Origin of the sequence: Hymenobacter persicinus (genome assembly GCF_004167665.1) — a bacterium.
Lineage (GTDB): Bacteria > Bacteroidota > Bacteroidia > Cytophagales > Hymenobacteraceae > Hymenobacter > Hymenobacter persicinus.
This window is the reverse complement of the sequence record NZ_SEWE01000030.1, coordinates 1-57,671: the sequence shown is the minus strand read 5'-3', so window position 1 is coordinate 57,671 and position 57,671 is coordinate 1. Positions and strand designations below refer to the sequence as shown.

Here is a 57,671-nt window from a genome sequence, read left to right as displayed (position 1 = left end):
GGCTTGTTGATGACGCTCCAGGTAGTGCCTCCATCCTTGGTCATGTAGATGTCCAGGGCGGTGTCGGTGGAAGTCGTGAAGATGGCGTACACGCGGTTGGCGTCGCTGGGGGCACAGGCTACCTCAATGCGGTGGTAGCCCACCGACGTGGCCGGCAGACCCGAGCCGGCCGTGGTGTTGAGGTTGGTCCAGGTGTCGCCGTTGTTGGTGGAGCGGTACAGAGCTCCGGTTTGCAGCAGGCCAGCGCCCACGAAAATGGTCCCGTTGGAGCTGATTTTCACGTCACCCATGCGAATACCGCTGGGTTGCAGCACGGCCGTCCAGGTGGCTCCCTGGTCCTTGCTGCGAAACAGACCCGTGCGCGTCGCGGCAAACACGTAGCCCGTCACGGGCTGCACGGCCAGGCGCTGCACCCGGTAGAAGTCGGCCACGGCGGGCGGCGCCGTGCTGGTCAGTTGCGTCCAGGTCACACCGTGGTCCGTCGATTTCCACACGCCCAGGCCCCGCACGGCGTCGAGGTTGAAGAAGCCCTCCCCGGTGCCCAGGTACATGATATCCGGGTTTGTTGGGTCGTAGACGAGCGAAGTAATGGCCAGGTTAGCCATAAAGCCGTTGATGCTCACCCAGGTCGGCGAAGCGCTTTGCGCGTTGGTGCTTTTCCAGAGGCCCCCAGCTACGGAGCCCGCCCACACGGTGTTACCCGTGGCATCAGCGGGGTCAACGAGCACGGCGCGGACGCGGCCGCCCACGTTGGAGGGGCCTTTCTCGGTCCAAGAGGCCGATGAGAGTGTGCTGGCCGAGGTCCGCTGAGCCTGCTGCATCAGCAGCTGCTCAGCCCGGGCCTGAGCTACCACCAACCGCTCGCGCGGCACCGTGCCGGTAGCCGGGTCGCGGGTACGGTTGAATTCCTGCAACATCGCCAGGTCGGGCCGGTCAGGCCGGTCGTGCTCTTCTTCCTCGCCCTCTTCTTCCGTCAGCTCAATCGGGCTTAGCAAGTTTGGGGTACGCTGAAGCAAAAAATAGCCGCTGACCGTCGTCAATACCAGGGCGCTGAGCACAGCCCATTGCCAACGGCGCAGTAAGGAGAAAAAAGTCTTCAATAGGAAAAATGAAAGAGTGACAAAAAGACTAACCACAAATCTATTCGTTTTTCCCTATTGAAAAAATTTTATTTCACAGACCAACTTACTGAAAAAAACACCACCTGAAATACCGATAAACTATAGCCATATAATACTCCTGGTCCTTTTAGCCCGATCAGGCAGGCTGCGCAAACAAGTATACACACGCAAAATAAGCCATTCTTATTCTTATAAAAATCACAAACCACCTATCCATGTTCATTAATTTAGAAGTAGCTTGAATATTGGATTACCAAGTTGATTTACCAAGCGCTAATCATTCCACCAAGCCATTCCCAGCCAACGGTGCAATAGGCTAAGCCCATATGTAAGCGCTTTTGGGCCAATACAAAAAAGGCCAGCACTTTTCAGTGCTGGCCTTTTCTAGTCTACCTGGCCGTTGATCAGCCAAGCAGGGACGTTTAGCGGTGGATAACCCGGCGCACGGCCGTTTCGTTGCCGGCGTGTACCGTCAGCAAGTATACCCCAGCGGCCAGGTTGGCCGGAGCGGGTACCGAAACTTCCTGGCCCGAAACCCGACGCGTGGCATTCATCACCTTGCGGCCGCGGGTGTCGGTGAGCGTAAAGGCTGCCTCACCCGATACCGGCTTCTGGAACCGCACGTTCAGATCCTGCGCGAAGGGGTTAGGATACACGCCGTCGAGCAGCTTGTCGCTGAGCGAAATGCCGTTCTTGGTGGAAGTCGGCGTGAATACATCCGTCGTGAACAGGCCGCGGCCGTGGGTAGCAGCAGCAATCTGCTTGTCGGACTTGCGCATGCGCAGCATGTCGACGCGCACGTTGGCCATACCCAGGCTGGCGGGGAACCAAGCGGCGGTAGCCGCCGAGAGGTTGTCGGTAGCCCAGACGCCAAGCTCGGTGGCGAGCAAGGCGCGCTGGTTGTTGTCTGGGTCAAACATAGCCCAACGAACCGGCATATCGGGCAGGTTGCCTTCTACACTACGCCAGGTACCGCCGCCGTTGGTGGTTTCCCACACGCTTACAGCGCCGTAGTTGGAATACGTGACGAGCATGTGATTGTCGTTGCCGGTTTCAACAGCCACGCAGGATACCGAGCCGGTACCGGTGCGGATGTCCGTCACGACGGGGGCAGTGCCGGTGGCATCGTCAACGCGGATTACGCGGCCGGTAGCAGTACCCACGTACACGCGGCCCGGACGGTTCGGCGATACCGTCACGTGCGTAACGGCACCGGCACCCGAAGTGAGCGAAATCGTGCTGGTGGTGGAGCTGGTCGTGGCGTTGGGCCAGCGCAGCAGCAGGCCGGGGGTGTAGCCTCCGTACATGGTGTTGTCGCGGCTGTCGTAGTCGGTCGGGTTGATAAAGGAGCCTTCCGTACCGCTGAAGTTAAAGTTCGAGAACGAACCACCACCGTTGGTAGAACGACGGTACTGCGCATACACGTACGACGAGAACTGGAACTGCGGCTCGTCTTCGTCGATGAAGCAGAAGGCGCCGTCACCGCCGGTAGCGGTGGTAGTCGTGTTCAGGCCGGCCGTGGTGTATTTCTGCGTACCGTTGTCCTGAGCACCGGCCAGGAAGTAGTTCACGTTGGTGGGGTGTACCGCTACGGCGTAGTACTGGGTGATGTTCAGGCCGTTGTTGCGCTGGCTGAACACGGGAGCCGCCGTGCTGACGGCGTTGGTGGTCGTGAACACGCCGCCGTCGTTGCCGAAGTAGGCGAGGTTGCCATCGGGCGAAGCAAACGTAATAACGTGGTGGTCAGCATGCACAAAGTTCGGCGAGCCGGGCACAGCGCTCCACACCGATACTTTCTGCCATACCACCGGGTCGGTGCCAGCGTCCAGGGTGCGGAAGATGTCGAGGCCGGCTACGTAGAGCTGGTTGGGATTGTTGGGAGCAACAGCTGCCGCCAGATCGTACCAGGCCTGGGAGCTGGCCAAAGCCGAAGCCACGCCGCCGGGCAGAGTCATCGTGGTCCAGGTGTTGCCGCCGTCGTTCGAACGGAACAGATTCAGAACCTGGTTGTTGGTAGCGTTTTCGAAGATGGCGTAGATGCGGTTGGCGTCGCTAGGAGCGCAGGCCAGCTCAATGCGCCGGTAGCCCGTGGTAGGGAGGCCCGAGTTGGGCAGCGAGTTCAGCTTGGTCCAGTCGCCGGCGTTGCCGGTCGAGGAGCGGTAGATGCCGTCGAGGGTAAACAGGCCGATCGATACGTAGAGCTTGTTATCGGCTCCCAGTTCGACGTCGGCAATGCGGCTGTCGATGGCCCCGTTGCCGGCTGCCAGTACGGCCGACCAGGCGCCTCCGCCGTTGGTGCTGCGCTGCAGGCCCGCGCGGGTACCGGCGTACACGTCACCCGAAACCGGGTGCACCACGAGCTTGGTTACGTAGTTGAAGGTTGTGCCGGTAGCGGTGCTGGGCAGTTGCTCCCAGTTCACGCCGTGGTTCGTCGACTTCCAGATGCCCAGGCCGCGGACGGCGTCGGCGTTGAAGAAGCCTTCACCCGTACCGAAGTACATTACGTTGGGGTCGCGGGGGTCGAAGGCAATGGCCGTGACGGCCAGCGTCGAGAAGAAGTTGTCTACGCTCGTCCAAGTTGGCGACGCGGCAGTTGCGTTGGTAGTTTTCCAGAGGCCGCCACCGGCAGCGCCGGCCCACAGCGTGTTGCCGCTCGGGTCGGTGGGGTCTACTACCAGGGCGCGCACCCGGCCGGCCACGTTGATCGGGCCCCGCTCGGTCCAGTTGATCTGGGACAAGCTGGTTACGGGCAGGCGGGCGGCCGCGCGCTCATTGATCAGGCGCTGGGCGTAGTTTTGGGCCGCCACGAGCCGCTCCCGCGGCACCGTGCCGGTAGCCAGGTCCATCGTCCGGGCTACTTCCTGCTCCATTGCCAGATCCGGCCGGTCGGGACGGTCATCGTCGTCCTCTTCTTCCTCCCGCTCAAAGGCGTTCTGGACTTTGGTGAGGACGGCACCATTCTGCCATAAATACGCGCCACTACCAATTGTAGCCGCGCCTCCTAGCAACAGCAGGGCACCCCACTGTCGGAATCGAGAAGAAGTTTTCACTAAGCAATAAGATTTAGGTGAGGATTTTAGCCGAAACACAGCAAACCGCGTAAAAGGTTGCTCGTTTGAGGATTCAATATACAGGTTTTGACACTTTATATCTTACTTTACTACCAGCATCCAGACATAGCCATTAATTGAACAAACTGATTAGCAATATCTTATCAGGATTTTTTCATCCGCTTTTAATCCCCTCGTATCTATTCTACGTGGTCTGCTACCAGGTGCCAATGCTCATCGCACGGCCCTCAGTACCTGACCGATGGATAGTGCTGGCGGTAGTATTCGGCTTCACCTTTGTGCTCCCCACCCTGGGCACCGGGGCCCTGTACTGGTTTGGGCAACTCGATTCGCTGCTGCTGCGCGAACGGGCCCAACGCCCCTTGCCCCTGCTGCTGGCCACCTTCAGCTTCGGGCTGGCCGCCACCATCCTTGCCCAGCAGCTGGTATTTGACCGCCTATTGGGGCAGCTGATTGTGGGCATGGTGCTGGCCGTCTTCCTGACGTTTGTGATTTCGCTGAGCTGGAAAATCAGTGCCCACGGCGTGGGCGTAGGTGGGGCCGCCGGGCTGATTGCCCTCCTATATCTGACCTCAGCGCAGCCAATCGAGCTGCTCTGGTGGCTTGTGGGCACTATTATAATAGCTGGCGCGGTGCTCACGGCCCGGCTCGAGCTGGAAGCGCACACGTCCGCCCAAGTATGGGCGGGCCTGGCATTGGGCGTGGGGGTGGTGCTGGGGATGGGACTGGGGCTCCAGCTGGGCTAACGCAACATCCCGCCCGCAGCAGGCTGCGAACGGGATTTTACAAACTTAAACTCCGCGGGGCTACCGCGCTACTTCCTGGGCGAGCAGGTGCTGTACCTCGGCGCGGTCGAAGTCGGCCTCTGACTGGATGTGGGGCATCAGCCGGCGCATAATCTGCTCCTGGCGCTGCCCATTGCGCCAGGCCTCGGCGTAAGGGGTGTGCGAGAACGTGACCTGGGAGTACAACGACAGCCACTTGCCGGGGTATTGGGCCGAGATTTTGCTTTCGATTTTCTTCTGGAGCAAAAACCGTGGGTCGGCTACCCGGTCGCGCATCTCCTCGAAGTTGTAAAGGGCCAACTCGGCCATGGCGTCGGCATTGGGCTTGCGCTGCTGCTGAAACTGCTCGAAGATGGCGTGCCAGTCGGTGCCGTACTGGTCGAGCAGCTCGTTGAGTACGGTGCAGTCCTCGAAGCCGGCATTCATGCCCTGCCCGTAGAAGGGCACAATGGCGTGGGAGGCGTCGCCGAGCAGTACCACGTCGTCGTCGAAGGCCCAGGGAAAGCAGCGCACCGTAACCAACGAGCCGGTTGGGTTCTGGAAATACTCCTGGGTCAGGTCGGGCATCAGGGGCACCACGTCGGGAAATACTTCCTCGAAGAAGGCCTGCACCTGGGCCGGGGTCTGGAGCGCGGCAAACGACTTTTCGCCTTCGAAGGGGAAAAACAGGGTGCAGTTGAAAGAGCCGTCTAGGTTGGGCAGCGCAATCATCATGTACTGGCCGCGGGGCCAGATGTGCAGGGCATTCTTTTCCAGGAGCCACTCTCCGCCGGGGCCGGGCTCGATGTTGAGCTCCTTGTAGCCGTAGTCGAGGTAGCTCTGGGAATAGTTGAACCGGTCGGTGCGCTGCATGGCGGCCCGCACGGCCGAGTAGGCTCCGTCGGTGCCGAACAGGCGGCGGAATGCGTGCGTGGCGCGCTGGCCGGTTTCGGCGTCGCGGAGTTCGAGCTGCCGCTCCCGCAAATCGACGCCCAGGCACTGCTGGTTGAAGCGCAGGTGCACGCGCGGGTCGGCCTCGGCCAAATCCAGCAGGGTGCGGTTCAGCCCAGCGCGCGACACGGAGTAGATAGCCTGATTATCCTGGCCGTAGGGCTGGGTGGTGAGGTTGCCCTGCTGGTCGTGCATCACGCGGCGGTACATCGGAATGGCCACGCGCCGGATTTCGTCGCCGATGCCCACTCCTTCCAGGGCCCGCCAGCCGCGGTCCGACAACGCCAGGTTGATGGATCGGCCTTCCACGAAGCCGGCTTTGCGGGGGTCGGCCCGCCGCTCGTACACGGTTACCTCGTGGCCACGCTGGGCCAGATACAACGACAACAGGGACCCGACCAGGCCGGCCCCCATAATGGTAAGTGGTTCGACAGAAGTAGCTGCCGGAGCGGAAAAATCAGCCATGCGTGTGGGTGGGACGGGAAGCAGGTGAGAATGGGGAAGGCGAAAGTAACCCTTTCCCCGGAGTTGGTTGAGCGGATAAATACGGGAACCCGGCCCGAAAGGCCCGCGGGCTTAAAGAAAAGCTGACCGCATAACCGGTTTCACCCGTATAGTTGCATTATTAAACGAACGTATTTACTTATGGAAATCAAGAAGTCTACTCCGTATCGTTTTTATTTCAACAACACCCCCGCTCCGGCGGATTACCAACCCGTTCCGTATAGTGCCTCCGCCAGCTCCCGCCTGCGGTTTACCGCGGGCCGGCCGGTTTGCGCGGCCCCCGGCTTCAGCGGTACCGCTACTCCGGAGCTTGCCCCCCGCCCGCTCACGCCCAAGCTCGACGTAGGCGGCTATCAAGTGGGCGAAGAAGGCGACATCAACCTGTTTGGCCATCCCGATATCCGGTATTAAGCCCTCCGCAAGCCCTCTATCTGCGTGGGCGGCGTTCCGTCGAACTACCGGCTTAGTGCAATAAATTGGCTTTTTCCCACCAAACCAGCTTTTTGATAATCAATTGGTTGCGGCCTTGCATGGTATGCATGCCTACCTTAATTTTGCAGGAATTTCACTTGCCAAAAAATTCCCAACACCACCTTTGCAACTTCTTGCTATGAGAAAACACTACCGTTTTCTAGTACTGCTGCTATGTACCTTATGCAGCAGTGCCACTGCCTGGGCGCAGAATACCATTTCCATCACCGGGGTAGTCCAGACCGAGGCCGGAGAGCCTCTGCCGGGCGCCACCATCTTCATTAAGGGCACCTTCATTGGGAGCAGCACCGACCGGGACGGGAAGTTCACGCTCAAGGCCGACTTCACGGAGCCGCCGGTTATCATCTCGGTGTCGTTTGTGGGCTACGAAACCCGGGAACTCGGCATTTCCAAGGCCCAGCAGGAAGTGCGCGTGGTGCTGCCGGTGAGCTCAACCCTCACCAACACGGTGGTGGTGTCGGCCTCGCGGGTAGCGGAAAGCATTTCGCAGGTACCCGTTACGGTAGAAAAAGTAAACACGCGGCAGGTGGAAAGCCTGACCACGCCCGACCTGCTGGCCGGCCTGGCCCGCTTCAAGGCCGTGGACGTGAACAGCTCCAGCCTGCTGACTTCCAGCATCAGTACCCGCGGCTTCAACAGTTCCCGGGCCGAGCGGGTGATTCAGATGGCCGACTACATGGACACCCAGCTGCCCAGCCTGAGCAGCAACTTCGGTAACCTGCTCGGCATCCCGGACCTCGACGTAGAAAGCATTGAGATTGTGCACGGTCCGGCCTCGGCTCTGTACGGTGCCAATGCCTTTAACGGAGTAGTGCTGTTCAACTCCAAGGACCCTTTCGTAACCGAGGGCCTGAGCATCCGTTTGCGCGGCGGCAACCGCAGCCTGCTCGACGGGCAGCTGCGCTACGCCAAGAAACTCACCGACCGGCTGGCCATCAAGCTCACCGGCGGCGCCCTGACGGCCAAGGACTGGATTGCCGACAACCAGGATCCGACTTCCCTGACCATTGAGCCCAACAACCACGCCGCCGGCTCCCCGCTGGGCTACGACGCGGTGAACCGCTACGGCGACGTGGGCACCACCTTCGGCGCCTCGGCCGGCTTTTTGAACGGGCAGACGGTCTTTTTGCCCGGCTACTCGGAAAAGGAGCTCATTACCGGCAACCAGAAGGCCCACATCTACAAGGTCAACCCCTCGGTTTCGTACCTGCTGACCGACAACGTGAAGGCCACCGTCGATTATAAGTACGTGAATGGCACCAGCATCTTCCAGAGCGCCAGCCGCTACCGCTTCAACAACAGCGGCAGCCACCAGGGCCGCGTGGAAGTGAAGGGTACCAACTGGTTTGTGCGCGGCTACACCACCCGCGACTACTCCGGTCAGCGCGACCCCAGCACCGACGGTTCCTACAACTTGGGTTTCCTGGGCGCCTTCCTGCAAACCACGACCATCCCGGATGCGCCGAACAACCCGCAGACCGGCAAGCCCTACACCTACGCCGAACGGTATTTCAGCACCTACGCGCAGGCCTATAACCAGGCCTACCTCACCAACGGCCGCAACGCCGATGCCGCCGCCGCCGCCGCCCGCGCCAACGCCAATGCCAACGCGCCCCAGCTCCAGCCCGGTACGCCTGACTTCGACAAGGCCCGGGACCGGATCATTCACGACGGTACGCCCGGCCGGGGAGCCCGCGTAATTCTGCGCTCGATTCTGAACGACGCCAGCGCCCAGTACAACTTCAAGCTGAGCTTCGCCGACCTGATTGTGGGCGGCGCCTACCGCCAGTACCTGCTGGGCTCCGACGGCTCGCTCTTCTCCGACACCAAGGACGGGGACCGGCTGCGCAACCACGAATTTGGCGGCTACGCTCAGGTAACCAAGGCCCTGCTGGCCGAGCGGCTCAAACTCTCGGTAGCCGGCCGGGTCGATGAGTTCAAGAACTTCAAGCCCGCCTTCTCGCCCCGGGCTTCGGTGGTGTATTCGGTCGGCAGCGACAACCAGCAGAACTTCCGGGCCAGCTACAACCGCGCCTTCCGCGCCCCCACCCAGACCGACCAGTACATCCGTCTCGACGTGGGTCGCGCCATTCTGCTCGGCAACATCGGCAACGGCTTCGACGGTTACACCCTGCGCGGGGCCCTCTACCACGCCGATAAGCTGCGTCTAGAGCAGGTCAACACCCTGGAAGTGGGCTACCGGGCCCAGGTGGCCAGCAAAGTAACCGTGGACGTGGACTACTTCCGCAGCGCTTACGACGACTTCATCGGTACCCAGACCTTTATCGGCAACCCGAACGGTACCCGCCCGACCACGCCTTCCCCGGTGCCGTCGGCGGCCAACCCCGACGTGCGCGTGATTCAGATTTCGGCCAACGTGGCGCAGAAAGTGAAAACCCAGGGCGCCTCGGTGGGCCTGAGCTACACGGTGGGTACCCCGCTGATTCTGTCGGCCAACTATAGCTTCAACGACCTGGTGTCGAAAGACCTGCCCGCCGACTTCCAGACCTTCTTCAACACGCCCCGCCACAAGTACAACTTCGGTCTGACCGGCCTGGCCCTGAGCCGCAAGCTGGGTTACACTGTCAACTACCGCTGGACTGACTCGTTCCTCTACGAGTCGACGTTTGCCACGGGCCGCGTGGCGGCCTACCACACCGTGGATGCGCAGGCGGGCTACAATATTGCCCCCATTCGCACCACGCTGCAGGCGGGCGTGTCGAACCTGTTCAACACTGGCAACGTGCAAACCTACGGCAGCGCCGGCATCGGCCGCCTGGGCTACGTAGGCCTGCTCTTCGAGCTGAAGTAAGCCTGCTCTTTTTCAGCTAAAAAGGCTCCGTGCACTACGCACGGAGCCTTTTTTTGTGAATGATAGGATCAGCTTCCGCTACTGGCTTGTTACTAACCGGAACGTTAGGTTGAGGCGCGGCCCCAGGAGCGCGGTTGTTTTGGGGATGCTATGCAGCCAGTGCCGCTGGGTGGGGCCGCGCATAAGCAGCAGACTGCCCGCGGGCAACGCCAACGACACGGCCTCGTGCAATAGTTGCTGGGGGTGGCGCGGGCGCAGCCGGAAGCGGCGGGTAGCGCCCAGGCTCAGGGAGGCAATAACTGGCGCTGGCCCCAACTCGGGCTCATCGTCGGCGTGCCAGCCCATGCTGTCTTGGCCTGAGCGGTACAGATTGAGCAGCACACTGTTGAACGGCGCTCCGGCAACCTGCTGCACTTGTTCGCGCAGCAGCTGCAAAGCCGGCGTCCAGGGCTGGGGCGTGAGGGAGATACCGGAGTAGGAATACCGGGCGTCCGGGTCGCCGTACCAGGCCGTCAGGCGGGGTTGCATCACCTCTTTGCCGAAGAGCTTGATGGGTTCCTGCCGCCAGTTGATAGTGGTCGTCAGCTCGGTCAATAAGGCACCGGCCGCGGCCGGCGGCAGAAAATCGGGGTCGAGCAGAACTTCGGCGTGCGGCAGCGGCAGGAGCGTGAGCGGCATAACCGGCGAGGTTGGTGGAAAGAGTCAGCCCGAAGACTTGGCGCTACTTAGCGGCGCCGGGCAAGTGGGGCAGCACCCACATAAACACCCCAATCATGGCCATGCACACCAGCAGCACCGAAAACCAGGACCGGCTCACGTAAGGCCGCTCCCCCACGTAACGGGGCCAGAAAAACAGCAGGTACGACAGCACCGCCACCAGATTGATAGCCACCCCGAGCAGCTGGGTACGCATCAGGGCCATGTCGGTAGCCTCAAACCACTGCTGGCTGAAGTACGAAGTCAGCAGCAGCACCACCATGAATACGACCAGCGTAAAACCCTTGCGGGCCTCCTTCAGCCGAAACATGTTTATTGTCAACAGGATGCCGCCCACCAGAAAGGAAAACAGCATCGAGAACATGGCAATGGTCACGGGTGAGTACAGGGCCGGGGCGGCGGCAACGGGCTCGGGCGTGCTTTCCCGCTCGGCCACCTGCCGCACTTCGGCTGCGCGGGCGGCCTGCTCAGCCACCACGGCCGTCACGTCGGGCCGCACCAGGGCGTCGTCGGGGTGGGGCTGGCCCCGGCGGGCCAGTTCATCGAGGGCGGCCAGCACGGCGTCTTCGCGGTACTGGGCGCGGCCGGTTACGTATTGGTGCAACTCGGCGTCGGTTTTGCGGGCCATTTTGTCCGCGTATGCTTCAGCCATGATTCAAAGACGGTAGAGTGAACTGCGCAGATGCGTCCTTAGCTTCTACGTAACTCTAACAATTAAAAAGGTATAACTATTCTGCCTGGGCAGCCCATTTTTCGAGGGCCGCCCCGGTTTGCTGCACGTCGGCAAAGGAGTTGTAGAGCGGCACGGGCGCCAGCCGGATAACGTTGGGCTCACGCCAGTCGGCAATAATGCCCTGCCGGGCCAAAAAGTCGAACAGGGCGCGGCCGCCCCGGTGTACTAGCACCGACAGCTGCCCACCCCGGGCCGCGGGCTCAGCGGGAGTTATAATTTCCAGGGTGCCGGCCGGCAACTCAAGGCGGCGCAGCAGGTAGTCGAGGTAGCCGGTGAGCTGCTCGCTTTTGCGACGCAGCGCAGCCATGCCGCCGGCCTCTTCCACCAGGGCCAGGGCGGCGCGGTGAATGGCCATCGGGAAAATCTGGGCGTTGGACAGCTGCCAGCCAGCGGCCCCGGGCATGGGCCGGAAGCCTTTTTTCATCTGAAACCGGTCGGTCGGGTCGTGGCCCCACCAGCCGGCCAGGCGCGGCAGGTCGGGCCGGTTGGCAAACCGCTCGTGTACGTACACGCCCGAGGTGCCGCCGGGACCGGAGTTGAGGTACTTATAGGTGCACCAGCAGGCAAAATCCACGTCCCAGTCGTGCAGGTGCAGCTCCAGATTGCCGGCGGCGTGGGCCAGATCGAAGCCCACGGTGGCGCCCACAGCGTGCCCGGCCCGGGTGATGGCGGCCATGTCGAAGGCCTGGCCAGTGTAGTAGTTGACCCCACCCAGAATCACCGTCGCCAGCGAGGCGCCCAGCTCCTGAATCTTGGCCTCAATGTCTTCGGTGCGCAGCGTGTGCTCCCCGGGACGCGGCACGAGCTCCACGATGGCCTCGTCGGGCGCGAGGCCGTGCAGGCGCACCTGGCTTTCCAGCGCGTACTGGTCCGAGGGAAACGCGCCGCCTTCCATCAGCACCTTGTAGCGCGTGACGGTGGGCCGGTAGAATGATACCAGCAGCAGGTGCAGGTTGGTGGTCAGGTTGTTCATCACCACCACTTCCACGGGCTTAGCACCCACCAGCCGGGCCGAGGCTTCGGTGAGGGTTTCGTGGTAGTGCATCCACTGCGACGGATCTTCGAAATGCCCTTCCACCCCGAGCGTTGCCCAGGAATGAAACTCCTGCTCCACGGCCGCCCGGGCCGTTTTGGGCATCAGCCCCAGCGAGTTGCCGCACAGGTAGATGCTCGGGCGGCCGTCGGGGCCGGCCGGAATGTGAAACCGGTCGCGGAAGCCGCGCAGCGGGTCCTGGGCATCGAGGGAAGCGGCAAACTCGGGGGTGGGCTGGTAGGCAGTCATTGGGGCAAAGATAGGCAGCAACCGCCGCCGGGCCGGCGACAGAATTTTGGCTCCTCCCGGACGAGCCCGCGGCTTTAGGCGAACCGCCGGGCCCCAGCCACGAATTGCTCGGCACCCAGGCCCAGCCAATCCAGGGCGTTGGCCCCAAACATGCGGGCTTTGACCTCATCCGGGTACGGCATGGACTCAATCAGCTTGCCGGGCTCAAGCTCCCCGAGCGGAAACGGGTAGTCGGTGCCGAGCGTGATTTTGTCGGCCCCCAGGGTTTTGACGAGGTAGTCGAGCATCAGCGGGTCGTGCACGAGCGAATCGACCCAGAACTTGCCCAGGTACTCGCGCGGGTTCACGTTGTTGTCGATGGCGCACAGATCGGGGCGCACCTGAAAGCCGTGCTCGATGCGGCCGATGGTGCTGGCGAAGGTGCCGCCGCCGTGGGCCACGGCCACGCGCAACCGGGGCAGCCGCTCCAGCACGCCGCCGAAAATCAACGAGCACAGGGCCAGCGTGCTTTCGGCGGGCATGCCCACGAGCCAGGGCAGCCAGTACTTGGGCATTTTCTGCTGGGCCATCATATCCCAGGGGTGCACGAAGACGCAGGCGCCCAGTTCCTGAGCCGCGGCAAAGACCTCGAAGAGCTCGGGCGCGTCGAGGTTCCAGTCGTTGACGTGGGAGCCGATCTGCACGCCGGCCAGCCCGATTTTCATGCAGCGCTCCAGCTCCCGGATGGCCAGGTCGGGGGCCTGCAGCGGAATGGTGCCCAGCCCCACAAACCGCGCGGGGTAGCGCTGCACCACGCCGGCAATGTGGTCGTTGAGCAGCATGCTTAAGTCCAGCGCGTCGTGGGGCTTGGCCCAGTAGCTGAACATGACGGGCACCGTGCTGAGCACCTGCACGTCGACGCCGAACTGGTCGTATTCCCGCATCCGCACCTGGGGGTCCCAGCAGTTGTCCTGGACCTCGCGGAAAAACTTGTCGTCCTGCATCATGCGGGCGCAGCAGGGCTTGTGGTGCTCAAGCCGGATAAAGCCGCCGTAGCCGTACCGCTCGCGCAGGTCGGGCCAGGTTTCGGGCAAAATGTGGGTGTGGATGTCGATTTTGAGCACGCGGGTGGGGCAGAACAGTTCGCAGGGTGGGGCATTTACGGCCGGCGGGCCGCGGCGCTTACGAGGGGGGCCACTTCAGCAGCAGGAAGTATTTTTGATAAATCACCCAGGTTTCTTCAGCCCAGTGAATCATGCCGATATAGTACTGATGATTCTGAATCAGGCTCACCACCAGTAGCGTGGCCACCAGCGGCACCCAGAGGTAGGAAGCCTTGCCGGTGCCCAGCCAGCGCTGCCAGAAGGCGGCTAACCCAAAGCTCAGCATCGGGTACAGGCTGATCATGGTCCGGCCGCCGTAGCTGCCGCCGTAGCCCCAGTCCCACCAGCAGAACGTGACGTAGATGACAATGGGCAGTACTACGAGCAGAGCCGGCAGCACCGACCGGGCCGGGCTGCGCCGCAGCCACGCAATGCCAAGCAGGGCCAAAACCAGCAGCGGCGAATAGAACAGCCAGCCTTTGCGGACGCTGAACAACCCATCCCACACGTGCGGCTTGCTGAAATCGAAGCTTTCTCCCGGGTAAAACGGGGCCAGCCACTGCCCGCCGACCACGCGCCAGAACACCAGCTGCAGCCCAGCCACCAGGGCTGCCAGCCCAATCACCAGGAGCGTCTGGGGCCAGCGCTGCGCCCAGAACCGCAGGCGCTCCGGCAAGGCGGCAAGGCTGGTAAGCCCCCACAGCACCGGCAGCAGCAGCAGCAGCACCTCTGACGGCCGCACCAGCACCAGCAGCCCGCTTGTGAGTCCGAGCGCGGCGGCAGCCCTGGCAGTGCCCTCCGCGTACCAGCGCCGGGTGTAACGCAGCAGCAGCACGTTGAGCATAAACAGGGTGCCGTGGCTCATCAGCGGCTCGTAGGCCGCGTAGGTAAACAGGTTGGTGCCGAAGGCCAGAATCAGCAGCGTCAGCGCCGCAATGTGGTCGGCGAAAAAGTGCCGCAGCTCGCGGCCGAGCAGGGCCAGCCCGAGCAACACGTACAACATGCACCCCAACGACAGGATATATTGGTACATGTACTCGTAGCCAGTCGTCGCCGCCTGGCCTTTGAGGTAGTAGATACCAGTAGTCAGACCAAACCAGGGCGCATACGCTATGGCCATGCCCATGGGATACTTGAAAACGACTTTGCCCGTGGGCAGAAGCACATTGCCGTAATCCGGATTCTGGTCGGGGCGGTAGTTGGCGCGGGCTCCGCGCGTCCAGGACAAGTCGCCCAGATCATGAGACAGGAAGGCCGACGGCAGGTACACGTAGTAGCCGCCCATGTCATACACAAAGACCTCGTTGTGCGCCCACCGCTCACCCTGTCCGATAGCGCCCAGCATAGCAATGGCAATGCAGATCCAGACGTACGTAGTGTGGTAGGCAGGCCGCAACCAGTCCAGGGACCGTCTAAAATCAATCATCGGGTACTGTATGAATTCACAAGCTGTAATGGGTGCGGGGCGGCCCGGCGAACCTGGCCGCTGTTTGGCCCGCTGCCGCAAACACAAAGCGCCGCCGACCCCAGTCGGCAGTTCTTCGAGTCTGCAAAGAAATCGATAATGCTGCTAGGGCCGGGTGTGCCGGCCAATAGAATCCGGAGGTGCTAGGCCACCGGGGCCGGCGCTTCCATGTAGGTACCGCAGTTCTTGCACGTCCGCAAGTCGTCGTTCTGCCAGAAGGCGTTCATGATGGGCGGCAGCTGCTGCACGATGTCGGTGATTTCGGCAAACTCCTCGTGAAGCTTGTGGCCGCAGTTTTCGCAGTACCACTGGAAGCCGTCCAGCTCGCCGGGGGTGCGGTAGCGCTCCAGCACCAGCCCGACCGTACCAGCCGGCCGCCGCGGGGAGTGGGGCACGCCGCCGGGCAGCAGAAACATTTCCCCGGCCTTGATTTCAATATCCACCGGCTTGCCGTCCTCGATGATTTTGACCACAATGTCGCCCTCGATCTGCAAAAACAGCTCCTCGCCCTCGTCGTAGTGGTAGTCTTTGCGGGCATTGGGGCCGCCCACCACCATCACGATAAAGTCTTTGTTGTCTTTGAACACCTGCTGGTTGCCGACCGGCGGCTTAAGCAAATGGCGGTGCTCATCAATCCAGTGCTGAAAGTTGAAGGGGCGGGAAACGGGCATACGGTGAAGTGGTGAGGTGGTGAACTGGTGAGCTTGCTGGGCGGGTGGCGTGGCTTGCGCGGTGGGCGCCGTCGGAACGACAACTCCCTATTTCACCGCCTCACCATCTCACCATTTTCTCCGCCCAACTTACGCAAAAGCCCGCAACCGGCCGGCTGGGTGCGCACGGAGCAAGAGCATTTCCCTACTTTTAGGCGTGCAAATCGACCTCACCTCCCAGCGCGCCCTCGTGGGCGGCAGTACCCAGGGCATCGGCCGCGCCGTAGCCGAAGAATTAGCCCGCCTCGGCGCCACCGTCACCCTGCTGGCCCGCGACGAAGCCCGCCTGCAACAGGTGGCGGCCGAGCTGCCCACGCCCCAGGGGCAGCCCCACGACTTTATCGTGGCCGACTTCAGCGCCCCGGCTACCCTGGCCGAGCGTGTGCAGCAGTACTTGGCGACCCACCCCGACGGATTTCACATTTTGGTAAACAACACCGGCGGCCCGGCCGGCGGCCCCATTCTGGCCGCGCCCGTGGATGCCTTCCGGGCCGCCTTCGAGCAGCACCTGATCTGCAACCACCTGCTGGCCCAGGCCGTGGTGCCGGCCATGCAGGCCCGGGGGCAGGGGCGCATTATCAACGTTATCAGCACCTCAGTGAAGCTCCCGCTGCCGGGCTTGGGCGTGTCGAACACCATCCGTGGGGCTGTGGCCAACTGGGCCAAAACCTTGGCCAACGAGTTGGGCGGCAGCGGTATCACCGTCAACAACGTGCTGCCGGGCGCCACCGTCACTCAACGCCACACGTCCCTGATCGAGAAGAAAGTAGCCCAGACCGGGCAGTCAGTCGACGACATTGAGGCGGCCATGCTGCGGCAGATTCCGGCCGGGCGCTTCGGGCAGGCCGAGGAAGTAGCCCAAGCCGTGGCGTTTCTGGCCTCGCCGGCCGCCGCTTACATCAATGGCATCAACGTGCCCGTCGATGGCGGCCGCACGGGTAACCTGTAGCCTATCCGCGCGGATTCCACCCTACTTAGCCCCCGGCCATAGTGCTGGTCAATGAATTCGGCCTTATTTTTAGCCACTCTTTTCTAACGCCTACTGCATTTTGGTTAAGTTCGACACCATCTCCATCATCATTCCGGTTTATAACGAAGCGCGGACGATTCACCAGATCCTGGACCTGCTGCGCGAGCTGAAGCTGGTAAACAACATTCAAAAGGAGATTATCCTGGTTAACGACTGCTCGACGGACGCCTCGGCCGAAACTATCCTGGCCTACGCCGCCCGCTACCCCGAAATGGGGTTGCGCCTGCTCCAGCACAGCGTCAACCAGGGCAAGGGCGCCGCGCTGCACACTGGCATCCGGGAGGCCACCGGCGACTACGTCATCATTCAGGACGCCGACTTGGAGTACGACCCGGAGGAATACAACATCCTGTTTAAACCCGTGCTCAAGGGCTTTGCCGATGTCGTGTTCGGCTCCCGCTTCATGGGCGGCAACCCCCACCGCATCCTGTTTTTCTGGCACAGCATCGGCAACCAGATGCTCACGTTCCTGAGCAACATGTGCACGGACCTGAACCTGACCGACATGGAAACGTGCTACAAGCTGTTCCGCCGCGACATTATTCAGGGGCTGAAGCTGGAGGAAAAGCGTTTCGGCTTCGAGCCCGAGGTGACGGCCAAGGTGTCGCGGGTGCCCAACGTGCGCATCTACGAAGTCGGCATCAGTTACTACGGCCGCACCTACGCCGAGGGCAAAAAAATCGGCTGGCGCGACGGATTCCGCGCCATCTACTGCATCCTGAAGTTCGGGCTGTTTTCCCGCTCCTGACCCGCAGCCGACGACGGCATTTTTCGTGCGGTTTTCCCCGCCCGGCAGTGTGTAGTTCGTGGGCAAAGCCTCTATATTTGCTGCTCAAATAAGCTTCTTTTTTAACGGTTTAATGAAAACATACATTGGTTTGCTCGGCCTGGCCTTGCTCGGCGCCTGCTCGTCGGATAATGGGCAGAATCTGAAAGTGGATGACAAGACCATCACCGCGAATGATTTTGAGTCTATTGCGGGCTGGAACAACGACCCCACCACTCTGGACAGAGGCCGCGCCCACTCTGGGCAGTACGCCATCAAAGTAGATGGCAACCACGAGTTCAGCACCACCTTCGACATGCCTCTGGCCCTGGCCAGCAGCAAGAAGTTCAACACCGTACTCTTAGAAGGCTGGGCTTACCTGCCGAGCGACAAGTCGACCGGCATGTTGGGCATCCAGATCCTGGACCCCAACAACCCTGGCAAGGAAATCTTCGGCGACGGTATCCGGCTGGGCGAAGTGGTGAAGGAGTACAAGAAGTGGGTGCCCGTATCCAAGGAGTTCAAGCTGCCCGACAACATCAACGCCACCCAGCACATCCGCATGTCGCTGTGGCGCGCCGACGCCAGCGACTTCGTGCTGGTAGACGACGTCAAAATCAGCATCAAGGAATAACTGGCCCCCGCCGGGACGCCGCTCTGGCTCAGAAGCAGGCCCGCGGCCCAGGCCCCAGCGTCCGGCTCCCTGGGCTCGTTTTTAGCGACGAGTCCAGGGAGTTTTGGCTTTTACGGCCCGGCGCACAACTATTTACCATCGGCTGACGACGGCCGCTTACCTATTACTGAAGGCTGATGAAGAGGCGGTACCTGCTGGGTTTGCTCATTGTATTTGTAGTAGCCAACCTGGTATCTACTTTCTGGCAGAACTATCAGCTGCCGCTCGACGGCGACCTGGTGGCCATTGTGCTGCCCGCGTCGTGGTACGAACCGGTGCTCCACGACCCGTTCGGCCTGGCCGTGCTGACCAAGCAAGCCGTGTACGCGGGGCCCAACCGCTTTTTTGCCCACGCCACGCTCGGCCTGTACTGGAAACAGATGCCCCACCTGCTGCAGGTGGTGATGTCGCCCATCAGCAGCTTGTACGCGGCCAGCGCCCTGTTCACGACTGTCACGGTGGCGCTGCTGCTGTTCACGCTGGCGGCCTACGTGCAGCTGAGCGGCCTCGGTACCCGGGCCCGGTGGGGCCTCTGGCTTGCCGCGGCCCTGATGGTGCCGCTGTTTCATACTGAAGGCTTTTACGAGCAGATAGGCATTTCCAACCGCGCTATCACCTACACCACGTTCTACGCCTTCCCGATGGCGCTGCTGCTGCTGCTCTGGCCCTTCTACGAAGCCGCGCACCGGCGGCAGCCCCTGCGCGTGAGTCCGCTGCGGGCTACACTGCTGGTGCTGCTGATGGTCGTTATTGCCTTCAACGGTCCGATTCCGGTGGCCGTGGTGGCCGTGGTGCTGCTGGGCATCGGGCTCTACTGGCTGAGCCTGCACTGGGGAGCCGCGCCCCGGCGCCTGACGCTGTTCCCGGACCCGAACGGCTGGCTTTCGGGTCAGGCCATCCTGCTGCTGGCCGTGCTGGCGGGCTTGTGCGCCTACTCGCTCTACATTGGCCGCTACAACATCGAAAATACGCACACCCATACCCTTAAGGAGCTGTACGCCCTGCTGCCCAAAGGCGTGTACCAGCAGCTGACCTACGACTGGGGTCTGCCCCTACTCTTGTTCGTGGTGGTCGTCAATAGCCGGCTGATTCACTGGTTTGTGCCCGCCTCGGATGAGCGGCAGCGCATTCTGCGGATTCTGCGCTGGATTACCGTCTTTGCCGTGCTGTACACGCTGCTGCTGCCCTTCGGCGGCTACCGCTCCTACCGGCCCTACTTGGTGCGCAACGACTCGATTCTGCCGGTGCTGCTGGGCATCATCTTCGCCTACGGCCTGACGACGTATTTTTTGCTCTTCCGACTCCGCGGCTACGCCCGCGGCATTTACCTGGCCCTGATTCTGGTCTTGAGCGGTACGTTTCTGTACGTCGACAAATTCACCGCCAAAGCCCCCGACAACGGCTGTGAGCGGTGGTCGATGGACCAGATGGCCCGCTCCCCCGAGCCCATTGTGCATATCTCGGACCGCTGCAACGTGCTGACCTGGGATGCCAAGCACGACCCGAACGAAACCGAGCTGGAAGTGAAAATGCTCCAGCACTGGAACGTAGTGCCCCCGAAAGTCAAGCGCTACTACCAGTAAACCGGCTCCGGCGCGACGCAGCCCCCGGCTTGCGCAGTGCTTGGCAGCCAGCCGCATCCGCTATATTTGCAGTTCCTGGCGTAGTTTGCTGCCTAAGTAAGCGCCAGGATTCAGGGCGGTGCGGTGGCAGCTACCGCCCCCTGAATCTGCCGACGGGAGGGCCACGTTCCTGGTCTTGCCCCGGCGGCACCTGCTACCCGTTCTCCCCTTATCCCTACCCGCGTGGAGCTCTCCGTCATCATCCCCATTTATAACGAGGAAGCCAACATTGCGGCGCTCTACGACCGCCTGCGCGGCGTGCTCGACCCGATGGGGCTGCGCTACGAGTTTATCTTTATCAACGACGGCTCCCGCGACCAGTCGCTGGCCCTGATTCACACCCTGGCTAGCCGCGACCCGCGGGTGCGCTACATCGACTTTAGCCGCAACTTCGGCCACCAGATTGCCGTTTCGGCCGGCCTGGATCTGGCCGCGGGCGAGGCGGTAGTCATCATCGACGCCGACTTGCAGGACCCGCCCGAGCTGATTCCGCAGCTGTACCAGAAGCTCAAGGAAGGCTTCGAGGTGGTGTACGCCAAGCGCCGCTCCCGCCAGGGCGAAAGCGCAGCCAAAAAGCTCACGGCCAAGCTGTTTTACCGTCTGCTGGCCAGCATCACCAACATCTCCATTCCCGTCGATACCGGCGACTTCCGCATCATCTCGCGCAAGGTGGTGGATGCGCTCAAGCAGATGCCGGAGCAGAACAAGTTTATCCGGGGCCAGATTTCCTGGATTGGCTACCGGCAGACCTACCTCGAGTACGACCGGGCCGAGCGGGCCGGGGGCGAAACCGGCTACACCTACCGCAAGATGATCCGGCTGGCCCTCGACGGCATCACCGGCTTTTCCGACGCCCCGCTCAAGGCGGCTACCATCAGCGGGTTTCTGGTGTCGGCCATTGCCTTTCTGGTGATGCTCTACACACTCTACGCCCGCTTCGAAACCCAGGACTACGAACCCGGCTGGGCCTCGCTGATGATTAGCATTCTGTTTCTGGGCGGCGTGCAGCTCATTGCCGTGGGCATCATTGGCGAGTACATTGCCCGCCTGAGCACCAACGTGCGCCAGCGGCCGCTCTACATTATTTCGGATACCAATATTCCCGTGGAGTCCGTGCCGCAGCCGGTGCAGCAATCCGGCGTGGCCCACTAAGCTGGCGCCGATTTGCCGAATGCCGGCTGATCTGCCGCCTTTAACTACCCTCTATCGTGTCGTTTTTTTCTTCGCGCCCGGCTGCTGAGCTCCGACCCGCCCCGGGCCAGGCGCGCGGACAATGGGCGCTGCACCTGGGTTTCGGGCTGGTGTTTGCGGCCATTTCGCTCGTCAACCACTATAACTTCCGCACCTTCGCCCTCGATCTGGGCATGACCACGCACGCGCTGCGGGAGCTGACTCACCTGCGCGCGCCCATTACCACCCTGCTCACCGACTCGGCCCCGACCAGCTTTTTCTCGGCCCACTTCACGTTGATTCCGGTACTGGTAGCCCCGCTTTACTGGCTGTTCGGCTCCTGGACGCTGCTGCTCGTGCAGCTGGGGGCCGTGCTGCTGGGCGGCCGCGGGGTCTGGGTATTTGCCCGCGGCCGGGGCGCTTCCTCGGCCGAGGCCAACCTTGGGCTGGCGTATTTCTATAGCCTGTGGGGTATTTACTCGGCCCTGAGCTTCGACTACCACGACAACGTGGTGGGGAGCATGGCTCTGCCCTGGCTGCTGCATTGGTTTCGGCAGCGGCGCTGGGCGGCGGCGGCCCTGGCGTTTGGGCTACTGCTGGTGAGTAAGGAAAATATGGCCCTGCTGGGCGCCGCCGTGGCCGTGGGGGCCGCCGTGCAGTACCGCCGCCACCCGCGGCTGGTGTTAGTGGCCCTGCTGGGCGCGGTGGCCGCGGTGCTGTACTTTGCCTTAGTCACGAAATGGCTGATGCCGGCCCTGGATTACGCCCACCGGCCGTTTCAGCAATTGGTGCGCTTCAAGCACCTGGGCGCTTCCCTGCCCGAAGTTATCGGCAACGTGCTGCGGCACCCGGGCCTGTTTTGGCAGAGCCTGTTCGTCAACATCACCGGCGACCCGGCTTACGACTACATTAAGCTCGAAACCTGGGCCGTGCTGCTGCTGTCGGGTGGGCTGGCCCTGCTGCTGCGGCCCTGGTACTTGCTGATGCTGGTGCCGGTACTGGCCCAGAAGCTGCTGTCCAATGACTACGGACTCTGGGGCATCAACGGGCAGTACTCCATCGAGTTTGCGCCTATTCTGGCCCTGGCCGTGGTGGAAACGGCCCGGCAGCTGGCCGCGCCCGGTACGCGGCGGCGCTATCTGGTCGTCACGCTAAGCCTGGCTGCCCTGACGACCGTGGTGACGCTGTACGTGCGCCGCAGTAAGTGGTACAGCCGGGAAAGCTCGAACTTTCTGGTGAAGCGCCACTACCGCAGCAAGCTGAACGTGGCCGGCCTGCACGCGGCCCTGGCCCGGGTACCGGCCGAAGCCTCCCTGAGCGCCCAGTCCAACCTGGCCCCCTGGCTGACCAACCGCGCCAAGCTCTACCACTTCCCCGTTTTAGGCGACGCCCAATACATTGCCGTGCTGCAGCCGCCGGCGGAAAGCACCTGGCCCCTCAACGCCGAGGAGCACGCCGCCCTGCTCACCCGTCTGCGCGCCCGCCCCAATATCCGGGTCGTGTACGAAGACTCCCAGTTTGTGCTGCTCCGCCGCGACACGGTGGTGGTAGGGCCAGCCGCCCGGTAGTTTTTACTTGGCTGCGGGCCGCAGGGCCAGTACCTCGAAGTGGCCCACCTTGCGCACCGGCCCCAGTATGTAGGGCTGCAACTCCGGCTTGCGGGTCAGGGTGGTGTCGTTGGTGTAGAGGTAGCGGGCCCCGCGCTGAATGCAGCTGGCCAGGTAAGTTTGGCCCGTGGGCGTCAGCTGAAACAGGTGGGAGGTTTCGTTGTAGCCGAAGCCCTTCTTGTGCAGGAAGTAAAAATAGGTGCAGCCCGACACGTCCGGGCCCACCACGCACAGGGCGGAGTCGGGCACGGCGGCGGTAAGCTGGGCGCGGGTGACGGGGTCGTACAGCTCGGCGGGCATTTCGCGGGCGCCCACCATCCAGCGCGGGGGCGCAATGCGCATAAAGGCCAGCGCGGGCTGCGCCAGCAGCAGCAGCAGTAGCACCGGCCGCCACCGGGGCCGGCGGAGCAGCCAGCCGGCACCCAGAATGGCGGGCAGCAGCAACACGGGCAGATAGGGAATCATGTAGTACTGGTGCACCGTCATCTGCCGCAGCTCCATCAGGTGGTAGGCCAGCAGGGCCAGCGCCCAGGCCAGTACCGGCCCAAACCACGGGTGGCGGGAATACCGTTTGCCCCCGGCCACCACCAGCACCAGGCCCAGCACCAGCAGCAGGAAGTTGGCATAGTTGAGCAGCAGCTCCGGCACGTCGGAGGTCAGGTTGTGCTGGAGCGTGTGCAGGGCCACGCCCAAATCGGTGGTGGGCCGCACCTCCAGGCCGAAGTCGGTGAGGCCCGACACCTTGATCAGGTGCAGGGCGTAGGCATACCAGCCCAGCGTGGCGCCCACGGCCACCACGGCAAATACCAGCAGCGGCAGCGCATCCCGGCGCCAGCTCAGGCGGCGCAGCCACAGGTCGCGCAGCACGACCACGGCAATGGGGAAACCAATCACGAGGTATTGCAGCTTGGTCAGGCCCGCCAGGGTGGTGAAAAACAAGCTCAGCCAGAACAACCCGTTCCGCCGCTCCGCATACCAGCGCAGAAAGAAATACAAACCGGCCACCGAGGCCGAGAAAGCCAGAATGTCGGGCAGGGCATTGATGGAGTGATAAAACAGCTCCGGACTCCAGCCCAGCCCCCAGGCCCCCACGGCCGCCAGCGTGCGGGACCCGGTCAGCACCCGGATCAGGCCGTAGAACGCCATTAGGCCCCCGGCAAAAATCAGCCAGTTGAGCACCCGCGGAATCGTCTCGTGGAAGCCCAGTGCTTTATAGCCCACGGCCACCAGCCACTCGTAGCTCGGAAACTGCATGCCCGTGACGCCGTCGGTGTTGTTGCGCCGATCTACGCGGGGGCGCAGCAGGTTCATATCCTCCTCGTAGAGGTTGCGGGCCACGGCCATCGTGTTGCTCTGCCGCCAGACGTGGATGCTGTTGGGCGGCTGGGAGAAAAAGGGCAGGTGCAGCAGAAAGTTCAGCCCCAGCAGCAGCGGCCAGAACCAGCGGCGCACCAGGGGGCTTTCCAGAATACTATCGTTCATTAGGGCGCGGATCCAGCGTGGCGGAGGGACAAAAGTAGTGGTTTACAATGGCTAGATTTGCAGCTATTCCTCCCGCCCGCCCATGCTCCAGCTTCAGAATTTCATCAACGGCCAGTTTGTGCCCCCCGTCGCCGGCCGTTACCTGCCCAACATCGAGCCCGCCACGGGCCTGGTCTACGGCCAGATTCCCGACTCCGACGCAACCGACGTGGCCCGAGCCGTGGAAGCGGCCCAGGCGGCATTTCCGGCCTGGCGGGCGCTGGCCGCCGAAAAGCGCGGCCGGCTACTAGTTCGTCTGGCTGAGCTGATCGAGCAGAACCTGGAGCCCTTGGCCCAGGCCGAAAGCCGTGACAACGGCAAGCCCGTAGCCCTGGCCCGGATGGTCGACATTCCGCGGGCGGCCAGCAACTTCGCGTTTTTCGGCACCGGCGTCGGCCATTTTGCCTCCGAAACGCACTTCCAGGAAGGCTTGGCTCTCAATTACACTGTGCGCCATCCGCTGGGTGTGGTGGGCTGCATCTCGCCCTGGAACCTGCCCCTGTACCTGTTCACCTGGAAGATTGCGCCGGCCCTGGCCGCGGGCAACTGCGTGGTAGCCAAGCCCTCGGAAATCACGCCGGCCACGGCCTTTCTGCTGGGCGAGCTGTGCCAGCAGGCCGGATTGCCCGCGGGCGTGCTCAACATCGTGCACGGCACCGGACCGGGCGCCGGGCAGGCCATTGTGGAGCATCCGCTGGTGAAGGCCATCAGCTTTACGGGCGGCACCAAAACCGGGGAGCACATTGCCCGCACCGCCGCGCCGATGTTTAAAAAGCTGAGCCTGGAGCTGGGCGGCAAAAATCCCAACCTCATCTTCGCCGACTGCGACTTAGCCGCGGCCGTGAGCACCAGCATCCAGTCGAGCTTCAGCAACCAGGGCCAGATTTGCCTGTGCGGCTCCCGTATTTTCATCGAGCGGCCCATCTACGAACAGTTCAAGGCGGCTTTCCTGGAGCGCGTGGCCGGCCTCACCGTTGGCGACCCGCTGCTGGAAACCTCCCGGCAGGGCGCGCTGGTGAGCGAGGCCCACCTGCTGAAAGTGCAGTCCTACATCGAGCTGGCCCGGCAGGAAGGCGGTACGCTGCTGGCCGGCGGCGAGCGGGTGCGGCTGGACGGGCGCTGCGCCGGGGGCTTTTTCCTGCAGCCCACCGTGTTTGAGGGTCTGGCCCCCAATTGCCGCACCAACCGCGAGGAAATCTTCGGCCCCGTGGTCACGCTCACGCCTTTCGATACGGAAGCGGAAGTGCTGGACTGGGCCAATGGCACCGACTACGGGCTGTCGGCCACCATCTGGACCCGCGACCTGGACCGGGCCCACCGCGTGGCCCACGCCCTGCACGCGGGTGTGGTCTGGATCAATACCTGGCTGCTGCGCGACCTGCGCACCCCGTTTGGGGGTATGAAAAACTCCGGCGTGGGTCGGGAAGGCGGCCTCGAGGCACTGCGTTTTTTCACCGAGGCCCAAAACGTGTGCGTGAAGCTGTAGCGCGGAGCAACCGCTCCGGTTTGCCGTATTGAACCACATTTCCGGCCGAATTGTCGGTTATTTGTAGCTCAACCTTAGTGCCTTTTACCCCGCTCTTTTTGTCACCTGCCGACTCCCCTTTGCCCCTGACTGCAGCCACCACGCCGCTGGCGCTGATTGTGCCCTGTTACAACCCGCTCCCCGGCTGGGCCCCCAACGTGCTGGAGAGCCTGGCCCGGCTGCAACCCTTGCTGCCGGTGGGCACTGAGGTGCACTTATACTTGGTCAACGACGGGTCGGCGCAGAGCGTGGCGGCGGCCGACGTGGAGCTGTTGCGGGCCGCACTACCCGGCTTCACCTACCTTACGTACCCGGCCAACCGTGGCAAGGGCTACGCGTTGCGCGTGGGCGCCGCGGCTACGCACGAGCCCATCTGCCTGTTCACCGACATCGACTTTCCCTACCAGGAACCCAGCGTGGCGGCCGTGTACCGCACCCTGCTCAGCGGCAAGGCCGATTTGGCCGTGGGGGTCCGGGATGCCGACTATTACGTTCACGTGCCGAAAGCCCGGCGCCGGGTGTCGAACCTGCTGCGGGGGCTGACGCGCAACCTGCTGCGCCTGCCGGTCAGCGACACGCAGTGTGGGCTCAAAGGCTTCAACGCCGGGGGCCGGGACCTGTTTCTCAAGACGACCACCAACCGCTACCTTTTTGATCTGGAGCTGATTTTTCTGGCTTCCCGGCAAAAGCAGATGCGCGTGCTGGCCGTGCCGGTGGAGCTCAAGCCCGGCGTGGTGTTTTCGGCCCTGAATCCGCGGATTCTGCTCACCGAAGGCAGCACGTTTATGCGCATTTTCCTCAAGAGCCTAGCCACGGGCCGGCGAAAAAAGCGCTAGACGCGCGCTATTGCACGTCCCAGCGGTAGAGCTTGAGCTTGCCGTTTTCCGCTACCGGCGTCAGGTGGTGGCTGGCAATGAAAGCCGGGCCTGCCTCGATAATGCGCCGCTGGCTGGGGCTAGTGGCATCCGTAATCATGGAGCGGGTGCCGTCGTAGTACGACTCATCCAGCAACACCAGCACGGGCTTGCCCGCGGCCTGTAGCTTGGCCCGCAGCTCAGAATCCAGGTCGCCGGGCTGGAACATACCGAGCAGCGCCCGGGCGTGCACCGGCGGGGTGCGCGACATTTTACTGGCCATCAGCGGCAGGCCCGTCCGCAACGAAAGCTGGAAGGCGTGCGAGGAATGCTGGTCGTCGTCGTCCACGGTCAGGTCCATATTCTCGCTGCCCACGTGGAAGAAGGGCACGGGCAGAATGGCCTGGTACTGCCCGGGGTTGAGGTTGGCCGTCAGCAAACTCAGCTCGGGTTGGTTGCTGGTGTTGGTGAGCGTGTTGGTCAGCAACGACGTGCGGTAGTGCTTGAGCGTATCGCGCGTGTCGAGGAAGGCCAGCAGCACCAGCGCCACCCCAATAACCCAACGTAAGCGTAACGCGCCAGTCCGCAGCCAGTAATCCAGCGCCACCAGCACGCTGATGTTCACGGCCCAGAAAAACGGCCATTGGAAGCGCCCCACGGCCCGAAAGTGCGCCGCCGTCTCGGTGATTTTGCGCAGGTAGTAAAACGCGCTCAGGTAGTTATTGACAACAAACGTATCGTCGGCCAGGCTGTACTGAGTGCCGAAGCTGGCAAGCAACCCAACGAGGGAAGCCAGGCCCAGCAGCCCCAGAAACCGGAATTGCCAAGTGCCCTTCCACGCATTCCACCACTGCTGCCAAGCCGTGCGCCAGCCCAGTCGGGCCACCGCGGCCACCACCAGCCCGAACAGGGCAAAAGCACCCAGGTAAGCCCGCGACTCGTAAGAAACCGGCTCGACGGGCTCGATGATAAAGTGGGTCTTTTCGTAGGTGTAGGGCTGGAAAAGGGCCGAAAACTGCATTTTCCAGGGCGCGTAGTTGAAGCCCGTAGGGTCAGTGAGGCGCAGGCCGTAGTAGCCATCCACGAGCCGCACGCAGCTGAACGTGAGCAGCACCGGCAGCAGGGTGATGAGCACGCCGGCCAGCACGAGCTGCCACTGCCGCCACTTGCCGGTCAGCAGCAGCCAGGCCAGAAAGAAGCCGCCCGTGAATAGTCCCACGATGGGCAGGTAGTACAAATGCACGAAGCCCGCTACCACCATGCCGACCACCGTGGCCGCCACCCAGCGCCAAACGGGCCGGCCGGCCGAGGCCGCCTGATACACCTGCAATACGCCCCAGATGGCCAGCAGCATCACGCAGCTCAACGACAGGTTGTAGTGTCCGGCCAGCAGCCGGGTCGTCTGTGGATTCAGCCAGGGCAGCACCACGCTGAAGAATACTATCAGCACCGGATAGTGCAGCAGCTTGCGCAAGATGGCCACCAGCAGCGCCGTGCTGACCAGCATTCCGCTCAGCAGCAGGGCGTGGTACACGTCAAGGCCGTAGGGCGTCAGGTCGTAGACGTAGTGGGAAAATAGCTTGACCGGCAGCGAGAAAAGCGGCGTGTTATCGGTGTAGAAAAGGTAGTCGCCGTACGGGTAGTTCAGATTGCCGAACCAGCCCAGACCCTTTTCGAAGGGCTGCTGCAGGTAGCTCTGGAAAGTGAAGTAGTTCTTCAGCCCGTCGAAACTGGCCACCAGTTGGTGCTGGCCGGGGTGAAACAGCATGGCGCCAAAGGCGCGAAAAATACAGCCGAGCTGCAACAGCAATGCTACGGGCAGCAGCAGCCAAACCGGAAAATTCCGGCGGAAAAAAGTAAGCATAAACAAAAGTAAGCGTCCCGACCGTAACGGCCGGGACGAAAGAGCGTGCCTAGCGGCTTATCTGCAGCCGCTGCTCACGGTGCTGGCCGCCGGCCTGAATCTGGCAGATGTACTGGCCACTGGCGGGAAACTGGTCGACTTCGAGCCACACTTCGTGGCGGCCGGCGGTTTCCTCTTTCTGCACCAGCACCTTAATCACGTTGCCGCGCAGGTCGTAAATCCGCATCGTCACGAAGCCAGCCTGGGGCAAGTGGTACACAATCATGCTGGCCTGGTCGAACGGATTCGGGTAGTTGGGCTCCAGTTTTAGGCTCGTTTCCGCTTCCGGGGCGTCGTCGGCTTCCTCTACACCCGTGTTGGCCTGAGTAATGGCATTGACGCGCACCACTGCCGCCGACCCGCTGCTATGCCGGGTGCGGTAATACTGCCGGCCCATGAAGCGCAGGTGACCGGGGTCCCAGGCCGTGGCCTGCCCGCCGTTGGTCAGGCCCTGGCAGTAGATAGAAAAAACCGAGGCCTGCTTAGCGGCCTGGGGCGGGCTCAGGTTGGTTTTGCGGAAAGCCACGTCGTAGCCGACGTACATCAGCATGCAGCTTTCCGTATTGGCCGTGGCGCTGGCGGCCAGCCGTCCGGCCATCTGGTGGTCGGAATGGTCACGCGGGTTGTACTTGTCTTCCGAGTCGGGCGTGTTAATCCACACCTTGCCCGTGGAGCTTTCCTGCTGGATAATCATGCGCAGCGTGCGGCTCAAATCTCCCCACGAAGTGTAGGTATTGATGCCTTCCACATCGGTGATGCTGCCCTCGCCACTGCGCAGCTTTTTCAGGCTTTGAAAGTTGCAACGGTCGAATCCCTGGCCCTGCAGGTTGCCGTCGGGCAGACGCAGAAAGTAGGCGGAGGTATTCTTATAGCGCATCATGGCAATGGTGTGGCCATTGATGCGGACGGTAGACGAAACCGGAGTTGAAGTGGGGGGAGTCTTGGCATCAGCCAAACTTTGCACCGAGGCACGGCAGCCGGCCTCACGGGCGCGCCAGTAGTTTTCGCCGGGCTCGTAGGCCTGGCCCGCTGTCAGGCAAACAAACACGGCCTTGCCCCGGGGGCGTTGCACGTCGTCGTAGGCGTGGCTGCCCATAAACAGCTGCCAGTCATCCTGATGGGCCACAATGTAGAAGCCAACGTCGGTGGCAGGGCCTTTGGCCTCCTGCGCCCACCCGGGACGAACAGCTTGGAAACACACAAAAATACTCAGTAAAGCGGCGCGGAGTAGCGTCTTACCCATGCAACAGGAGCAAAAGTGGCGGAGTATTGGCGGCTGCCCAGGGTCCCTGGCCGAGGTGATTTCGGGACCAAACAAAGCAACTAACAGCGAAAATTAAGCAAACTGATTGTAGGACGCAAGACGTTCCAAAAATTTGCAGTTTTTGCTGACCGTCAGCACCTAACTTACTCCGTCACTGCGGCTACTGTAACTTTTCCAATGCCCTCTCCAACTCTGCCAGCGTGGTTTCCCGGAAGTCCAGGGTTTCGGTTTCGCGCTGCCCGGTTATGGTTTCCTGCAACGCCAGATACGGGGTGCCATTGCGGTACTGCACTCCCACCACCACAGCCCGCTGATTGGCCGGTACACCCGCAAAAACGTAACCGCCAGCTTGGGGCTGTCCTGGCACAATGCTATTGCTTTCGCGAAATACCAGCTGCACGCTGGTCGTAGGCTCTACTTCCGCGCTGGCCGTTAAGGCCGCGGAGGCGCCGGCGGGCTGCCACACCCGCTCACAAGTCAGCCAGCCCAGGCGGTCAGCCTGAAAAGCATAGTGGTCGGCGGCCGGCGCGGCCACGCGGTTTACCTCCGGGCTGTCGTCGTCGGTAGTGGGCAACGTGTCAATAGCCGGGGGCGGGGCGGCGGCCAGGTCGGAGGTCATTTGTCCCTGCTGGAAGGAAAAGCGAATCGGCAGCGTCATCTGCACCTTCACAAATTTACCACCCTGCTGGGCGGGCGTCCAATGCCCGGAGGTCTGTCGCAGCACCCGCAATACCTCCTCGTCGCAGCCGTCGCCGAGGCCACGCAAGATGGTGGGCGCAACCACCTGCCCGCTCTCATCCACCACGAACGAGGCGTACACGAGGCCCTCGGTTTGGTTGGCCAGTGCCGCCTGCGGATATCGGATCAGCCGGTTGATGTCGGCCGGACCATTGCCGTAGCTGGGCATCTGAGTGGCCTGGGTGGCGATACGCTCAGCCGGCGGCCGGCGGCTTACGGGCCCGGCAGCCACCCAGTGCGTGGGCTGCTGCCGGCGGTGCCCCACGCCGTAGAACAGCCCCATCCCTTTCTGACGACGCGCGAAGGGCATTTCAAGCTGGAAAGACTGACCCGTAGCAACGTGGAGTGGCCGTCCGTGGGCGGAAGCCCGCACCAGCACCATCCCGCCCGAATCGAGCAGGTCGCCGGTGGCCGTTACCGTGGAGAGGTTGGAAAGCAGCATGTCGGCCAGCGTGTAGCACTCCTTGAGCTCCACCCACACGGGCCCCGTTGCGGGCACCTGCCGGGCGTCGACCAGAATCTGGGCCGGCAGGTGAACGATGGTGCCCTCGCGGCCGTGCACTTCGGCGGGCTGCAGGGGGTCAATCTGGAAATACTCGCTGGCTTTGAGCGTCAGATCATGCAGACGAGCTTCGGTGGGCGGGGGGGCAGCCGTATCGGCCGCGAAGGGGCGCGCCAGGCCGCGGCGGTACACCAACGGCGCATTGAGGCTGGTGCGGCGGGTTACCCGGTGCCAGGTACGGATGACGGCCCGGCCGGTGGCGGGGGTTTCGGGCAGGGAGTCGCGCAGGGCGGGAGCCACGGGAGCCGACGGCGCGGCGCGGACTGCCGGTTCGCGCTGGCAGCTTGCCAGGCCGGCCAGCAAAATCATTCCGGACAGGAAGCGAAGTTTCATCTGGAGCATAGGCATGAGGTCATTCTACGCGGCAAAGTCAGAAACAAACAGCCCGGCGGATATTTTCCTGCGCCGGAGCGGCCGCGGCAGTGGGCGCTGCCCCGTATTGCTAAGATACTCATCTGGCCGGCAGCGAGGAAGCCGCCGGGTGAAATAGCCGCCCGGTTTTGACGTTACAGGAAGACCACTTTCCCGTTTCATGCGCTCATAAACTGGCTTGAACCGCTGGGCGCCGCCAATTCGGAGTCCGGCGTGAAACTTCGCCCCGGACTCCCGACCTTTGTTCTCTATGCGCTACCGACTGCTTCTGTTTGCCCCACTCCTGCTCCACCTGCTGGCTTGTTCCAAGCAGGATTCGGGCCCGCGGCTGGACCTAGTGGGTAGCACCCGCTACACCAGCTTCGACCGGACCATCAGCACGCCCGGCGACACGGTCACGTTTAAGCTCTACAGTGACGTGCGCAGCGCAGATAAGCCGCTGAAGGCCGTGCGGATTTTTGTCACTTACGCCCCCGTGAAAAACCCGCTGAATTATCCGGCGGGCTACGACGCGACCAAGGCTCCGGCTGACCCCGAATTCACTTTTCTGGATTCGACTATGCCAGCCTCGGCCAGGGAGTTTGTGCTGCAAACCACGATTAATGCCCGCACGACTTCGGGCCGGGAGCAGTGGCGCTTCGAAGCCGAGGATGTCGACGGCAACCGCGTGAGTCGGGGTTTCCGGCTGCAGCTGCGCAACGCGGATTCCCTGCGCCTCAACTACCACCGCTACACGGCCCAACTCCAGGCGCCCGGCGACGGTAACCGCCGTAGCTTCCTGGCCCTGCTGCCGGGCCTGACGCTGCCCCGCTACACTGTGCGCACCAACGCCGCCAACCAGGCCCTCATCGACTTGGTTTACGCCTCCGATGCTGCTGGCATCTACCTGGCGGCCCCTAACGACCCGATTATCAAGCACACCAAGGGTTGGAACCGGTCCACGGAGTTCCGCAACACGGGTATTGATCAAAACGGCTTCAACAGCACCGACACGGAGCAGGAACTCATCAGCGCCTTTGGCGGGGCCAGTGAGCTGACTCCCAAAACTCGTACGGGCCCGATTGCCAAAGGCCGCGTGTATGCCTTCCTCACCACCGAAAAGAAGTACGGTCTACTATATGTGCAGGACATTCTCACCGCCCCCGTCCCGACGGTTTTGCTACAAGTACACATTACCAAATGAGAATCTAGCAGACCGCTGAAAACAATAAGGGCACTCCCATCGGAGCGCCCTTATTGTTTTCATGATTCGGTGAAATGCTTAGAATGTGGTCCCCACCGTGACTGAAGTCGTGAAGCGGCTGCCATCAACGCTGATGACCGGGGCCGCATTTTTGGCCAGATAGTACGACTGGCTGTAGCGCTTCTCTAGGCCGTACACGCCAGCCACATCAATAAAGAAATTGCCTTGCCGCAAGCCCAGGCCGCCGGTGAAGTACTGCTGGGTCCGGTCAAAGTCATTGGTTTTGTATGGGTCGCCGTAACGGGCGTAGCCGGCGCGCACCCGGAAGATGTCCAAGCGAGCTTCCCCGCCGAAGCGCAGGTTCATCGCCGAGCCGTAGAGTGCCTTCACGTTGTTGTTTTCCACGTCAAACGTGTAGGTGTTGTTCGTTTCTTCGTCGCTGCCCAGTCGCGCTTGGTTGTAGTTAACGTATTCCACGTCCCCGGTCAGGAAGCCGTGCTTGCCGATGGTAACCGCTGCCCCACCCGAAGCCCGGAACGGAGTCGTGAGAGAATACGTGTACTCGCCCGGCGTAAGTTTGACAGAGGCCGACAGCGGCGTGCCAGGTTGGGGTGCCGCCGTAAAGCGGGTGTCGAGCGAAGTGGAATAGTTGTCGGTCAGGCGCATAAACGTGGGCGTCTGAATCGAGCCACCCACGCGCAGGGCATCGTTGAAGCGGTAAATAGCGCCTACTTTCAGGTTGAAGCCACTGCCCCGGGTTTCAAGGTTGTCGCGGCGCACTAAACTCAGAAAGGGCGTGGTATTGGTCGGATCGTTGGCTTCCTGCTCCTCAAATGTGCGGGTTTCGTTGTAGCGCACCGTCGTGATGCCCAGGCTAGCCCCTACGTAGAGCTTATTGCGGTAGCTGGCCCCATAGGCAAAGTCGAACTGGTTCTGGGAGCCCGTACTCAGCACCGTCTCATTCTGCAGAATAGGCCCGGTCCGCCGAATAGTTGACAGCGAATCCTGGGTCTTGTCCTTTTTCTTCTGGTAAAAGCCCGTCAGCAACGCCCCGTAGGCCAGCCCGTCGAGGGAGTAGTAATCGTTTTTGTTGTACTGGTTAGCAATGTCGTCGTAGGTACCGCCAATTCCATCAATGGTCCCGCCAACCAAGTTGGGGTTGCGCAGCCGCTCGAAAAAGGACCGATCCTCACTTACCGTATTAGTGTAGCGGTACTGCGTATTAAAGTCGTTGAGCCGGCTGAAGCCCACTCCAAAGCTGCCCGAGCGCCAGTCAGAACTATTGTCGTCGTCGGCCAGCCGGTTGGTAAAGACGGCCCCAAAGCTGCCGATGTGGAAGCTATTGCGGTTGTCGGTAAGGCGAGAACCCGAGCCCACGGGCTGAGCTTCAGTCTGCCCCAGACCCAGGCCGGGTGTGAAGCTGAACTCAGAGCGTTGGAACATGCCCAAACCCGCCGGGTTGCTGTTGAGGTTGCCCAGGTCAGCGCCCAGGGCTACGTTGGCGCCCCCGATTCCCAGCGTGCGGGCAGGACCACCAAACTGAAGCCGCGAATATCGCAGCGCATCCGTTTCGTTTTGGGCAAAGGCGTGGCTGGCCAAACCCGTGAGGGCCAAGCCAAGCCAGTATTTGACGTTTTTCATCAAAGAAAGGAAGTAGCCGAAAGCTCGGCTGTTCACACTCAGTTAATTGCCAGCAGATTGATTACTGGATGCGGCCCCGGCCGCGGGAACCGCCACCGTCGTTGCCACCCCCGCCTCCGCCACCGAAATTACCGCCCGGCGAATAGCTGCGCTCCTGCCGCATCGGCTGCTCCATCTGCTGGCGGGGCTGGCTGAAGTCGTTGTTCGACATGCGCTGGCGAGTTGGGCGCTGCTGCTGCTGCTGTTGTTGCTCCTGACCGCCACCGGCTTGGCTGGGCTGCATGTCGCGGTAGCGGCCCCGGCGGGGCTGCGTGTAGTCCTGCGGCGTGGTTGGCATCACGTCGGTGCCGGCATTGCCGTTCTCACTCACCCGGCCTCGGCCGCGCGCAGGCTGCATATCCAGGCGCGGCTGGTCAGTACCGCCGTTCATCTGCTCCAGGCGTCTTTCCCGGTCCTTGATTTGCTGGTTGGTTAGCTCTCGGCCGTCATTGTTCAGGCTGCCCATCGGCTGCCGGACCGGCATATCCTGCGGAGCCCCATTGCCGGAATTATCCATGATCCGGCCCCGACCCCGGCCGGGCACTACGGCCGGCTGATTGCCATTGCCGCCGTTCAGCAGACCACCGCCGGTCGTAACGCCGCCGTTGGGGTTGGCAACGCCGCCCTCGTCAATGCGGCCGCGGCCCCGTCCACCATTGGTAGCGCCCACCGACGACGATACGGCTTCCCGGGCCCCATCACGCCGTGGTCCGTAGTTGGTTTTACCGCCGCCATAGGTGCCATAGCCGCTGTAGAGGCCATTGCGGTACCCGTTGCGGTAGCCATCATAATATCCACCGTAGCCGCCGTAGCCGTAACCGTAGCCGCCATAGCCCGGGTAGCCGTAGTCGTAGCGCCACGGGTTGTAGTAAGGCCGGTAAAAGCGGCCGAAGCCGATGTTAATATTGATGTAAGTGCCTCCGTAGGCGTAAGGGCTGTAGAACGGGTCATAAAACGAACCGTAGTAGCCGGGGCCCCAGCCGTAGGGCGAGTAACCGCCGCCGTACCAGAAGGGGTCGGTGTAGGCAAAATCGTAGTAGCCGTAGCCAAAGCCCCGATACGTAGGCTGGTTGAAGCGACGGATGCGGGCTGCGTAGCTGTAGTCGTCATCATAGTACGCGGTGCTGCCCGTGCCCGACGAGGAAGAGCCGCCGCTGCGGTACTCGGGGTTGACGGCTTCATCGGTGCCCGCATTGGCATCGGTGCCGCGGTCGGGTTGAGTGTCCTGCTGACCGTAAGAAGCTATGGAAGCCGTAGCGTTCTGCGTGGTGCGGTCCTTGGATGAGTAATATACGCCGTCATCCTCGGTGGAGGTGAGCTGCGAGGTAGTGGCACAGCTGCCCAGCGTAAGCAGGGATAGGGCCGGTAAAAATGCGGTTAAGATCTTTTTCATGGCTGCTTGCGCGTAAAGGAGGGCCGGAAGGGGAGAACGAAGGAACCGTTAGCCGGAAGAGGCGCCACGGAGCCAAATGGTTGTCTGACCGCTGCTGGGTACTCCGGTTTATTTTTAACGTAATTTGGCGGCTAAACGGTGCCAAAAGCCGAGACAATTCTTGTACCAGCTTTCGGAACTATTCCGTCTACCAAAGATACCCCGAATATGAGTAAAAGTTTGCCCAAGCGCAGTGAAGATTATTCTCTGTGGTACAATGAGTTGGTAAAGCGGGCAGGCCTGGCCGAAAACTCGGCCGTGCGCGGTTGCATGGTCATCAAGCCCTACGGCTACGCCATCTGGGAGAAGATGCAGCGCCAGCTCGACGATATGTTCAAGCGCACGGGCCACCAGAACGCCTATTTTCCCCTGCTCGTGCCTAAAAGCATGTTTGAGGCCGAGGAGAAGAACGCCGAGGGCTTCGCCAAGGAATGCGCCGTGGTAACGCACTACCGACTGCAAACCGACCCCGACAACCCCGGCAAGCTGCGCGTGGACCCCAACGCCAAGCTGGAGGAAGAGCTCATTATCCGTCCTACCTCGGAGGCCATTATCTGGAGCACCTACAAAGGTTGGATTCAAAGCTACCGGGACCTGCCGCTGCTCATCAACCAGTGGGCCAACGTGATGCGCTGGGAAATGCGTACTCGTTTGTTTCTGCGCACCGCCGAATTCCTGTGGCAGGAAGGCCACACCGCCCACGCCACGGCCGAGGAAGCCATTGCCGAAACCCGCCAGATGCTGGATGTGTACGCCCAATTTGCCGAGGAATGGATGGCTCTGCCCGTAGTGAAGGGCGTGAAGTCGGAAAACGAGCGGTTTGCCGGCGCCCTCGACACCTATTGCATTGAAGGCCTGATGCAGGACGGCAAAGCCCTGCAGGCCGGCACCTCGCACTTTCTGGGGCAGAACTTCGCCAAGGCCTTCGACGTGCAGTTCACGAACAAGGAAGGCCAGCTCGAGCACGTGTGGGGCACGAGCTGGGGCGTAAGTACCCGCCTGATGGGGGCCTTGGTCATGGCGCACTCCGACGACGAAGGCCTCGTGCTGCCGCCCAAGCTGGCCCCGATTCAGGTGGTTATTGTGCCCATCTACAAGGCCGGGCAGCTGGAAGAGCTGGCCGAGCGCATCCGTCCTATTCAGATGGGGCTGCTGGACCGCGGCATCAGCGTGAAGTTCGACGACCGGGACACCGAGCGGCCGGGCTTCAAGTTTGCCGAGTGGGAGCTGAAGGGTGTGCCCGTCCGCATTGCCGTGGGCATGCGCGACCTAGAAAGCGGCACGTTGGAGGTGGCCCGCCGCGACACCAAGCAAAAGATGAACCTGCCTCTGGCCGACATCGTGGACAGCGTAGCGGCTTTGCTCGACGACATTCAGACTAACATCTACAACAAAGCCCTGCACTTCCGCGAAACCCACACCACCCGCGTGGACACCTACGAGGAGTTTAAGCAGGCCCTGGAAGGTGAAGGCGGCTTCGTGGTGGCACACTGGGACGGTACCTCCGAAACTGAGGAGCGCATCAAGGAAGAAACCAAGGCTACCATCCGCTGCCTGGCCCTGAACGAGCCCGACGAGGAAGGTGTGGACATGCTGACCGGCAAGCCCAGTGCCCGGCGCGTATTCTTCGCCCGCGCCTACTAAGCGTTAAGCTGCGGGCTGCTAGCCTAAAAAGCCGCGTCGGATGCCTTATTTGGCTTCGGACGCGGCTTTTGGCGTGTTAAGAGCACGCCCTGCTGAATACTTACCACGTCACTTGCCGGAAAAAGTATCCGCCAACGGCCCCGGCAGCTACGCCAGCTCCGGGCGCAGCTGCTGGTGCACCCGTCCGGCTTGCTGGATGTGGCGCTCCTGGTGGGCCACCACGAACTCGAGAGTGTCGCCGATGCTGAGTTTAAGCAACTTGAAAAACTCGACCGAAACGGCTTTGCGGCCCAGGTTGGCCTGCCGGGCGCAGTCCAGCAATGCCAGCAGCTCAGTCTGGTGAGCCAGGAATTCCGCCAGGACAGCTTGGTCCAGCCGGCTTTGGTTGGGGTTCATGCGGGCCAGCGTCTTTTGCAGCTTGCGGTTCTCGGGACGCACGGTTTCGATGGACTTGCGGCCCAGCCAGCTGAACTTAAACTCGGCCGGGGGCGCGGCCACGGGCTGAGCCAGGGCCTGGGCTAGTTGGGCGTTGTAGTAGCGGCTGTAGCGGTTTAGGTGCTCCAGGCACTCCAGAATGCTCCAGCTGTCGGGGCCGGGCTTGAAGTTGAGCAAGGCGGCGTCCAGGGGAGCAAAATCAGCGCTGACAGTGGCGTGAAGGTGCTGCACCCGTTGGTGCAGCGTGCGGATAAAAGTGCTGGCGTTCATAACGAGAAGAGCCTGGGGTAGAGATAGGCAAAGCTCTTTCGCCCGGCCGTGCCAAACCTTGATTGGAAGCAAGATTTAACGCAGGCGGCTCAGGGTTTCGGGCGTCATGCGCAGGTAGGAGGCAATGTACTTCTTGGGCACCAGTTGAAACAAGTGGGGGCTACGGGCCAGCAGCCGCTCCAGGCGCCGCTCGGGTTCGGGCAGCAGCAAATCAATTTCCCGCTCGATGCGCCCCATTACGGCCCGCTCCAGTTCCAGCCGCCAAAACCGGGCGAAGTTGGGCCGCGCCTCCATTATGGCCGTAAAGTCAGTGCGGCTGATGCCAATCAACTCGCTTTTGCGCAGGGCCTGGATGCAGTATTCCGACGGCAGCCCGGCCACGAAAGACGGAAACGAGCACACCAGCGTGTTGGTGTAGGCAAAGCCCACGCAGATTTCCTCCGCCCGGCTCGGGTAATAGATGCGCAGGGCGCCCTCGTTCACGAAGTAGAGGTGATGCTCGGTCTGCCCGGCCTGAATCAGGAAGTCGGCGCGCTTCAGGCTGGCGTATTTGCGCCACAGCCCCACGAAGGCAGTGATGTCGTCATCGGTCAGGAAGGGCACCTGCCGCAGCAGGGCCGCCAGCAGGTCGTGGGCGGAAGAGCTCGGGTCGGAAACGGGGGCCGGCATACGGGTACGACGTGTTTGGGGCAGCCTCGGGCGCGCGGCCGGGCCTCCGACGAAGCTACGCACTAGCTGCTTTAGTCCCGTCGGTTTCTGCGTATCTTTCCCGCAGCCTCACCTTTTCAACGTTGCCCCATGGATTGGATAAGCATTGCCCTGCTCCTGCTTTTCGGCCTGCTGTTTTTGATTGCGGAAGTGCTGTTTATTCCGGGCACCACGGTGGTCGGACTGGTGGGCTTTGCGCTGCTGGCGGCCGGCATCTGGTTTGGCTACCGCGACCTGGGCCCCAGCGCCGGCCACATCACGCTGATTACGGCCGTGGTGCTGGCGGGCATTATTCTCTACATCGGCCTGCGGCCCAAAAATATGGCCCGGCTGGCGCTCAACGACGTCCACGACGGCCACGTGCGCGACGCCCGCCTGCCCGACGTGCAGCCCGGCGCCACCGGCCGCGCTTTGTCGGCGCTGCGGCCCTCGGGCACGGTACTCTTCGACGAGCACCGCCGGGAGGTCGTGACCCGGGGCGAGTTTGTGCCCACCGGCGCCGAGGTGCGGGTACTGCGCATCGAGCAGAACCGGATTGTAGTGGAGGCCGTGGGCTAAGCGGCGGCTTGCCTGTTCCGCTATTATTTCTCCGATTTAAGCGCCACCTTGCCCGCCAACCTTCCCTCTCTCCATGAATAATTTTCCCGTCGTTCCGGTTGCCATTGCCGGCGTTGCCCTGCTCGTCTTTCTGTACTTTTTCCCCATCAGCCTCTGGATTACGGCCATCTTCTCCGGGGTGCGCGTGAGCTTGTTTCAGCTCGTGCTGATGCGGGTGCGCAAGGTGTCGCCCACGCTGATTGTCAACTCGCTGATTACGGCCACCAAGGCCGGCCTGCAGGTCAGCTCCAACGAACTGGAAACTCACTACCTGGCCGGCGGCAACGTACCCAGCGTTATCAAAGCCCTGATTTCGGCCGATAAGGCCAACATCCCGCTCACCTTCAAGCAGGCCACGGCCATCGACCTGGCGGGCCGCAACGTGTTTGAGGCCGTCACGACGTCCGTCAATCCCAAGGTGATTAACACGCCCAACGTGGCGGCCGTGTCCCAGGACGGCATTCAGCTTATCGTCATTGCCCGGGTTACGGTGCGGGCCAATATCACCCAGCTCGTGGGCGGGGCCGGCGAGGAAACCATCCTGGCCCGGGTCGGCGAAGGCATCGTGACCAGCATCGGCTCGTCGGTATCGCACAAGGAAGTGCTGGAGCACCCCGACCGGATTTCCAAGCTCGTGCTCAGCAAGGGCCTCGACGCGGGCACGGCCTTCGAAATTCTCAGTATCGACATTGCCGACATCGAAATCGGCACCAACATCGGCGCCAAGCTTCAGATTGACCAAGCCAACGCCGACTTGAAAGTGGCGGAAGCCAAGGCCGAGGAGCGCCGGGCCATGGCCGTGGCCGTGGAGCAGGAAAACCGCGCCAAAACCCAGGAAGCCAAAGCCCGCGTGGTGGACGCCGAAGCCGAGATTCCCAAAGCCATTTCCGACGCCTTCCGCTCCGGCAACCTCGGCATCATGGACTACTACAAAATGCGCAATGTGCAGGCCGACACCGACATGCGCGACTCCATTGCCAACCCCGGCGGCCAGGGTGGCAGCGCCAAACCCGGCCGCGAGGAAGGCCGCCTGAGCTAAGCTTCCGTCAGGTTAAGCCGCAACGCAAAAGCCCCGACGTACTGCTACGTCGGGGCTTTTGCGTTGCCCGAAGATAGGCCGGCTTACTTCTTCGTAATCCGGAATTCTACCCGGCGGTTGAGCTTGCGGGTTTCTTCTTGGTCGTTGCTGGCAATAGGCTTGGAGCCGCCGAAACCCTCGGTGGTGATACGGGTGCCGGCAATGCCTTTCGAAACGAGGTACTTTTTCACCTCATTCACGCGGTCCAGGCTCAGCTTCACGTTCAGCAGTGGGTCACCCTGGTTGTCGGTGTGGCCCTCGAGCTTGATTTCCACGCTCGGGTAGTCGCGCAGAATGCGCACCAGGCGCAGCAGTTCCGGATAGGAATTCTCCCGCAGGTAGTACTTGCTCTGGGCAAAGAAGATGTTGTTCAGCTTGATCGTCGAACCCACAGCAAATGGCACCAGAAACAAGTCCTGGGTGATTTCGCTGTATTTCTGCTTGTCGGTAGCGTCCAGGTTGTCGCTTTCCGCCAAGTAGTTGTTGGCCTCGGCGCGGTAGCCGTAGTGCGAGCCCGAGGGCAGCACGATGGTGTAGGAGCCATCTACGGGGCTGGTTTCGGCCACCCCAATTTCTTCCCCGGTCAGCAGGTTTTCGTAGCGGATGGTGGCCGCCACGGGCTTCTGCGTGGCCGCGTCGAGCACTCGGCCCCGCACCAACGTCACCACTTCGGGCTTAAACTGGGGCGTGAGGTTGATGCGGAAAATGTCGCGGGAGTTGTCGATGCCCTTGCGCGACGAGACCAGGTAAGCGTCTTCGCCGGAAGCGGCCAGCGTGAAGTAGCCGTCGAAGTCGGGGGAGTTGATGCTGGCTCCCAGGTTGCGGGGCTTGCTCCAATTGGTCCAGGTGTCGTCGAGGCGCTTGGAGTAAAAAATATCCGCGTTGCCGTAGCCGCCGTGGCCTTCGGAGGCGAAATACAGGGTCTTGCCGTCGGCTGCCAGGAAGGGGGCAAACTCGGGCTTCTTGGTATTCACCGAAGAGCCCAGGTTTTTGGGGCGCGACCAGCTTCCGCCGGGCTGCAGAAAGCTGACGTAGATATCCTGCTCACCCTGCCCGTCTTTGCGGGCCACGGCCATCAGCAGCACTTTGCCTGAGGTTCCCAGGAAATAGTCGACGTGCTCGGGGTCGTCGTTGTAGAAATCCTCGATTTCAATCTTGACCGGCATGCCCCAGCCCGTTTTGCTGCGGCGCGAGATGCTGGCCCCTTTCGGGTCGAGGGTGCCATCGGGTCGGTACACGTTGATCAAGACCACGCTGTTGCCATCCGACGATACCGAAGCCAGACCGTTGGGACCGGGCGTGTTGATGGGGCCGCCGATGTTCTTGGCCTGGTTCCAGGACTTCTTGGCGGCATTGGCCAGCGTGCTATACCACACGTCCTGGGCATCTTTGGCGCCGCCCACGTTCTGCGGGCTGTTCTGGCGGGCAAAAAACAGCGTTTTGCCGTCGGGGGTGATAACCGGGTGGGTGTCGACGTACTTCGAGTTGACGTTCGGACCCAGGTTCACCATCGAGGAGTCGAAGCTGACGCCACCCTCGGGAGGCGCGGCCACAAATTCCTTTTTCACCATCACCTCGGCCACGTCGGCAATGCCGATGGCGTCAATCTGGTTGACGCCGTTGACGGCCTTGGTGTTCATGGTTACGATAACGCCGATAGTGCGGTAGGTGCCAGCGGCGAAGGTGGCCTGCAGGGAGCGAAACTGCTCGGGAATCGGGCCCGGGCTGGTGTTTTCGTAGATCTGGTGCTTGTTGCCGCGGGTGTCGACGAGCTCGATTTTGGTAACCGAGCCGGGGTTGAAGTTCTCGACTACCGTCACCTGCTTGGCAATCAACGACTTGCCAAATCGCACCTCAATAAACTCGTTGCTGCCTTCCTTCTTGGGAATCCAGGCGTCGTTGTTGATCTGGCCCAGGGGCAGGGCGTTGGGCTCGCCCAGGACTTTTTCGGGAGAGAAGGCTTCTTTGCCCTCGGCTTTCTGCGAAGACACGGCCACCACTTTCGCGGCCCAGATAGCGTGCTGCGCCTGCGCTATGCCCATTCCGCTCACGACCAACCCCAACGACAGAAAAAGTTTCCGAACAATCATAAGCTACATATGACAAAACAAAGGCCGGATCAGTGGCACTACGGCCAGTCCGGCATCCCCGAACACACAAGACGTCCTGAGCCGCCGGGACGTTACGATGCTCCGGGACGGCCGCGTCAAAAATAGGCAGTACAGCCCGGGTTAGCCATTATTTTTTGCGCGCCGGCCGGTACCGCCGCCGCTGGTTGCGGCCCGGGTGCCGATTGGCTACCTTACGCCCAAGGGGCCGCTCGGTGCCGTTGTGCCCTATTACCTGCCAGTTATGCCTTGCCGCGGCGTCCGCTTTCCGTTTGCCTTCCTGGTCGGCGTCCTGCTCGAACTGGCCACGGGATGCATGGGTATGGCGCAAGCTCAAGGCACGGGGCCGACGCCGCTGCTTCCGCCCCCGCCCGATTCGCTGCTGCTGCTCTCGTTTCGGGCCCGGCGCGTGGGTGTGAGCACCTACGCCCAGCAAACCGACCTGCGGGGCGGCGCCCGGGTTACGCCCAACCAGAATCTGAGCTACCGCCTGCTGAGCGAATGGCTCTACGACGAGCGGGGCCGACCCTCTTTTGTGCGCGAAGACTACCTGACCCACATGCTGCACACGTTGCGCCTAGGCCGGGGCTGGCAGGTGGGGCAGCTGCTGCACTACGAGCAGAGCCGCGCCAACGCCACCCGCTCCGGGGCCTGGCTGGCCCGCCTGGGCTACCAGCACCGCCTGCGCCCCCTGGGTGCCGCCGATACGCTGTCCACGGCCCGCTACGTGCTGTTTGGCGGTCTAGGCTACGACGCCCGCAATGGCCGCCAGGATTTGGGGCCTTCGTACGGCTTGGAGGTGACGACGCTGGTGTATCCCGACCGGACCTCCACCCAGCCGGTGGCGCTACGGCTCTACGGCACCCGCTCCAACCTGGGCCCCCGCATCTGGCAGCGCAGCATCGCCGAGGGCTTTTATGAGCGCACTTTCGATGCCTACTCCACCGGGGCGCTGCGCCTGGGCTACCGCTCCAACCGGGCCGAGGACTACGTGCCGGGCAACGTGCAGCGCATTCAGAGCGACACGGTGGCCACCCAGCTCACCTGGGCCTACCGCCTTGCCGACCGGGTCTCGTTCCGCTCCGATAACTCCTTGGTGCTGCCGAGCCGGGCGTTTCTGTACCGGCGCCTCACGGCCGAGGCTGATACGGTGCAGAACCTGCGCTACCGTCAGCGGGAACTCGACACCCGCCAGGAAGTGCGCATGAGCAGCCGCAAGCTTCAGTTTATGCTCAGCTTCAACTACCGGGAGCGCAACCGCAGCTACGCCCTCGACAACAACCGCAGCCTCTCGCCCGCGTTGCTGGAAAAAGCCACCGCCCGCGAGCAGGTCAAGGATATCACCGAGAAAACCACGCTCTGGCAGTCGGAGCTGACGTGGCTGCCCCACCCCCGCCACGCCCTGACCCTGCTCGGCTCGGCCCAGCTCTTGCGCGTGGACACGCCCAGCCGGGAAAATGAGCAGGACCGCGACGAAGCCCAGCACCTGCTGCGCCTAACCTGGGTGGGCCGCTGGGCCGGGGCTTTCCGCACCACGCTGGCGCTGGGAGCCGAGTACCGGCAGTTTGTGTTTATCAAAGCCGCCCAGAGCGGAGAAAACTACACCGACCGGCTGCTGCACTGGGAACCGGGCTTCACCTGGGCGCCGGGCCGCTTCAGTCTGAAATCGACTTACCACCTGTGGGTGAGCTACCAAGTGCGCGACCGGGCCAGTGAGCAACTGAAAAACCGGGCCAGCCGGGTGCTCGAGCAGCAGCAGAACCTGAGTTACCAGCTCAGCCCGCGCCGCCTGCTCACCCTGGACTACGTGCGCCGCGAAAACCGCATTGGCCTGCTCAACTGGGCCCGGTTTCGGGAAAGCCCCCTGGACACCACCATCACCCACGATTTGCTCGGGGGCGTGCGCCAGGGCTGGAGCGGGCGGCGGGGCCAAAGCAGTCTGCGCCTAGGCTACCGCTTTCTGGAGCAACGCACCCACGGCCGGGCGGCTCTGCTGCACGATGGCAGCTCCCCCACCCTCATCTACCTGCGCAACGTGACCCGCCAACACGGTCCTGACCTAGCCTACGAGCGGCAAACCAACCAAGGCTTCGTGCTCACGGCCAGCCTGTGGCTGCAGCAGCTGCGCACTTTCTACCGCTACCGGGAAGGCCAGGGCCTGTACGCGGGCACCAGCTACACCCCCGCCGAGCTGGCCCGCCAAACCCACAACCTTTACCCCTACTTCGAGGTGGCCGTCAATTGGCGGGTGGGCAGCTGGCGGCGGTAAAGCGGCCCGAAATGCCAACGCCCCCTCTCCGGTAGGAAAGGGGGCGTTGGGTTTCAGACAAAGAAGCTCGACAGGATCAGCAGGTGTTTGCGTTCAGTCTAAGCCAACAAGCTCGCCCGAACATCAAACTCACTATTTCACCATCTTACCACTTCACCTTAGGGCTGCAGCGTGAAGGTGCGCGTGACGGAGTTGAACGGACCGGGAATCATGGTACCGTTGGCGTCTACCAGCTCCAGCTTCACCGTGTTCTGGCCGGCGGGCAAGCCCTCCATCATGTAGGGAGCCCACTGGTCGAGCATAAACTCGGTGCCGTTGATGGTGGCCCGCACCTTGTTGCCGTCGGGCGAGAGGGTGGTGTTGACCAAGTAGAAGTCCAGCATCACCTTCTTGGCGTCGGCGCCGGAGTAGGTGTCTTTCGGCCGGCTGTAGAACAAGTGCGGCGCACTCAGGTCGGCGTTCAGCGGGGTGGCTTTGGCCGCATCACCCACCGTGATCAGGCGCAGGTCGTAGGCGCCGCGGTGCTTGAGGCTCTCGTGGTAGGAGCGCGACAGGAACGACAGCACCACGTGCTGGCCGTCGGCAATGGGCTTGGTAAACTCCGTGGTGTAGTGGGCCGTGTAGGGCTCGTTGTCCACGATGTTGTGGATGTGCTGGCCCTTCTCGGACGTAGCCATTTCGCCGGCGTGCATGCCGCCGGTCATCTTCGTGAGCTGGAAGTTGGTGATGTCGTAGTCGAACGGCACGTTGCCGCTGGGCACCGTCGAGCCCGTGACGGGCGACTTCAGCAGCAGCTGGGCTTCGGGCATTTTGGGCGAGTCGGTGAAGGGCGTCAGGCGCAGGCCATTTTTCTCCATCGAAGCTGCCGTGCCGCTCGAAATTGAGCTCACAGTCGCATTCGTACCAGACTCTTGTTGCTGTTTGGCCGTATCGCAGGCGGCCAGACCGAGCAGCATCGCGCTGCTCACCAATAAAGCAGTTGCTTTCATGTGGGGAAATAAATGGAAGGGTGAACAAGACCGCCGGACCGTTTGTCCAGCCGCGTTCCGACATCGAAACGACGAGTGATTTTTTAGTACCTTGCGCAATACGTAAGGTTTGCTCAAAAGTATATTGATTTTCCGCTATGGAAGAAAAATTGTTGGAAGAAATTCCATCCCTCGACTTGGCCGATTTCCGTTCCGGTGACCCGGAGCGCAAGGCCCGCTTCGTCCAACAGCTGGGCGAAGCATATCAGAACATCGGTTTCGTAGCCCTGAAAAATCATGGCCTGACCGACGAACAGACCCAGGCGCTGTACCGCGACGTGCAGGAGTTTTTTGCCCTGCCTGATGAGGCCAAGCAACGCTACGAAAATCCGGCGCTGGCCGGGCAGCGCGGCTACATCAGCAAAGGGAAAGAGCATGCCAAGGGCCGCAACACCGGCGACCTGAAGGAGTTTTTCCACGTGGGCCAGGAGGTCGACGACGAAAACGACCCCATCGGCAAGGAGTATCCGGCCAACATCTGGCCCGAGGAGATTCCCACGTTCCAGAAAAGCACCTTCACCACCTACCGCACCCTGGAAGCCGCTGGCAAGGACGTGCTGCGCGCCATTGCCCTGTACCTGCAGCTGCCGGAGAACTACTTCGACGACAAGGTACACAATGGGAATTCGATTCTGCGCCCCATCCACTATTTCCCGATTGAAAACCCGGATGCGGTGCCAGCGGATGCCGTTCGGGCCGCCGAGCACGGCGACATCAACCTGATTACGCTGCTCATGGGCGCCAGCGCCGATGGCCTGCAGGTGAAGCGCCGCGACGGCAAGTGGATTCCCATCACGGCGTTGCCCGACCAGATCGTGGTGAACGTGGGCGACATGCTCCAGCGCCTGACCAACGGCGTACTCAAGAGCACCATCCACCGCGTGGTGAACCCCGCCCGCGAGAAAATGAACTCCTCGCGCTTCTCGGTGCCGTTTTTCATGCACCCCCGCTCCGAAATGAGCCTGGCAGCTCTGCCGAGCACCGTGACGCCGGAAAACCCCAAGAAGGAGGCCGACATCACCGCCGGCGAGTTCCTCAATGAGCGCCTGATCGAACTGGGCCTCAAAAAGAAGTAAGCCGCTCAGCTGCTGACGCTTTCAAAATCGGTTGCCGGGGTTCAGAACCACCTTGGCAACCGATTTTATTTTGGTAAGTTCGGCAACTGCCGGGCCTACGTATACTCCGCACAGCCCCTCACCCTTACCCTTTCGGCTTGGAAACGGAAGAAATCCAGCTTGCGCCGCCCCCCCGGGGCCGCCGCGGAGCTCGTACGAAACGGGTTCGGGGCATTATTTTCCTCAAGGACGTGCTTACCCTGGGCTGCACGGCCTTCGGAGGCCCGCAGGCGCACCTGGCCATGATGCTGCGCCTGCTGGTAGATAAACGACGCTACCTGACGGCGGCCGAACTGCTGGAGCTGACGGCCCTGTGTCAGATTCTGCCTGGCCCCACTTCCACCCAAACTATCACCGCCATCGGCTACCGCCTCGGCGGACCCAACCTGGCTTACCTGACCGTACTGGTTTGGATGCTGCCCGCCGTCACGATGATGACCTTGGCGGGCCTCACCATTACCTACCTCGATAAAACCCAGGTTTCCAATCTGGTGCAGTACGTGCAGCCCATTGCCGTGGGCTTCGTGGCATACTCGGCCTACAAGATTGCCGAGAAGGTTATCCACACCAAAACCTCCGTGGCGCTGATGGTGGCGGCGGCCATGCTGGCCTACCGCTTCCAGCTGCCCTGGCTGCTGCCGCTGCTGCTGCTGGCCGGGGGCGCCGTCACGACCTTCCGCTACCGTAAGATGCCCGTGCTGGCCGACAAGCAGCCTTTGCAGATTGAGTGGGCCAACTTCGTGCTCTGGCTGGGCATCCTGATTGGGGCGGCGTTGCTGGGCTCCTACACCCGCCTGCTGCCCGTGCGGCTGTTCGAGAACTTCTACCGCAACGGCAGCCTGGTGTTTGGGGGTGGGCAGGTGCTGGCGCCACTGCTCTACGCCGAGTTCGTGGAGTTTAAGAACTACCTCAGCACCCAGGAATTCCTCTCGGGCCTGGGACTGGTCCAGGCCATGCCGGGCCCCAACTTCTCATTCGCCTCCTACATCGGGGGGCTGGCCATGCGCCGCGACGGCAGCGGCATCGGCGGGCAGATTCTGGGCGCGGTGGTGGCCGCGGCGGGCATTTTTATGCCGGGCACTTTGCTGATCTTCTTTTTGATTCGCTTCTGGGACCAGCTCAAGCAGTATCGGGTGGTCAAAGCCTCGCTGGAGGGACTTAATGCCGTGTCGGCGGGACTGGTGTGCGCGGCCACTTTTCTGCTCTACCACCCCCTGCCCGACACGCCCGCCAACCTGGGCTTGGTAGCGGCCACGTTTTTCCTGCTGCTCTGGGACAAGGTGCCCTCCTACGCCATTGTGGCGGCGGGGCTGCTGGCTGGCGTGCTGTTTTAGTCGCGCTTCAATTGGTATCGGCTGAACGCAAAAAAGCCATTCCCGCGCGGGAATGGCTTTTTTGTATCCGGTGAAGTTCGTCTATTCCTGGCTGAGCAGTAACTGCTCGGGCAGGCGCATGAGGTAGTCGCCGTAGCCGCTCTTGCGCAGGGGCTCGGCAATTTTGCGCAGCTGCTCGGCGTCGATGAAGCCCTGGCGGTAAGCTACTTCCTCAATCGAGCCGACCTTGAGGCCCTGGCGCTGCTCGAGTACCCGCACAAATTCGCCGGCCTGCATCAGGCTTTCGAACGTGCCGGTATCGAGCCAAGCGGTACCGCGGCCCAGGATGCCCACTTTGAGCTTGCCCCGGCGCAGGTACTCTTGGTTGACATCGGTAATTTCGTACTCGCCGCGGGGACTGGGCTTCAGGTCGCGGGCAATCTGGATGACCTCGTTGTCGTAGAAGTACAGGCCCGGCACGGCGTAGTTGCTTTTCGGCTTGGCTGGCTTTTCCTCGATGCTGAGGGCCTTCTTGTCGGCGTCAAACTCCACCACGCCGTAGCGCTCCGGGTCGTGCACGTGGTAGGCGTACACCACGCCGCCGTCGGGGTTGCTGTTGGCCTTGAGCAGCTCCTCCATGCCTTCGCCGTGGAAGATGTTGTCGCCGAGCACCAGGGCCACCTTGTCGTCGCCGATGAAGTCGGCACCCAGCACGAAGGCCTGGGCCAGGCCGTTGGGCACTTCCTGCACCGTGTACTGGAAGTTGCAGCCCAGGTTCTTGCCGTCGCCGAGCAACTTCTGGAACTGGGCCTGGTCGTGGGGCGTGGTGATGATGAGAATATCCTTGATGCCGGCCATCATCAGAATCGACAGCGGATAGTAGATCATCGGCTTGTCGTAGACGGGCATGAGCTGCTTGGACACGGCCAGCGTGAGCGGGTGCAGACGAGTGCCGGAGCCACCGGCGAGGATAATACCTTTCATCAGGGAGATGGTGCTTTAGTGAGGTAGTGAACGTTTCGGCGGCCTGAGCCGGCAACCGAAGCTAGTTAATTGCGCTCGGCAATGAACTCCGGATTGGCTTTAAACCAAGCTAGGGTTTTCTGCAGGCCCTCGCGGATGCGGATCTGCGGCTGGTAGCCGAGCAGGTTGTTGGCCTTGCTGATGTCGGCCAGGGAGTCGCGGATGTCACCGGCGCGGTCGGGACCGTACTCGGGGGTGATGTCGGAGCCGGCTTCCTCTTTCAGGATGTTGAACAGATCGTTGAGCGAGGTGCGGTCGGCCACGGCTACGTTGTAGACCTGGTTCACGGCCTCCGGATTCTGGGTCAGCGCGGCCTTGATGTTGGCCTGCACGCAGTTTTCCACGAAGGTGAAGTCCCGGGTCTGCCCGCCGTCGCCGTTCATGCGGGGCGGCTTGCCTTCAAGTACGGCATCGATGAAGAGCGGAATCACGGCCGCGTAGGCGCCATTCGGGTCTTGGCGGGGGCCGAAGATGTTGAAGTAGCGCAGGCCGATGATTTCCATGCCGTAGGTCTTGCTAAATACGTCGGCGTAGAGCTCGTTGGCGTACTTGGTCACGGCGTAGGGCGAAAGCGGCTTGCCGATGCGGTCCTCCACCTTGGGCAGGGCCTTATGGTCGCCGTAGGTCGAGGAGGAGGCCGCGTACACGAAGCGCTTCACGCCGGCTTCCTTGGCGCCCACGAGCATGTTGACGAAGCCTCCCACGTTCACGTCGTTCGAGGTAATCGGGTCATTGATGGAGCGGGGCACCGAGCCCAGCGCGGCCTGGTGCAGCACCACGTCCACGCCCTTACAGGCGTCGATGCAGGTTTGCCGGTCCCGAATGTCGCCTTCGATAACCTCCAAGGCCGGATTATCGGCAAACAGAGCCACGTTCTTGCGGAAGCCGTTGGAGAAGTTGTCGAGCACGCGCACCTTCTTGGCGCCGTACTTGAGCAGGTATTCCACCAGGTTGGAGCCGATGAAGCCGGCGCCGCCCGTCACCAGGAAAGTCAGGTTATCGAGCGGCTGCTCGTGAAAAGGAGTTTCGTACACTTCGGGAACGTTGAGTGTTAAATGCTACAGGTTGAATTGTCGCCAACACGAAGGCTGGCCAGACAATTCAACGCTCCGCATTCAAAAGTTGAAATTCAGCCCTAGCGCTGGGCGTACTGCTGCTGGTAGTATTGCTGGTAGGCGCCGCTGGTCACGTTGTTGAGCCAGGCTTCGTTTTCCAGGTACCAGTCCACGGTCTGCGACAAACCCTGCTCGAAGGTTACGGACGGCTTCCAGCCCAGCTCGTTCATGATTTTGCTCGAGTCGATGGCGTAGCGCAGGTCGTGGCCGGCGCGGTCCGTGACGAAGGTGATGAGCTTGCGGGAAGTGCCTTTCTCCTTGCCGGTCTTCTCGTCGAGCGTGTCGCAGAGCAAATGAATGAGTTCGATGTTGGCCCACTCGTTCACGCCGCCGATGTTGTAGGTTTCGCCCACCCGGCCCTTGTGGAACACGGCGTCGATGGCGGTGGCGTGGTCTTTCACGAACAACCAGTCGCGCACGTTTTCGCCCTTGCCGTACACTGGCACGGGCTGCCCGTGCTGAATGCGGTGAATGGCCAGCGGAATCAGCTTCTCGGGGAAATGGTTCGGGCCGTAGTTGTTCGAGCAGTTCGAGAGCTTGATGGGCAGACCGTAGGTGTGGTGCCAGGCGCGCACGAAATGGTCGGAGGCGGCTTTGGAAGCCGAGTAGGGCGAGCGGGGGTCGTAGCTGGTTTCCTCTGTGAACATCTCTGGGCCGAAGTCCAGGGAGCCGTACACTTCGTCGGTGCTCACGTGGTAGAAGGTTTTGCCCTCGAAGCCCAGGGGCTTCCACAGGTTTTTGGCGGCCTGCAACAGGTTCACCGTGCCCAGCACGTTCGTTTTCACGAAGGCCAGCGGGTCGGTGATGGAACGGTCCACGTGCGACTCCGCGGCAAGGTGAATCACGGCGTCGGGCTCCTCGGTAGCGAAGAGGTGGTCCACGAAAGCCTGGTCGGTGATGTCGCCTTTCACCAGCCGGTAGTTGGGGGCGCTTTCAATGTCGCGCAGGTTTTCCAGGTTGCCCGCGTAGGTCAGCGCGTCCAGATTCAGGATCTGGTACTCCGGATACTTGGTCACGAACAGGCGCACCACGTGCGACCCAATGAAGCCGGCCCCGCCGGTGATGATAATTTTCATAATCAGTGATTTAGGGAATTAGGGAATCTGTGATGCAGGGCATAAACGACTTAGTGGATTGGGGTCTGAGGCCACGGGGGCAGCACAACGCACTAAATCATTAAGGCCCTAACTCACAGCGTCTGCTGCCACTTCCAGGCGCTGGCCAGGGCCTCGTCCAGCGACGAAGCAGTGCGGAAGCCCAGCTCCTGCACCGACTTGGTGACGTCGGCGTAGATGGCGGGCACGTCGCCGGCCCGGGGTGGACCGATAACGTAGTTGAGCTTCTGGCCGGTGGCGCGCTCGAAGGCCTGCACCACTTCCAGCACCGAGTTGCCCCGGCCGGTCCCGACGTTGAAAGTTTCTACCAGCGCCGCCTTGCCTTCCAGCAGGCGCTGCACCGCTACCACGTGGGCCTTGGCCAGGTCCACCACGTGCACGTAGTCGCGGATATTAGTACCGTCAGGCGTGTCGTAGGTGTCACCGTGAATCGTGAGCTTCTCGCGGATGCCGGCCGCCGTCTGGGTCACAAACGGAATCAGGTTCTGGGGCACGCCCAGCGGCAGCTCCCCGATCAAAGCCGAAGGATGGGCACCGATGGGGTTGAAGTAGCGCAGCAGGATGGTGTGCAGGCTGGCGCCGGGGGCCGTGGCCACGTCGCGCAGAATGTCTTCGCACATCTGCTTGGTAGCGCCGTAGGGCGAGTTGGCCTTTTTCGTAGGCGTTTGCTCCGTGACGGGCAGCGCGTCGGGAATACCGTACACCGTGCAGGACGACGAGAACACCAGGGCTTCCACCCCGAACTCGCGCATCACTTGGAGCAGCGTCAGCAACGAGCCCACGTTGTTCTGGTAGTACTCCAGGGGCTTGCTGATCGACTCGCCCACGGCCTTGTGAGCCGCAAAGTGAATCACGCCGCGTAGGCTGCCTTCTTCGGCAAACACGGCGCGCAGGGCTTCCAGGTCGTTGCAGTCGATGCGGTGCAGCGGGACTTTCACGCCCAGAATCTTCTCAATACCCGCCAGCGCCGACTCCTGGGAGTTGACGAAATTGTCCACAATAACAGGTTGATAACCCGCCTCGTAGAGCTCTACTACCGCGTGCGAGCCAATGTAGCCCGCCCCACCCGTAACCAGTATTTTCGTTCTGTCCATCTTTCTAGTAGTGAGATAGTGAAATGGTGAACTAGTGCGTTGATGTTGGGTTTGCGCAATCAGCACGTCAAACTCACCATTTCACTATCTCACCAGTTCACCTTACAGGCTCCAGTACTGCATGTCCTGGATTTTACCCCGGAACAGGCCCTTGATGTCGACCAACACCGGATTGGGCGAGGTGATGGATTTAAAATACTCCTCGTCGAGCTGCACGTAGGGCAGGTGGCTGACGGCTACCAGCACCGCGTCGTAGTCCTTGCGGATGTTTTCCATCGGCGTCAGACGGAAGCCGTACTCGTGGTGGAGCTCGTCAGAATCGGCGTGTGGGTCCACGATGTCCACGTTCACGGAGAAGTTCTTGAGCTCCTGAATCACGTCGGCGACTTTGGAGTTGCGGATGTCTTCCACGTTTTCCTTAAAGGTTGCGCCCATCACCAGCACCCGGCTTTTCGACACGTCCTTGCCCTGCTTGATCATCATCTGCACCGTCTTGCGGGCAATGTAGGCGCCCATGTTGTCGTTGGTGGTGCGCCCGCTCAGAATCACTTTCGCGTCGTAGCCCAGCTCCTTGGCCTTATAGGTCAGGTAGTACGGGTCCACGCCGATGCAGTGGCCGCCCACCAGGCCGGGCGAGAACTTCAGAAAGTTCCACTTCGTGCCGGCCGCTTCCAGCACCTCGTAGGTGTTGATGCTCATGCGGTCAAAAATCATCGACAGCTCATTCATCAAGGCAATATTGACGTCGCGCTGGGTGTTTTCGATGATCTTGGCGGCTTCGGCCACTTTGATGCTGCTGGCGCGGTGCACGCCGGCCGTGATGACGAGTTCGTAGACCTTGGCAATGGTATCAAGGGCCTCAGCGTCGCAGCCCGACACCACCTTCACGATGCGGGCCAGCGTGTGCTCCTTGTCGCCGGGGTTGATGCGCTCGGGCGAGTAGCCCACCTTGAAGTCGCCGCCCGCGAAGCTCAGCCCGGAGTGCTTTTCCATCACCGGGATGCAGTCTTCCTCGGTGCAGCCGGGGTACACGGTGCTTTCAAACACCACGTAGTCGCCCTTCTTGAGCACTTTGCCCACGCTGCCGGAAGCGCCCAGCAGGGGCTTCAGGTCGGGCATGGCGTGCTCGTCGATGGGCGTGGGCACGGCCACGATAAAGAACGTGGCCTCGCGCAGCACGTCGAGCGAATCGGTGAATTCGATGTCGCAGCCCTCAAAGTCCTTGGCTTCCAATTCCCCGCTGGGGTCAATGTTGTTGCGCATCAAGTCCACGCGGGCGGCGTTGATGTCGAAGCCAATGACGCTGAGGTGGCGGGCAAATTCGAGGGCGATAGGCAAACCGACGTAGCCGAGGCCGATAACGGCGAGCTTGGTTTTTTTCTGGAGGAGTTGCTCGTACACGATGAGGGACTTAGAGACTGTAGAAACTTAGGGACAGAGAGCTACGGCCGAAATCAGCCGCGGGCTTCAGTTGGGCTGATACGGGAAACCTGATGATTAGTCAGTAAATACTGCTCGTGACTTTCCGGGCACTGGGCCCGGCCGGCCGCGTCGAACTGCAGGCGGTGCCCGAAGGCGCTCATCCAGCCGTGCTGCCGGGCCGGATTACCGTACACCAGAGCGTAGGGCGCCACGTCTTTCGTGACCACCGAGCCGGCCCCCACGAAGGCATATTCGCCCAGGCTCACCCCGCACACGATGGTGCTGTTGGCCCCGATGCTCACGCCTTGGGCTAGCCGGGTGGGCTGGTACTGGTCGCGGCGGGGCACGGCACTGCGAGGGTTGCGCACGTTGGTAAACACCACGGAAGGGCCAATAAACACGTCGTCGGCGCACTCGACGCCGGTGTACAGGCTTACGTTGTTCTGCACCTTCACATTACGGCCCAGCCGCACGCCGTCGGCCACCATCACATTCTGGCCGATGCTGCACCCCTCGCCCAGCTCGCAGCCGGGCATCAGGTGGGCAAAGTGCCAGATGCGGCACCCGGCCCCCACGCGGCAGCCTTCGTCGAGGACGGCGGTAGGATGCGCAAAGTAGGCGGGGGCTTCGGTCACAGGCTAATAATAATCCGCGGGGAGCGGGCAGTTTTTCAGCCGGCAAAGGTAGGGCTTTTCAAAAGTTTATAGGTGCCCGGCCGTATAAGTTTAGGCGCCGCGCAAATTCGGGCGCTGTGAACTTGAGCTCGTTAGGCCGGCCAGGTGGCCCGCAGCAGCCGGTCTTTGCCAAACATATCGGCCCGGGCTGCCACCTGCTCATACCCCAGCCCGCTAAGCAGATCCACCATTTCCGGAGCGTACTGCTCGTTGATTTCGAAGTAGAGGCTGCCACCGGGGCGCAGGTAGCGCCGGCCCAGCTCGGCAATGCGACGATAAAACCGCAGCGGGTCGTGGTCGGGCACAAACAGGGCCGTGGCCGGCTCGTAGTCGAGCACGTTGCGGCGCATCAAGGGCCGCTCATTTTCCAGCACGTAGGGCGGGTTGCTGACCAGAATATCCACCGAGCCCGGCGCCAGGCTGGTCGGCTCCTGGGTTAAGATGTCGACCTGCTCAAACTCCACGGGGCAGGCGGAGCGGGCAGCGTTGCGCCGGGCCACGGCCAGCGCTTCCGTCGAAATATCCACGCCCACGGCTTTCGTCGGCCGCAGCTCCTGGCTTAGGGCCAGCGGAATGCAGCCGCTGCCGGTGCCCACGTCGAGCAGGGTCAAACCGGGCCGGCCCTGGTTTTCCTGCGCAATCAGCTGCACCAATTCCTCGGTTTCGGGGCGTGGGATGAGCGTGGCGGGCGTGACTTCGAGCTCCAGACCGGCGAAGTGCGCCACGCCCAGCACGTACTGCACCGGCTCGTGGGTTAGCAACCGGCTTTGCAGAGCGGGCACCTGGGCCAGCACGGCTTCGGGCACGGCTTCGGCGGCCTGCATGCGGCGCTGCAAGGGCGACAGCACCAGCAGGTGCTCCACTACGATGCCCGCTATGGCGGCCGCCTCGGGCTCCGGGTACAGGGCCAGCAAGGCGCTGGTAAGGTCGGTGGTAAGCTGCCGGATGGTCATTTGATAAAGCAGGCTGGGGAAGGCGGAAATTCGGGCGGCGGACGGCGGCAGAAGATAGATGCCTGCTTTTCTTGCCCTGCAAAGCTCGGCCATCGGCCCGCAAACGGTTCATCCGGCTATCTTCGGCTCTGCAAAGCTACACTCCCGCCCGGTATGACTGATTTTGATGCTCTGATGATGCGCCGCGCGCTGGACTTGGCCCGCCTCGGCACCGGCTACGCCCGGCCCAATCCGCTGGTTGGCTGCGTGGTCACCCACGAGGGCCGCATTATCGGGGAAGGCTGGCACCGGCAGTACGGCGGCCCCCATGCCGAGGTCAATGCCCTGGCCGCCGTGGCCGACCCGCGCCTGCTGGCCGAAAGCCGGGTGTACGTGACGCTGGAGCCCTGCTCCCACTTCGGCAAAACCCCACCCTGCGCCGATTTGCTCATTGCCAAAGGTGTGCGCGACGTGGTGGTCTGCAACCTCGACCCCAACCCGCTGGTGGCCGGCCGCGGCATTGCCCGGCTGCGCGAGGCGGGCGTGACGGTGGAAACCGGCCTGCTGGAGGCGGAAGGCCGCTGGCTGAACCGGCGCTTTTTCACGTTTCAGGAAAAGCAGCGTCCTTATATCGTGCTGAAGTGGGCCGAAACCGCCGACGGCTACCTGGCCGGGCCCTATTTTCAGCCGGTGCGCATCAGCGGGGAAATAGCTCACCTGGCCACTCACCAGTGGCGCACCGAGGAGCAGGCCATCCTGGTGGGCACCCGCACGGCCCTGCACGACAACCCCCGCCTGAATGCCCGCAACTGGCCCGGCCAGGACCCGATTCGCATCGTTATCGACAAAAACCTGAGCCTGCCGCCCTCCCACCACCTGTTCGATGCGCAGCAGCCCACGCTGGTGTACACCTACCGCAGCCGCCCGACCCAAGGCAACCTGGGCTACATCACCCTGTCGGAGGCCGACGACTTGTTTCCCCAGCTGTTGGCCAACCTGCACCAGCGCAACGTGCAGTCGGTGCTGGTGGAGGGTGGGCCTACGGTGCTCAGCTCCCTGCTCCGCGACGGACTCTGGGACGAGATGCGCGTCATTCGCAGCCCCCGCACCCTGGGCGGCGGCATCCCGGCACCCCGGCACGGCCTCTCGGGCCTGCATGAGCAGTTTCGCCTCGGCGAAGACGAGGTGTTCGTGTATTTGAAACCTTAGCGGTGAGTTCGTGATTTAGCGACGTAGTGAGTGCGTTGGTTAACTCGCTCCCGTGAGCTCACACCTCCCCACTTCACCAGTTCACCACCTCACAAGTTCCCCGCATGGCCGAAGAGCTCATTCTCGATACGACGCTTACCAAAGCGGAAAAATACCGCCAGCTGCTGCCCCAGATCGAGGCCCTCACCGCCGGGGAGCCCGACCTGACGGCCAACCTGGCCAATACCGCCGCCGCCCTGCGCCAGGCCTTCGGGTTTTTCTGGGTCGGGTTTTACCTGGTAAAAGGCGAGGAGCTGGTACTCGGGCCGTTCCAGGGCCCCATTGCTTGCACCCGCATTCGGCTCGGCAAGGGCGTGTGCGGGGCCAGCTGGGCCCAGGCCCGCACCCTGCTCGTGCCCGACGTGGAGCAGTTTCCCGGCCATATTGCCTGCAGTTCCGAGTCGAAGTCGGAAATCGTGGTGCCCATCATCCGGGATGGCCGCGTGGTGGCCGTGCTCGACGTGGACAGCGACTTGCTCAACGACTTCGACTATGACGACCAGCAGGCCCTGGAGCAGCTCATGCCGCTGATGGCCAGCTGGTTTTAAGCCCCGCCTAGCTGACCCAGGCGGGTACCACCGAAAGGCGCTACCTTGCCGGCCGGCCTATTTTCTCCGCTCCTTTCTACTCTCCTCTGCTATGAAAACTCGCTTTTACCGCCTGGGCGACTGGCGGCGCAACCTGCTGCTGGTTACGGCCGCGGCCAGCTTGGCCGGGCTGCCCGCCTGCTCTTCCGACTCCCGCGGCACCGACGAAGCCGTTACCGACGACTGGGGCGGCGAAACCTACAGCGAGGGCGTCATCACGGAAATGACCGAGGTGAAGCCCGGGGAGTGGAAAGTAACGGCCGAGCGGCCGGCCGGCAAGGAGGAAGTGG

At 62.2% G+C, this 57,671-nt stretch carries 46 protein-coding genes and 1 pseudogene (1 of these 47 running past the window's edge); 21 read left to right on the top strand and 26 right to left on the bottom strand.

Going from position 1 to position 57,671, the window contains the following annotated elements; all coding sequences use genetic code 11:
* Positions 1-995, bottom strand: part of the annotated coding region (locus EWM57_RS14170) for a WD40/YVTN/BNR-like repeat-containing protein (protein ID WP_129921815.1) (this coding region is incomplete at its 3' end). Its footprint begins 1,017 nt before the window's first position; 995 of its 2,012 annotated nt are in view.
* A 548-nt stretch (positions 996-1,543) separates the two neighbouring features.
* Positions 1,544-4,171 carry a T9SS type A sorting domain-containing protein gene (locus EWM57_RS14165; protein ID WP_129921814.1) on the bottom strand — a complete coding sequence of 876 codons (2,628 nt, stop codon included), beginning with the start codon at positions 4,169-4,171 and terminating at the stop codon, positions 1,544-1,546.
* Between the two features lie 230 nt (positions 4,172-4,401).
* Between EWM57_RS14165 and EWM57_RS14160 the strand changes: the two genes are divergently transcribed.
* Positions 4,402-4,938, top strand: a complete 537-nt coding sequence (locus EWM57_RS14160; RefSeq protein WP_129921813.1) for a hypothetical protein — start codon at positions 4,402-4,404, stop codon at positions 4,936-4,938.
* 60 nt (positions 4,939-4,998) lie between these two features.
* Here EWM57_RS14160 and EWM57_RS14155 read toward each other — a convergent pair whose 3' ends face one another.
* Positions 4,999-6,372 (bottom strand): FAD-dependent oxidoreductase, encoded by a 1,374-nt coding sequence (locus EWM57_RS14155; protein ID WP_129921812.1) that lies wholly within the window; start codon positions 6,370-6,372, stop codon positions 4,999-5,001.
* Positions 6,373-6,552: 180 nt separating this feature from the next.
* Here EWM57_RS14155 and EWM57_RS14150 point away from each other — a divergent pair, with 180 nt between their 5' ends.
* Positions 6,553-6,822: a hypothetical protein gene (locus EWM57_RS14150; RefSeq protein WP_129921811.1), complete on the top strand. Its 270-nt coding sequence runs from the start codon at positions 6,553-6,555 to the stop codon at positions 6,820-6,822.
* Between the two features lie 199 nt (positions 6,823-7,021).
* Positions 7,022-9,715, top strand: coding sequence for a TonB-dependent receptor (locus EWM57_RS14145; RefSeq protein ID WP_165370519.1), 2,694 nt, complete (start codon positions 7,022-7,024; stop codon positions 9,713-9,715).
* 78 nt (positions 9,716-9,793) lie between these two features.
* Here the strand turns inward: EWM57_RS14145 and EWM57_RS14140 are convergent, their stop codons facing one another.
* The 6 genes from EWM57_RS14140 to EWM57_RS14115 all read right to left on the bottom strand — a co-directional run bounded on the left by EWM57_RS14140 (position 9,794) and on the right by EWM57_RS14115 (position 15,665).
* Positions 9,794-10,393 (bottom strand): alpha-ketoglutarate-dependent dioxygenase AlkB family protein, encoded by a 600-nt coding sequence (locus EWM57_RS14140; protein ID WP_129921809.1) that lies wholly within the window; start codon positions 10,391-10,393, stop codon positions 9,794-9,796.
* Between the two features lie 43 nt (positions 10,394-10,436).
* Complete coding sequence (locus EWM57_RS14135) at positions 10,437-11,084, bottom strand: hypothetical protein (protein ID WP_129921808.1); 648 nt, start codon at positions 11,082-11,084, stop codon at positions 10,437-10,439.
* A 76-nt stretch (positions 11,085-11,160) separates the two neighbouring features.
* On the bottom strand, positions 11,161-12,447 hold the full coding sequence (gene kynU, locus EWM57_RS14130) for a kynureninase (RefSeq protein WP_129921807.1): 1,287 nt from the start codon (positions 12,445-12,447) through the stop codon (positions 11,161-11,163).
* A gap of 74 nt (positions 12,448-12,521) precedes the next feature.
* Positions 12,522-13,550, bottom strand: a complete 1,029-nt coding sequence (locus EWM57_RS14125) for an amidohydrolase family protein (RefSeq protein ID WP_129921806.1) — start codon at positions 13,548-13,550, stop codon at positions 12,522-12,524.
* A 58-nt stretch (positions 13,551-13,608) separates the two neighbouring features.
* Positions 13,609-14,955, bottom strand: coding sequence for a hypothetical protein (locus EWM57_RS14120; protein ID WP_129921805.1), 1,347 nt, complete (start codon positions 14,953-14,955; stop codon positions 13,609-13,611).
* Positions 14,956-15,137: 182 nt separating this feature from the next.
* Positions 15,138-15,665 (bottom strand): 3-hydroxyanthranilate 3,4-dioxygenase, encoded by a 528-nt coding sequence (locus EWM57_RS14115; protein ID WP_129921804.1) that lies wholly within the window; start codon positions 15,663-15,665, stop codon positions 15,138-15,140.
* A gap of 196 nt (positions 15,666-15,861) precedes the next feature.
* Between EWM57_RS14115 and EWM57_RS14110 the strand changes: the two genes are divergently transcribed.
* The 6 genes from EWM57_RS14110 to EWM57_RS14085 all read left to right on the top strand — a co-directional run bounded on the left by EWM57_RS14110 (position 15,862) and on the right by EWM57_RS14085 (position 22,533).
* Entirely contained in the window at positions 15,862-16,653 is a 792-nt protein-coding gene (locus EWM57_RS14110) for an SDR family oxidoreductase (protein ID WP_129921803.1), read from the top strand.
* 100 nt (positions 16,654-16,753) lie between these two features.
* Positions 16,754-17,482 (top strand): glycosyltransferase family 2 protein, encoded by a 729-nt coding sequence (locus tag EWM57_RS14105; protein ID WP_129921802.1) that lies wholly within the window; start codon positions 16,754-16,756, stop codon positions 17,480-17,482.
* A 112-nt stretch (positions 17,483-17,594) separates the two neighbouring features.
* Positions 17,595-18,134, top strand: a complete 540-nt coding sequence (locus EWM57_RS14100; RefSeq protein WP_129921801.1) for a hypothetical protein — start codon at positions 17,595-17,597, stop codon at positions 18,132-18,134.
* A 176-nt stretch (positions 18,135-18,310) separates the two neighbouring features.
* Positions 18,311-19,756: a hypothetical protein gene (locus EWM57_RS14095; RefSeq protein WP_129921800.1), complete on the top strand. Its 1,446-nt coding sequence runs from the start codon at positions 18,311-18,313 to the stop codon at positions 19,754-19,756.
* A gap of 222 nt (positions 19,757-19,978) precedes the next feature.
* Positions 19,979-20,947 carry a glycosyltransferase family 2 protein gene (locus EWM57_RS14090; RefSeq protein ID WP_129921799.1) on the top strand — a complete coding sequence of 323 codons (969 nt, stop codon included), beginning with the start codon at positions 19,979-19,981 and terminating at the stop codon, positions 20,945-20,947.
* A gap of 56 nt (positions 20,948-21,003) precedes the next feature.
* Positions 21,004-22,533 carry a DUF2079 domain-containing protein gene (locus EWM57_RS14085; RefSeq protein WP_129921798.1) on the top strand — a complete coding sequence of 510 codons (1,530 nt, stop codon included), beginning with the start codon at positions 21,004-21,006 and terminating at the stop codon, positions 22,531-22,533.
* Between the two features lie 3 nt (positions 22,534-22,536).
* On the opposite strand, the gene EWM57_RS14080 is transcribed toward EWM57_RS14085, so the two are convergent.
* A complete protein-coding gene (locus EWM57_RS14080; RefSeq protein WP_129921797.1) occupies positions 22,537-24,054 on the bottom strand; it encodes an ArnT family glycosyltransferase in 1,518 nt (505 codons plus the stop codon).
* An 82-nt stretch (positions 24,055-24,136) separates the two neighbouring features.
* Between EWM57_RS14080 and EWM57_RS14075 the strand changes: the two genes are divergently transcribed.
* Complete coding sequence (locus tag EWM57_RS14075; protein WP_129921796.1) at positions 24,137-25,579, top strand: aldehyde dehydrogenase; 1,443 nt, start codon at positions 24,137-24,139, stop codon at positions 25,577-25,579.
* 119 nt (positions 25,580-25,698) lie between these two features.
* Positions 25,699-26,454: a glycosyltransferase family 2 protein gene (locus tag EWM57_RS14070; protein ID WP_165370518.1), complete on the top strand. Its 756-nt coding sequence runs from the start codon at positions 25,699-25,701 to the stop codon at positions 26,452-26,454.
* Positions 26,455-26,461: 7 nt separating this feature from the next.
* Here the strand turns inward: EWM57_RS14070 and EWM57_RS14065 are convergent, their stop codons facing one another.
* The 3 genes from EWM57_RS14065 to EWM57_RS14055 all read right to left on the bottom strand — a co-directional run bounded on the left by EWM57_RS14065 (position 26,462) and on the right by EWM57_RS14055 (position 31,272).
* Positions 26,462-28,336, bottom strand: a complete 1,875-nt coding sequence (locus EWM57_RS14065; RefSeq protein WP_129921794.1) for a hypothetical protein — start codon at positions 28,334-28,336, stop codon at positions 26,462-26,464.
* A 49-nt stretch (positions 28,337-28,385) separates the two neighbouring features.
* Complete coding sequence (locus EWM57_RS14060) at positions 28,386-29,618, bottom strand: T9SS type A sorting domain-containing protein (RefSeq protein ID WP_129921793.1); 1,233 nt, start codon at positions 29,616-29,618, stop codon at positions 28,386-28,388.
* Positions 29,619-29,799: 181 nt separating this feature from the next.
* Entirely contained in the window at positions 29,800-31,272 is a 1,473-nt protein-coding gene (locus tag EWM57_RS14055; RefSeq protein WP_165370517.1) for an energy transducer TonB, read from the bottom strand.
* Positions 31,273-31,561: 289 nt separating this feature from the next.
* Here EWM57_RS14055 and EWM57_RS14050 point away from each other — a divergent pair, with 289 nt between their 5' ends.
* A complete protein-coding gene (locus tag EWM57_RS14050; RefSeq protein WP_129921791.1) occupies positions 31,562-32,494 on the top strand; it encodes a hypothetical protein in 933 nt (310 codons plus the stop codon).
* 78 nt (positions 32,495-32,572) lie between these two features.
* Here EWM57_RS14050 and EWM57_RS14045 read toward each other — a convergent pair whose 3' ends face one another.
* Positions 32,573-34,135: an OmpP1/FadL family transporter gene (locus EWM57_RS14045; protein WP_129921790.1), complete on the bottom strand. Its 1,563-nt coding sequence runs from the start codon at positions 34,133-34,135 to the stop codon at positions 32,573-32,575.
* A gap of 61 nt (positions 34,136-34,196) precedes the next feature.
* Complete coding sequence (locus EWM57_RS14040) at positions 34,197-35,567, bottom strand: hypothetical protein (protein WP_129921789.1); 1,371 nt, start codon at positions 35,565-35,567, stop codon at positions 34,197-34,199.
* Between the two features lie 207 nt (positions 35,568-35,774).
* Between EWM57_RS14040 and proS the strand changes: the two genes are divergently transcribed.
* A complete protein-coding gene (gene proS, locus EWM57_RS14035; RefSeq protein WP_129921788.1) occupies positions 35,775-37,250 on the top strand; it encodes a proline--tRNA ligase in 1,476 nt (491 codons plus the stop codon).
* A 147-nt stretch (positions 37,251-37,397) separates the two neighbouring features.
* On the opposite strand, the gene EWM57_RS14030 is transcribed toward proS, so the two are convergent.
* Both EWM57_RS14030 and EWM57_RS14025 read right to left on the bottom strand, forming a co-directional pair.
* Positions 37,398-37,955, bottom strand: coding sequence for a DinB family protein (locus EWM57_RS14030; protein ID WP_129921787.1), 558 nt, complete (start codon positions 37,953-37,955; stop codon positions 37,398-37,400).
* 75 nt (positions 37,956-38,030) lie between these two features.
* Complete coding sequence (locus tag EWM57_RS14025; RefSeq protein ID WP_129921786.1) at positions 38,031-38,624, bottom strand: Crp/Fnr family transcriptional regulator; 594 nt, start codon at positions 38,622-38,624, stop codon at positions 38,031-38,033.
* A 129-nt stretch (positions 38,625-38,753) separates the two neighbouring features.
* On the opposite strand from EWM57_RS14025, the gene EWM57_RS14020 reads away from it, so the two are divergent.
* Both EWM57_RS14020 and floA read left to right on the top strand, forming a co-directional pair.
* Complete coding sequence (locus EWM57_RS14020; RefSeq protein ID WP_129921785.1) at positions 38,754-39,221, top strand: NfeD family protein; 468 nt, start codon at positions 38,754-38,756, stop codon at positions 39,219-39,221.
* Between the two features lie 73 nt (positions 39,222-39,294).
* Entirely contained in the window at positions 39,295-40,299 is a 1,005-nt protein-coding gene (gene floA, locus EWM57_RS14015) for a flotillin-like protein FloA (RefSeq protein WP_129921784.1), read from the top strand.
* Positions 40,300-40,382: 83 nt separating this feature from the next.
* Here floA and EWM57_RS14010 read toward each other — a convergent pair whose 3' ends face one another.
* The gene (locus tag EWM57_RS14010) at positions 40,383-42,428 is read right to left on the bottom strand and encodes an OmpA family protein (protein ID WP_129921783.1); all 2,046 of its coding nucleotides are present in this window, start codon (positions 42,426-42,428) and stop codon (positions 40,383-40,385) included.
* A gap of 262 nt (positions 42,429-42,690) precedes the next feature.
* On the opposite strand from EWM57_RS14010, the gene EWM57_RS14005 reads away from it, so the two are divergent.
* Positions 42,691-44,715, top strand: a complete 2,025-nt coding sequence (locus EWM57_RS14005; protein ID WP_129921782.1) for a hypothetical protein — start codon at positions 42,691-42,693, stop codon at positions 44,713-44,715.
* A 158-nt stretch (positions 44,716-44,873) separates the two neighbouring features.
* On the opposite strand, the gene EWM57_RS14000 is transcribed toward EWM57_RS14005, so the two are convergent.
* Entirely contained in the window at positions 44,874-45,704 is an 831-nt protein-coding gene (locus tag EWM57_RS14000) for a hypothetical protein (RefSeq protein WP_129921781.1), read from the bottom strand.
* A 137-nt stretch (positions 45,705-45,841) separates the two neighbouring features.
* On the opposite strand from EWM57_RS14000, the gene EWM57_RS13995 reads away from it, so the two are divergent.
* Both EWM57_RS13995 and chrA read left to right on the top strand, forming a co-directional pair.
* The gene (locus EWM57_RS13995; RefSeq protein WP_129921780.1) at positions 45,842-46,819 is read left to right on the top strand and encodes an isopenicillin N synthase family dioxygenase; all 978 of its coding nucleotides are present in this window, start codon (positions 45,842-45,844) and stop codon (positions 46,817-46,819) included.
* A 230-nt stretch (positions 46,820-47,049) separates the two neighbouring features.
* Positions 47,050-48,192 carry a chromate efflux transporter gene (gene chrA, locus EWM57_RS13990; protein ID WP_242510075.1) on the top strand — a complete coding sequence of 381 codons (1,143 nt, stop codon included), beginning with the start codon at positions 47,050-47,052 and terminating at the stop codon, positions 48,190-48,192.
* Positions 48,193-48,273: 81 nt separating this feature from the next.
* Here chrA and rfbA read toward each other — a convergent pair whose 3' ends face one another.
* The 7 genes from rfbA to prmC all read right to left on the bottom strand — a co-directional run bounded on the left by rfbA (position 48,274) and on the right by prmC (position 55,567).
* Positions 48,274-49,155 (bottom strand): glucose-1-phosphate thymidylyltransferase RfbA, encoded by an 882-nt coding sequence (rfbA, locus tag EWM57_RS13985; RefSeq protein WP_129921778.1) that lies wholly within the window; start codon positions 49,153-49,155, stop codon positions 48,274-48,276.
* 65 nt (positions 49,156-49,220) lie between these two features.
* Positions 49,221-50,228 (bottom strand): SDR family oxidoreductase, encoded by a 1,008-nt coding sequence (locus EWM57_RS13980; protein WP_129921777.1) that lies wholly within the window; start codon positions 50,226-50,228, stop codon positions 49,221-49,223.
* A gap of 101 nt (positions 50,229-50,329) precedes the next feature.
* Positions 50,330-51,385 carry a dTDP-glucose 4,6-dehydratase gene (gene rfbB / locus EWM57_RS13975; RefSeq protein WP_129921776.1) on the bottom strand — a complete coding sequence of 352 codons (1,056 nt, stop codon included), beginning with the start codon at positions 51,383-51,385 and terminating at the stop codon, positions 50,330-50,332.
* A 113-nt stretch (positions 51,386-51,498) separates the two neighbouring features.
* Positions 51,499-52,518, bottom strand: a complete 1,020-nt coding sequence (galE, locus tag EWM57_RS13970) for a UDP-glucose 4-epimerase GalE (RefSeq protein ID WP_129921775.1) — start codon at positions 52,516-52,518, stop codon at positions 51,499-51,501.
* 102 nt (positions 52,519-52,620) lie between these two features.
* Complete coding sequence (locus tag EWM57_RS13965) at positions 52,621-53,919, bottom strand: nucleotide sugar dehydrogenase (protein WP_129921774.1); 1,299 nt, start codon at positions 53,917-53,919, stop codon at positions 52,621-52,623.
* Positions 53,920-53,972: 53 nt separating this feature from the next.
* Positions 53,973-54,575: an acyltransferase gene (locus EWM57_RS13960; RefSeq protein WP_242510074.1), complete on the bottom strand. Its 603-nt coding sequence runs from the start codon at positions 54,573-54,575 to the stop codon at positions 53,973-53,975.
* Positions 54,576-54,706: 131 nt separating this feature from the next.
* Entirely contained in the window at positions 54,707-55,567 is an 861-nt protein-coding gene (gene prmC / locus EWM57_RS13955) for a peptide chain release factor N(5)-glutamine methyltransferase (RefSeq protein ID WP_129921773.1), read from the bottom strand.
* Between the two features lie 153 nt (positions 55,568-55,720).
* Between prmC and ribD the strand changes: the two genes are divergently transcribed.
* From ribD to EWM57_RS13940, 3 genes and pseudogenes are all read left to right on the top strand, one after another.
* On the top strand, positions 55,721-56,755 hold the full coding sequence (gene ribD / locus EWM57_RS13950) for a bifunctional diaminohydroxyphosphoribosylaminopyrimidine deaminase/5-amino-6-(5-phosphoribosylamino)uracil reductase RibD (protein WP_129921772.1): 1,035 nt from the start codon (positions 55,721-55,723) through the stop codon (positions 56,753-56,755).
* Between the two features lie 104 nt (positions 56,756-56,859).
* On the top strand, positions 56,860-57,342 hold the full coding sequence (locus EWM57_RS13945; protein WP_129921771.1) for a GAF domain-containing protein: 483 nt from the start codon (positions 56,860-56,862) through the stop codon (positions 57,340-57,342).
* A gap of 91 nt (positions 57,343-57,433) precedes the next feature.
* Positions 57,434-57,671: pseudogene (locus EWM57_RS13940) on the top strand (hypothetical protein); the annotation flags it as partial.

Coding starts and splice junctions, on each gene's coding strand:
- EWM57_RS14145 (WP_165370519.1), top strand. CDS start 7,022: ATGAGAAAACACTACCGTTTTCTAGTACTGCTGCTATGTACCTTATGC.
- EWM57_RS14045 (WP_129921790.1), bottom strand. CDS start 34,135: ATGAAAAACGTCAAATACTGGCTTGGCTTGGCCCTCACGGGTTTGGCC.
- EWM57_RS13945 (WP_129921771.1), top strand. CDS start 56,860: ATGGCCGAAGAGCTCATTCTCGATACGACGCTTACCAAAGCGGAAAAA.
- EWM57_RS14060 (WP_129921793.1), bottom strand. CDS start 29,618: ATGGGTAAGACGCTACTCCGCGCCGCTTTACTGAGTATTTTTGTGTGT.
- EWM57_RS14075 (WP_129921796.1), top strand. CDS start 24,137: ATGCTCCAGCTTCAGAATTTCATCAACGGCCAGTTTGTGCCCCCCGTC.
- EWM57_RS14115 (WP_129921804.1), bottom strand. CDS start 15,665: ATGCCCGTTTCCCGCCCCTTCAACTTTCAGCACTGGATTGATGAGCAC.
- EWM57_RS14030 (WP_129921787.1), bottom strand. CDS start 37,955: ATGAACGCCAGCACTTTTATCCGCACGCTGCACCAACGGGTGCAGCAC.
- EWM57_RS14040 (WP_129921789.1), bottom strand. CDS start 35,567: ATGAAAAAGATCTTAACCGCATTTTTACCGGCCCTATCCCTGCTTACG.
- EWM57_RS14120 (WP_129921805.1), bottom strand. CDS start 14,955: ATGATTGATTTTAGACGGTCCCTGGACTGGTTGCGGCCTGCCTACCAC.
- EWM57_RS14055 (WP_165370517.1), bottom strand. CDS start 31,272: ATGAAACTTCGCTTCCTGTCCGGAATGATTTTGCTGGCCGGCCTGGCA.
- proS (WP_129921788.1), top strand. CDS start 35,775: ATGAGTAAAAGTTTGCCCAAGCGCAGTGAAGATTATTCTCTGTGGTAC.
- rfbA (WP_129921778.1), bottom strand. CDS start 49,155: ATGAAAGGTATTATCCTCGCCGGTGGCTCCGGCACTCGTCTGCACCCG.
- EWM57_RS14080 (WP_129921797.1), bottom strand. CDS start 24,054: ATGAACGATAGTATTCTGGAAAGCCCCCTGGTGCGCCGCTGGTTCTGG.
- EWM57_RS14140 (WP_129921809.1), bottom strand. CDS start 10,393: ATGCCGCTCACGCTCCTGCCGCTGCCGCACGCCGAAGTTCTGCTCGAC.
- floA (WP_129921784.1), top strand. CDS start 39,295: ATGAATAATTTTCCCGTCGTTCCGGTTGCCATTGCCGGCGTTGCCCTG.
- galE (WP_129921775.1), bottom strand. CDS start 52,518: ATGGACAGAACGAAAATACTGGTTACGGGTGGGGCGGGCTACATTGGC.
- EWM57_RS14150 (WP_129921811.1), top strand. CDS start 6,553: ATGGAAATCAAGAAGTCTACTCCGTATCGTTTTTATTTCAACAACACC.
- EWM57_RS14050 (WP_129921791.1), top strand. CDS start 31,562: ATGCGCTACCGACTGCTTCTGTTTGCCCCACTCCTGCTCCACCTGCTG.
- EWM57_RS14010 (WP_129921783.1), bottom strand. CDS start 42,428: ATGATTGTTCGGAAACTTTTTCTGTCGTTGGGGTTGGTCGTGAGCGGA.
- EWM57_RS14065 (WP_129921794.1), bottom strand. CDS start 28,336: ATGCTTACTTTTTTCCGCCGGAATTTTCCGGTTTGGCTGCTGCTGCCC.
- EWM57_RS14020 (WP_129921785.1), top strand. CDS start 38,754: ATGGATTGGATAAGCATTGCCCTGCTCCTGCTTTTCGGCCTGCTGTTT.
- ribD (WP_129921772.1), top strand. CDS start 55,721: ATGACTGATTTTGATGCTCTGATGATGCGCCGCGCGCTGGACTTGGCC.
- EWM57_RS14005 (WP_129921782.1), top strand. CDS start 42,691: ATGCCTTGCCGCGGCGTCCGCTTTCCGTTTGCCTTCCTGGTCGGCGTC.
- EWM57_RS14025 (WP_129921786.1), bottom strand. CDS start 38,624: ATGCCGGCCCCCGTTTCCGACCCGAGCTCTTCCGCCCACGACCTGCTG.
- EWM57_RS14095 (WP_129921800.1), top strand. CDS start 18,311: ATGAAGAGGCGGTACCTGCTGGGTTTGCTCATTGTATTTGTAGTAGCC.
- kynU (WP_129921807.1), bottom strand. CDS start 12,447: ATGACTGCCTACCAGCCCACCCCCGAGTTTGCCGCTTCCCTCGATGCC.
- prmC (WP_129921773.1), bottom strand. CDS start 55,567: ATGACCATCCGGCAGCTTACCACCGACCTTACCAGCGCCTTGCTGGCC.
- EWM57_RS13995 (WP_129921780.1), top strand. CDS start 45,842: ATGGAAGAAAAATTGTTGGAAGAAATTCCATCCCTCGACTTGGCCGAT.
- EWM57_RS14100 (WP_129921801.1), top strand. CDS start 17,595: ATGAAAACATACATTGGTTTGCTCGGCCTGGCCTTGCTCGGCGCCTGC.
- EWM57_RS14160 (WP_129921813.1), top strand. CDS start 4,402: ATGCTCATCGCACGGCCCTCAGTACCTGACCGATGGATAGTGCTGGCG.
- EWM57_RS14000 (WP_129921781.1), bottom strand. CDS start 45,704: ATGAAAGCAACTGCTTTATTGGTGAGCAGCGCGATGCTGCTCGGTCTG.
- EWM57_RS14135 (WP_129921808.1), bottom strand. CDS start 11,084: ATGGCTGAAGCATACGCGGACAAAATGGCCCGCAAAACCGACGCCGAG.
- EWM57_RS14155 (WP_129921812.1), bottom strand. CDS start 6,372: ATGGCTGATTTTTCCGCTCCGGCAGCTACTTCTGTCGAACCACTTACC.
- rfbB (WP_129921776.1), bottom strand. CDS start 51,385: ATGAAAATTATCATCACCGGCGGGGCCGGCTTCATTGGGTCGCACGTG.